We start from the raw sequence: 57,671 nt of genomic DNA, 5'->3' as shown, positions 1-57,671 counted from the left end.
GGTGAGTCTTTACCACTTCACCACTCTTGTTCTTTTTCTTAGAAAACCCGATATATTCTCCCATCCGATTCGTGACCACAGCGCCGTCTGCTCGCTTTGAGCGGTCACCGGTTTTGCCGATTGAGTAAACCGGGCGAATCCGCCGGTTCGGGCATTTCGGGGTGGAAATGTTGGCGTGGGTGCTCAATTTACACCCCCTTTGATTTTTGGGCTTGGCGTTGCCACCTTGCCGAGTTTTAGTTTCCCCGCCTTCACGGCTTTCAAACCCGCACGCATCAACTCGCTTGCTAAGTTTGTAGTCGTCCGGCCCGATCGTGCGGCTTCCACCTTAATATCGCGGTGGACGTCGTCGTAAACTTTCAAGCTCTTCATGTCGCCGCAAAAGGAACATGTTGCTGCAGATTCTACAAGTGAAAAGTTGAAATAAATTCAATTTGTCGCTTTTTACACTCGTAATTGAGAAATTATCTCAATAGAACGCGCGTATGAAAATCACCCCGCAAACGAAGACAACTATACTTAACGCCATGAAAGAGAAAGGATTAAATGCCTCCACTCTTTCATTGAAAATTGGCAAGCATCGATCCTATATCACGAAGCTGCTATCTTCGAATGGTGGCATCAGCGAGCTATCAAGCGATATTGTTGACCAGCTTTCTGACGTTCTCGGAGTTTCAATCCAACCAATTCAAACTTCAGAGGGTAGAATTTCACCAACAGCGGCTCGTCTTTCCGCCCTGGCTGAAGAAAACGAAGATGTTGCCGCATTACTCGAAACCATTTTGAGAGTCAGTGAACCAAGCGAGGAAGCATACTTGCCATCGGTTGAAACAAAAAAGCTGCCGAAGATCGGCGCGGCCGTTACTCGAATCGTTCACGAGTGGGAGCAAGGCGCAGACCCTCATTATTCCAAGATCGCCGTTGAGACTCTCCACTTCCTTCGCCATTTCTACGCAAAGGAAATGTAATTCACTGCGCATAATAGCCGCGATTATCCAAACCATAGCTCCGACTAGCGCCCCCTTCTGGATTTTCCAATATTTCCGATGGAACGTTTTTCCATTCGGCACCATCGCGATAATACCAACCTCCACGGCTATCTGGCCGTGCTCTCCACTCACCTTCTTTTTTGAACTTAAACCACGACCACTCGCGATAAAAAATTATTACATTTCGGCTATCTGCCTCATCCGTTGAGACAACTAATTCTCCATTACGAAATGCCACAATCGCTGGGTCGAATCGGACTCCAGGACTGCCAAGCACTCTCTCTATGAATGGCAGAAGCACTGCTAAACAAAGCAATATTCCAACAACCAAAGCCACTAATCGCGGGCTTTTGTAGCGCGAATTGCTATCGATAAGAGAACCCTCCTGCGCTAATGTCAGGAAAATTACCAGAATGCAAACTGATAGCAAAACTGCAGCCATCAGTTCTCTCTATTCAGCTGAATAGGGCGAAACAAGCTCAAAACGAAGCCATCCAATGGAAAAGAGCTTTGATAGCCTCAATCAGCCCGATCGCTACCAGAATCAGCCCTCCGATAAGAGCTTGATCGAATAAAGAGGGACGCCTGTAGTTCACTTGAACTATTAGAGCGACCTAAATCGCATCGGCCAAGCGAATTCAAACCTCAATTGTATTCATCCCTTCCTCAATTTCAAGCGACCGCTGGATTGACGTTCCGGCCTCTTCCATGTCCTGACGCCAAGTCTTGTGCTTCGAACCGGCTCTCAGCAGTTTTTTAATGGCCTGCTGCTGCCCCATATCCGAGATGCCGAACAACCTGCAAATGAGCTGCGGGTCAAGTTTCACGCCACGGATACTGACGTTGTAGGGGTCAATTTTGCGGCTCATACCGCCTCCCCCTCCAATTTTCCAATGAGCTTCTTCCCTGCCCGTGTCAGCCGGATCATGTATTTTCGGCGATCCTTCTCCGTCGTCTCACGCGCTACCAGTCCCCGCTCCGCAAGCGTATCGATAACCGACGTGTAACTTGCCGGTGAACCGCCACATCGATTCACAAGCTCTTTCAGGCCAAGCATGTTTCCCTCAGCTGATGCCAGGCAAACCAGCGTGTGAACCCCGGCGCGACTCAGGTTCTCATTTCGCGCAAGTTGTAATAGTTTCTCGTATTGTTTCATTTGGAAAATTTTAAAGGTTGAATCCGGGAGTGATGTCACACCTCCGCTTCGCAATCGCGGCATACTCGGGATTGAGCTCCAAGAGGATTGCTGACCTCCCGAGTTCAAGAGCTACGAGTCCTGTCGTGCCTGAACCACCGAATGGATCAAGCACCGTGCCGCCTGCCGGACAGCCTGCCAAAATGCATGGCTTTACAAGGTCTGGCGGATAAGTTGCGAAGTGAGCACCGCTGAACGACATAGTTGGTACCGTCCAAACGCTCCGCTTCGTTCGCGTTCCTTTTTCAGCAACACGAGCCGCCGCCCGAGTCAGGACCTCCATCGGGCTATTATGCATGGAGGAATCACCGTTCTTGTGTCGGGTTGGATCGTATTTTTCTGCGTTGTCGACCGCCCTTTGATACCTTGCGCGTGATTCATCTGAAATCGCTTCAGCAATAGCATCCGCCTCCCAGTGATAACGGGCCGATTTCGTGAGCAAGAAAAGATACTCATGCGACTTGCAGCACCGATCCTGCACGCTTTCCGGCATCGGGTTCGGCTTTGACCAAATGATGTCCTGTCGTAGGTACCAGCCCGCATCTTGCAAAGCGAACGCGAGCCGCCAAGGCATGCCCATCATGTCTTTAGGCTTCAAACCACATCCTCCTGGGATGGTCCCTGCCTTGGAAACTCGCTTGGGGGCGGAATCGATCTGTCTTGCCGCAATCACGCTTCTGTTTGCCATTGCACCTGATCGCCCCTGCGCTCCCCATGAGCCAGCATAGCTATCACCCATGTTCACCCAGCACGTTCCATCCTTGCGAAGCACGCGCCGGACCTCCTCGAAAACCTCCACGAGCTTCCTGAGGAACTCAGCAGGTGTTTTCTCAAGTCCGATCTGTCCCTTCATTCCATAGTCGCGAAGGCCGTAGTAAGGCGGCGAGGTCACGACACAATGAACCGACTCAGCGGGCAACTTGCGAAGTTGCTCGATACAATCGCCAATGATGATTTGGCAGGTGGGGATCATTGATTCAGGGATGTGGTAAATGATCCATAATCTCTCCATCGCGAGCGACATTGCAGCAGTCGCAAACCGTCTCTGGATTTCGTAGCGATTCGTTAAGATAGTCCGCGCACCACTGCCACCGGTCCATTGGCCGCTTGAAAGTGAATGGGCGGTGCGCTTCCATTTCCCGAATCATCTCAGCTGTCAAAACTGTTGCCGTATTGTTAGCTTCATTGCTCATGCGTTTAGTCGTTTAATAAAGAATTAAGAGCCGCTTGGATACCTGACCGGTGATTTCTTGCCCCGCACTCGCCCCATGGAACGCCGTCCCATCGCTTTGGTGATCTATGCTGCCTGTAAGCGTTTTCCGCCTTCAGCAGCTCCATTGAATTGAATGGACGAAATGTGCGAAGAGCCTCGCCGAGAGCGTCACGGTGATTCTGATCGTCTCCATGAGGAATTCGCTTTTGAGCATAAGCTTCAATTGCAGCGTCTATTTCTTCGGTTGTAGCGATCATTTTTTAGCCCCCAATTGAGAGGTTTGGATGAAGCAATTAACCTCAAATGTGACGATTATACCTTTTCGCGTTTTCCCTTCCCGAATATTTATTGCGCAGTCCAATTTATCGCGCCCTCGAATAATCCCATGTTCAGCCGCCAGCTTGCGAAGTTCTTCACACGTGAATTGTTTTTCCCACCACGAGGGTGCAAGATCGTGATTAGTTATTATTTTATTCATGATTTTTTCCGTGACCCCGTTGTTGGTGCATGACGGCGTTGTGGGCGGTTGACGTAATCCAACCGATGTCTTTCCAAACGGAATCCTCATTAGCTTCGTCCGCACGCTTGCTGATTTCATCCAAAATCTGCCGAAGTTCATTCCGCTCGCGTTCGAGCTTGCGGCCATGATCCAGCAAGTCCTTGGTCATCGGCGAGTATTGGATCCACTTTGGAGTAAGTGAATCAGCTATGGCGTCCGTCTCCGGGGTCTTTGATCCAGTGCTCATTTCTCACCTCCCGCCTTCGGAAATTCATTCCACTCACGGCCATCGAGAAGACGCCCAGCGCGTTGCTTCCCTTGTTTAGCAATGGCCATCACAGGGGGAACCAAACCATGAAAACTCGGATTCTTAGTTTTCCCGTCCCAACCTATCCAACGAAACTTTTCGCCAGTGTCAGGCATCACGTTTCCAGTAACACCGAAACCTTCGGTCGCCGGGCACCATTCACCCCATTGCTTGAACAAGAACGAAACCCCTTGTTCCTCACATTGCTGTTGCAATAACCTAGCCCAATCTGGATGCATAGGACGTGCACCGGGACCAGACTCGCCACCACAAATCACCCAGTGAATTCCGTCCATCCCGGATCGTTTCGTTAGGACGTCACAATCGCATAAGATACCACCGCCAGATTTCCGGTATGAGCAAAGTGGATCGTGTTGAGCTGAAGGAGCCGACTTTGCGATCTCCCATGCTTGCGGGAAGTCAATGTAAGGCAACGTCACTGGTCCAAGCAATGGCTCGCAACTTAGGAAGCGAACCTTAGCCGGTATCTCTAACAACAGGGGAATGCGTTCATCTGCCCGCGCTTGATCCTCAACCGTGGTGCCAACCCAGACGTTGGGCGGAGGATTGCCGTTGATCCACTCCGCAGCGAGTGGTGAGGCGTAGGCACATTCATGCAGTCTTGCGCTCCAGCTTTCGGGGCGTTTCGTGAGAAGCAACCAATCAAGATATGGCGTTTCAGCGATGAGATTCAGTAAATCCACGCGCCAGCCATGCGGAACCTCGTGGTCAAGCCAATCAGCCAGTGATGCGCAAAAGACCTTTGGCCGATAGCCGTTTCTTTTTTCATAGTTCAAGTGCCCCTCTCGGTTCCACTTCAGCGGAAGCTTCCAGTTTGCCTCGCTCGTCCGACGGCGCGGCTGTCCCATTCCCCATTTCACAATCCCAGATCGCTTACTCCATCCTTCAGCATAGCAATTCGCGCAACCCGGCGAAACTTTCGTGCAACCCGTCCATGGGTTGAATGTCATATCGCACCAAGCTATATTAGTTGAACTGCCCATTTCTTTTCCTTTTCCTTTTAGAGTTAAAATGCAGTGCTCCGTGGCACTTTGAACACAGGCAAACAACATCCTCATGATGCTGCTTCCCATATCCCCTGTGATGATGATATTCATGCCTTAAACCCTCTCCAATGTGCCCACACTTGGAACAAGTTAGTTTGTTAGGATCGGGAATCTTTCCAATCCTCACTAAATGGTTGACTCGACCTCTCGCTTGCAGCCGATCGTTATCTCGTGCTGATACAAACCGCCTTCCATTAGCCCTTTCCTTGGGAGTATAGGATATTTTGCTGTGATTTCTTTGGCAACCCCGGCACTTAGGGTGAAGTCCATCAGAACGTGAACTTTCCCGATTGAATAAATGAATAGGTTTCCACTCTCTACAGCTGAAACACCATTTCTCTCCTTGCTCGCGGTGCTCCAGATAGGAATTCAAACTGATACCGATTCTCCGTGCAGCTGTTTTTATTGAGCCAGCTATCCGCCCATCGACTGGATCGATCTTTGTATTTTCACTCATGATTTTATCGCTTCCTGATAAGCTGTGTTTATTTCTGCGAATTGATCGGGATTCCCCCCGATGTCTGGATGATGGCGTTTTGCAAGTTCGCGGTACCGCTCTTTGATCGCCTCTTTCGACTCAGTTCCGTTCATTCCCAATACCTCCCACCATGGCCTAGGACCTGGCGCTGGAAGCCCAACGAAGCCAGTGAATGCGCGATCGAGCATGTCAGAGCTTCCCCAGCGTTCGATGCCGCGAAGAGCCTCTATTGTGCGCTGGATCGCCCTCATGTTTTTCCACACCCGATCATACTTATCACAGGCGAAACACTGCTGCTTTCCTTTCCGTTGGAAATATACCGCCACACCGGGATCCTCAGGCTCTTTCTGATTGGCATATGGTAGGCCATTCCGCTTGAGAGGAACATTTGTGGAAATGATAACAAGGCCATCAGCCATGGTATATCTCGCCGCTTCTTTCCCAAGCACCAGTTTATCAATTTCAGCCAGAAGCTCTAATTGGACCTTGCCCTGCGTGCCTTTAAATTGCCCGTATTCACGATCTCCGCCATGGCGTGGCCAGCCTTCTGGCCAATTGAGTGGATATGACTCATTCATAACTTATTCCAAAATTTAATTACTAACAAAAAGAAAACCGTGTGTGAGATGAGGACGAAAATCATGCGTTCCATCCTTTCTGATTCAGAAGCCAAAGCGGAATCTCCGCTAGGGACTCGCCGGTTGTCCGGTTCCGTCTCGCGAATGAGACTTGCGACTTCGGAAACCACGCCACCCGCGATTCTGACGCCTTGTCGCGGAGTTGATAAGCGAGGTCGCTTTCGCCGACCACAGTGCATTCGACTTTCTCGATGTCGCTCATGATCCCCTCCTTTCCTCGCGAGCCGCTAGCATGGCGTCGGCCATTCGATAGCAGTCGTGGGCGATCTCATATTCTGATAATTCGCCGACTCCCGTATTGTAAATTGATGGCAAAGCTTTTGCGGCAAAATAGTCGCGCAGGCTCATGCCGTTATGACAGATGGTTTCCCCGAAAGAAGACACGTCGCCATTCACGTAAAACCCATGAATAGCAAACGCTGGCCCGCCGTCTTTGATTGGGTTCAATTGGCTTACACTTCGCTCTGTTTTCGGCGTGGACGTGACCTCTTCGATCAAGTCACGACTGTGGCGTTTAAACCAATAGTCCCCATTTTCTTTGTATGCTTGGCCATTGTCACCGAGAAATGAATAAACCAAGCCCACAGTATGATGGACGATTCTTACCTCTTCGCCCTCGCGGCTTTTATATACACCGCCGACTTTTAGTTTTAGCTCACTCATTTACCCTCCTTCCCAGCCCGTTGAAGACGATCGATCTCGGCGGCGATGAGTGCCCCGGCGCGAATCAAATCCTGCATTGGTGATTTTGGTTTGAACCATCGGAGATCCCAGTCGTCCGGCCAAATGTCTTTGTTAGGCGGTTCCTTTTGGTATCTATTATCGTCAAATGATTCGATAACCCAAGATCGTGAATACATGTGTTCGAGGTAAGCGGCTGCAGCTTGAGACAACTCGAAGTTTTCATGTGCGGCATCATGCTCCGGCGTCCATCCTTCATCGCTGATTTGGCGCTCACGTTCGGCATAAATCAGATCCGCGCCGGACTGAATTTCTCTAATACCGGACTTAGCAGGGTCCCATGCCAAGAACTTGATAGCCGTCTCTTTCGCCCAGTCGTGCGCTTCTGGAGTCAGCTTATCGACCTGAGTAACCGTCAATGCAACAGCGTGAGTAATTCCAACAAGAAGCTCTTTGCAGACGAGTTCAAATCCTTCGTCCGACATAAGGACTCCATGCCGAACAAGCTCGTGGCCTGCGAATTCCGCTGCAAGCTTTGCTGCCTTCATCATTGAGCCACGCAAAAATTGTGGCGTTGGCGTTTCTGGATAATCAGGCCCGCCCTCTTGGTATGGTGTTGCGCTCACGCGACCTCCTTTCCTGTTGCTCTTGCGACCACTGCGCGTGCCGAGCGAACGAACTCACATTGCGAACAGATGCATTGCCGACCATCGTCATTTGGATTCGGAGGATGCTCGTCGAACGTTCTCAAGCCATGTTCTACCACGGCTAACAGATCGGGGGCGGCTGAGCTGAGTGCGGCGCTGATCAAATCCAGCTGTTGATGAAAAAGCGTCCGCGCTCTTTGGAACTTTCCAAGCTCAACATAGTATTCCTCCGGCATCGCGTGCGGTGGGTGCTCCTTCGCAAGAGCTGCCGATTTCGCACCTGCCTCAATCATTACCGCTCTGTATTCTTCGCGTTTTGTCGTGTGGCAGACCGCGCTTTTTTCTGCCTCATCAATAATCGAGCGAGTCTCATTCACCAACTTAGACACCACTCCTTCCTTGTAGGTAGGCGCTGAGGACTTTTTCTCATCATCACGGAGCTGTTCGAGGTATGGGAGAACCAAAATCAGCTGATCCAAAGGTGTATTTTTCACTGAGCTTCCTCCTTTCCCTTCACGTCAGCAAGCGTGCGAATCGCCGTCCTCAAAAGCTGATGGAATGTCGTGTCACTCTCTTCGCCTGAGTTGTTGTCTACCAATCGAAGCGGAAAATCTTCCTCAAACTTGTAATGCTCACAAATCGCCAGCACCGCTCCAACCAGCGTGCTCAGCTGCGTGAACAACAACGGTGCGGACTTCGCAATCCGGGCAATCTTTGCCAATTGTTCAGGGCTGATCGCGTCGCCATCGTCATCCTTACCTGGCTCAATCTTGAAGTGAAAGAGGTTAGTTCCACCCTCATTCAGTGCGTAGACGAACCGTGGGTCATCATCAGCAACTTTCCATTCCCACGGCACTGACACCGGCTCTTGCGGCTCAATCGAATCAGGAGCAAGCGCCAAGAGCGCGATCTCCCGTGCATCCTTCTCACCCTCAGTCAACTCAATCCCGTGGGCAAGGTCTTGGTCGACCGTTTGTTCAAGAAGGTAGGTCAACGCTTGGGCAAGCGCCTCTTCGCGTTTTGTCGTGTTCGGAGCCAAATATTCCAGCCCGTCAATTTTTGCCTCGATCATGTGGTTCGTGTTCATCTTCGCGTTTTGTTTAGTTCACCCTGAAAAATTAGCAAGGATTTTATTCAGCCAAAGATGAATTATTTTTCCAATTCACCGCACGAACGAATTTGACTCCATCCATTTCCCATTCCCCTTGATCTTTGATCCATTGTTCCACGTCGTTGGGTGACGTAATTCCGAGATTGGTCAGGAGCAATCCTGTCAGTGATCCACGCGATACCGGGCCTTCCCACCAGTCCGGTTCTTCATCGCGTCCCACCGCAAGTATTTCATCGATAGTCCATCGCTCTGGAGATTCTGGCTCAGCAGGCATCTCAGCTTCCGCCCGCTCTTTTTGGTATTCCTCCCACGTCTCCGGCGTCGAAATAATGTCCTCCTCGATGTCAATTCCGCGCACCGTGAACCACTCTCGCATCTCTTCGATGCTCATTCCAGCCATGGGCGCGACCTCTTGAATTGAGTAAACATCGCTGACTTTCGGCCACCAATCAGGCGGCGTTTTCTCGACCGAGATCCGCTTCTTCCCTGCTTTCGGCCTGGAGGTTGGTGGGGACTTTTTGGCCTTGGGTGCCACCTTTTTACTCGTCAATCCACTTCCTTTGAGCGGCTGCAGGAAGAATGATCCACGCGCAATTTCAGCGATGAGACGCCTCGCGCTTGGCTCTCCATACCCAATTCCAGCCTTCGCGATGCACCCGTGTTGATCTGCTATTTCGTTTAGCTTTTGGATTTCTTCCTCAGTCAACCGAACGGAAAACATGTGTTTGGTTCTTGCCATGCCCGCACCCTATATTCGCGTTTTGGCGAGTCAAGAAGCTTCATAAGAACTACAGTAAGAACTGCTTTTATGAAGCTACTAAAAACGCGCGAATCCCTTTATCTGTAAGGAAAACAAATAGTCGTGAATATTTATTGAAATGAATAAGTCTCTTTATGGACTGCTTTAATGGACTGCATTTAATAGAGTCCTTATTTCGCCGCAATCCCTTATAAACACGGGCTTTTTCATAAATTCATTCTATTTTTTACTATTTTTGCCTAATCCCTCCCTATTACCCCTACCCCCTTTGTATATATATATACAAGGGGTAGGGTATAGGGGTGATAGGAGGGCAGGGATTCAGGCGGCAGAGTTTCTTTCAGGAAATCAAACGGGCGTTTTTGTCTTGACGTTTTGGCGAGTTGCACCATCGTCAAACCCATCCAGCGAAATTGCGTGCCCGATGTCCGAAAATTCAACCGTCGCCGAAATCGATCCAGCCCAAGCCATCGAGGCTTATCGGGCCAAGCGGAAGGCGGCGAATGGCGACAAGCGGACGAACCAAAAAGTTTTGTCGCCGGGCACGTTCAACCGTGAGCTGCAAACCGCGCTGGCTGAAATCTACAGCACCGAGGAAATCTCGGCTTACATCGATTCGCTGTTGGTCGCCACGTTCAAGGGTCAGCCTGACAACCGGACTCGCCTCGCTGCCCTGACATTGCTCATGGCCTACCTCGTTGGGAAACCGGTCGAGCGGCAAGAAGTTGTTAGCGTCAACGTCGATGCTGATTCGCTCGTCGGGATTGAGGAACGCTTGCGGACCTCGCCGACTCTTTGCCGTGCGCTTGGCGATGCATTGGAGAGGGTGAAGAATGAGCAGGCGGTTGAGGTGGGCTCAAATAATGGCTGATTGATTTTGCAATGTTCCACGCCGGTTTTACGTGGATCAAATTGAGCGAAAAGAGGGCTTAATAAATCACATGATTTTTTGAGCTTTATTCTCGACAGAACGCGGTGAGCATTCGATAGTCGAAACCGTGAAAACTATTCCTGTCGCAATTCTCGTTCGAGTATCCACGGCCAAGCAAGAAACCGATCGCCAAATCTCCGAGCTTCAGCAAGTCGCCGAGGCAAAAGGATGGACTGTGATTGAAACCGTCAAAGAGCACGGTGTGAGCGGGTCAAGCCAGGTTCGTCCCGGCCTTGATCGAGTCCTAGAGTTGGCCGAAGCCGGAAAGATTCGAAAGATCCTTGTCCACGAGGTTTCCCGGATTGCCCGCCGTAATTCGATCGCCCATACCTTCCTTGACCAACTCGAAGACCTCAAAGTCTCGCTCTATTGGCATGCTCAAGGCATTGAGACGCTTTTGCCGAACGGTCGACGCAATCCCGGCGCAGGCATCATGTTCTCCCTGCTTGCCGAAATGGCACGCGCCGAGAAGGAGACATTGGTTGAACGCATCAACTCCGGCCTTGCTGAAGCGAGGCGCAAGGGCAAGACATTGGGGCGACCTGTCGGGTCGTCGATGGATGCAAAAGCGCTGATCGCAAAGCATGACGACATTGCTCGTGCTGTCCGCGCCGGGAAATCTTTGCGGGACATTGCAGCCCGGACCGGCAAGGGGCTTGCGACCGTCAAGCGGGTCAAGGCAGCGATGAAGGCTAAATCTTGAATCCACAGCTTGACAAAACGCGGTGATTGTTGCTAGCTGCGATCGGTTTGACGAATTCACACTCCCTTACCTGACCAGCCGGGAAAGCAGCGGCATCAAATCGCAGGGTAGCTCAGTTGGTAGAGCATCTGACTCATAATCAGAAGGTCAAGGGTTCGAGTCCCTTCCCCGCAACCAATCCTTTGCTTATGAATACAAAACCACTACCTGCTGAATCGTCTTCGTATGACAATTCGGACTTCGTCCCTCAGTCTCCAGTTGCTAAGAATCTTTCTCGACTTGGGGTCGAGTTCGACTCTTTGAGGGATGCGATCAATAATCTGGAGCACAGACTTGCGCCAGTTCTTGGGCCTGATCTTAAAGATCATTTTGAGGTGAAAACTCCTAAGATAGAAGTAAATTCAACTTCTGTATCTGATGAGTGTGAACTTGAGCGGGATCTTGATTCATTGGCTTCCCGCTTTGCTGCCATGCAGGAGCGCGTAACGGGACTTCTTAGCAGAGTTCGGGTCTAACATTTTCTAACGCTCCGAAACCCTTATCGGAGCCGGTGAAAGGCGAGCTGGCGACCAACGAAGCGACAGAGGGATGAAAGTCCTCCCTTACTCCACTTTCGAACATAGCGGGAATCCCCGCCACAATGGGAATGCAATGGTTTCGACCTCATCAAGCCCATCAGCGATAGCATGCGGAGGTTGACCGGTTGGCCTCCTAAAAAGCCGGTCAAGCAACTACAAGGCAAACAAAACGCCAGCTTCAGTCGTTCCCGCGTCGTCAGTGATGACCTCGTGCTTTCGAATTGAGGCAAACACGGTCAGGGAAGCGCCCGCTCCGCTCTGACTGCAACCCGGGCACAAACGGAACTCAGCGCCCATAAAGACTGAGTGGTGGAGGCAAACGGGAAACCGTTAGCCCTGAGAATGGCCCACTCTGACGGGTCGTATAAGCATGTTCGAAGTCGTTGATTGGATGGTGTGGGACTCGGGTTCAACTCCCGACATTTCCACCAGCTTTTGACAGCGCGGCGTTGAAGGAAACGCGGTAAGGGTTACCACTCGGGGGTCTAGGTTGTGATGCAAAAGACCTAGATAGAACCATCCTTAGTTGGTCTGCATCAGGCCAACCCAAAAGAGCAAGCCGGTATCGAGTCCGGCCGCTGTCATTCAATGCCGCCTGCGGGGCGATGGGGTCGCGACCTGTCTTAAATACCCGTCTGGCGGCCCCACATTTCAGCGCATCGCAGTGAGGGCACTGAATGGACTGACCTAGCCTGAAAAACGAATGAGCTAAAGGCGAAGTGAGCGACCTGGCCGGTGCGTTGAAATGTGGTCAAAACTAAACTGACGGCGGGGGAACGCCCCATGGCGAGTGCCATGGCTCGACCACACGACTCGCCGCCGTTAGCGGCCCTTAACCTTCCTAACCATGCAGCTCCTCGCAGACCTACCGCCATCACACCCGGATCGGAACCGTCCTTTAGAGGGTGTATTTCGTAGGGTTCACACACTCTACCCATGGGATGTTACAGACCCGCCAGAAAAAATAGCTGAAGCCAAAGCACGCCGTGCAGCTGGCGAAAGAAAGCCCACCCCTTGGAAGCAAGTGCTCAGATGGAAAATAAGCACGCTAACTTACAACCAATTGGGCAAGGTATGGACAGAAAACAGCGACTGGACTTTTACCAATCCTAGAAAAACTCAATCAACGCACCCGTCGGCTCCCCTTTCCTGACTATGATCGCTCGAAGAATCTGACTTCTGAACCATGATGGAATCCAAACAATCCAAGATAATTTGCACTATCTGCGCAGCCGTAGTGTGTACTGCGGCTGCGATTATGACCAAGGGTGAGAGTGGACCGGGATGGTTCATCGTTGCCTTAATTATCATTTGGTGACTGCCATGAAGTGGAATGTGACAGCCAAAGGCTGGGTTTGCTTGTGTCCGGTGTGGCTTGCTGATCCTGACAGTGAAGCCCCAGTTCCTATTCCTAGACCTTTGTGGCTTGGTTGGTGGTTATCGCTGCAGTTTTGGGGGCAGGATGTCGTAAACTTCATCTTGGTGAATCTGATTGAAGATTTTGAGCCAGGGTATGCCATTCATCATGTGGAGTCGGTAGATTCCTTCATAATTGAAGTGTGAACTTGACATATCTCGCGATATATCATCTTTTCCTCCCGAAGCGAATGCTTGCCATGACTACATTGGTTTAATTGTCCGTCACGGTGCCTTACTTGTCGCTTTTCTTTTTCCGATGACCATTTGCCTCCAACTTCGAGAGCGACCGCAACCCCAGCGGTGAGACCTTCTGTGGTCTCATGGTATAATGGCTATTACTCCCCGCTTTGACCGGGGCAATGTGTGTTCGAATCACGCTGAGACTGCCATTCTTTTATGTTCGCATGGTGAAGTGGCTATCACCTCCGGCTTTCTACCGGAAATCTCGGGTTCGAATCCCGATGCGAATGCTATCTTGCGTTAGCTCAATGGTAGAGCGCCCGGTTTGGGACCGGGAGGTTGAGGGTTCAAGCCCCTTGCGCGAGACCATTTCCCAAGAACCTTGACATTTTGTCGTGTTTCATCATCTTGAAGCCCCATCCGATTAGCCGCTGTTTCCCCGAGCCTCCCGGGGCTGCCCCTAGCCAATGCGGCATGCGAAGGGCGGTAATTCATACCCTGATCCAGCCGGGTGGAGGCGCTGGAAATTTTCTGATGAAAGAGCTTAACTCCTTGGTTCGCGAAGCATGCCGATGGGGTGCCGCTGCCTGGTTTGAGGGGTTCAGCAAGATTGAGCGGAAAAATGGTGAGTTGGTCCGTCCGAGGGCGAACATTTACCAGCTCCGGCTTGATGAGGTGGTGCGGTTTGCTCATGAAAATGGGCGTCCGTGCCGGATTGTCGGGCTGAAGCCGCGGCAGAAAGGAAGTTCGACATTTGGTGTGTCGCTGGGTTATCGCCGATTGCAGGCGAAGCGTGCTCGAGGGTTGATTGCGGGCGGTGCTCACTTTCAGGGGGCCAACCTGTTCAAGATCCTGAAGACGTATGCGGAGAACGACGAGTTAGATCCGAAGACGTGCAAGGTGATGGACACTGAGGCGCGGTTCAAGAATGGCAGTTCGTTCGAGCGGATTACGTTGGCCAACCCAAACGCCGGCCGATCGGGAACGTATCAGTTCATGATTATCACTGAGGTTGCGTATCTCAGTGAGGAGGGTGTTGCGAATGCGACAAACGTGTTGAACGGGTTGCTGAAGTGCGTTCCGTATGAGCCTGACACGATCATTTTCCAAGAGTCCACGGCGAAGGGTGCGAGCGGCGACTTCTATGAGACGTGGGAGCATGGAATCACCTTTGATGAGTTCAAGGCTGGGAAAAACGGATATGTTCAGATTTTCGCGGCGTGGTTCGAGTTCGATGATTCAAGGTTGGATCCGGCCAGCGAGGAGATTTACTCAGAGGATGACCTGACCGAGCTTGAGCAAGAGATTGCGGCCAAGTGGAAGCTCGATCTTGAGCAGGTGGCGTGGATGCGCTGGGCAATTCGAGAAGAGTGTAAAGGCGACTGGGATCGATTCTGCCAGGACTATCCATTTGATCCAAAAACCGCATTCTTGAAGTCTGGCCGTGGCCGGTTCAATGCTGAACGGCTTGAGGCACAGGAAGAAAATGCGAGGTTGGTCGTTCGCGAGCCGGGCGTGATGGAGTATGACCCGCGGTCCGATAGAGTTATGTTCCGCCCTACTTCTGAGGAAGAGGCGCGGGTGATTATGTTCGAGAAGCCGAAGGTTGGTTGCCGGTACCTCGTGAGCATCGATTCGATGACCGGCGAGAGTCAGACTGGCGGCGATGATCCTGACAGTCACTCAGTGTTGGTTCACCGCGCTGGCTACATTGATGCGTTGACTCGGCGATGGGTTGAACCGGCGCTTGCGTGTCGGAACATTCTTTTCCCGGACGGGATGCGCTTCGGCTGTTGGTGGGATATTGACGTGCTTGAGGAAGAGGTGTGGCGGCTGGCGCGATATTACGGCGGTTGCCTGATTGTTCCGGAAATGAACATGGACCGGGGGTTGGTCGAGCTGTTGAAACTGCGGACTGACGTGACGATTTACGAACGGGAGATTTTCAACCGGCGGGAGGGAGTGCGAACAAAGGCGCTTGGCTGGATGACAGACAAGAAAACGCGGCCGATGATTCTGGATACCTTGGCGCGATCGATTCGCGAGAGTGGCAAGGGTCAGATGGGTGAAGGGTATGAAATTCGATGCCCGTGGATCATTGACCAGTGCAAAAACTTTGTGGTGAAAAAGAGTGGCCGTGCTGAAGCGGCTCAAGGCCATCATGATGATGATGTTTTGTCGTTGGCGATCGGCGTTCAGTGCATGGAGCATGCGACTCCGTATCATGAGGTGATCCGGCCGGAATGGTTGCCACCAGATTTGCGTGGCAGCGCGGTTCAACAGATGCGCCCAAGTCGCGCTCAATACTCGTGACGCGATCTTGACAAAACGCGGTGTTCTTGAGACGATTCGTCATGGACGAGGTCGTTATTCCTGAAGCGCGTGGGAAAGCCCGTGCTATTTCAACTTTCCTTGCTCGCGGCGGCGGTCTTCGGAGTATTAGCCGCCGATATGGAAAAGCTGGAGCTCGTTACACAGAAGGGCCGTTGAAAGGTTTGACCCACGATCAGGCGCTCGCAAAAGCTGAGTTGCTTTGGGCAAATGCAAGTCCTGCCGTAAAAAAGAAATATGCGGACATGGCATCGCCGATGAATGAGGCGACTGATAGCGAAATTGCTGAGGCATTTGGCACCATGCCCGAAAGCGATCAGGATGCGACTTCTCCTACTGCGGTTACTCCCTCTTCCTCCCCTGCCCCAGTTTCTCGGGCAACCACGGTAAATCCTAATGCCACTGCGGGGGCTGGCCGCGGAATGCCCCTTCAGCCGCTTGGAAGCAATCAGGTGGTTACCAATGCGACTGCGGAAGGCCCGACTGCGCCAACGCGACAGTCGTTATTGAAAAGCAACTCAATCGCGGGTGTTCCAGAAGCGCAACGGGGCATCCAGGAGCCTGCAAAGCCAGCACCGCGAATCAATCGGTTCACGGGAAGGCCATTTGGGTGGTTGCCGCCGGAGGTCGCCAACGCCCCCCTTACTGATGAATACCGTGAGGAGTTGGCAAACCGCGTAACTACGCCAAAGTTTACCCCTACAAAATCAGCTTCACGGGGCAAGCCTCTGCAACCACTGGGATCTCGACCAGAGGACGGTTATACAGGGCCAAAGGTTCGCTACACTCCTGGCATGGGATATGTCCCAGTTGCAGAACCGGTGACCGGTCCTGAAGCTGTCATTTCCTATGACGACTATGAAGCGGCAGGTCGCCGAATGAAGTCGGCTGGCAGCACTGTGGAGCAAGACCGCAAGGATAGCGCATTGCGTGCGGAATTTGGCCGTCAACGCATGGGAACAAGCCTTTCACAACGCCGCCGATAAATGGACCAAAGACCGGGAATGTTTCGTCAATTTGGACGGCCGCTTAGCCGTGGATTTCAGGAAAAAGCGGAAAGTGCTTCTCCAAGTCCAGAGAGCGGCGGAATGCGCCAACATCTTGGCACTCCTGTATGGAAAAAGTTCGTTCAGAACGAGGTTTTCCAAGAATCCAACAAGCAAGGTATCGCCGATGAAAACCAGCGGTTGGCCGATGCGGAGCGCCAGAACCGTGCCGTTGAAGCGGAGCGCGATCGGCAGGCCCGTGCAGCAGCAAAACCAGAAAAGAAAGCAACGTGGAAATCTGGCATTGGTTCGCTTTCTCGAATTGCACCTGATGGCACTATTGAAGATTTCGACCCGGAAACCTTAATCGATGATCCGGAAGCCGGTCAATTCGCACGGCAGTCGCTATTCAAGCGCGACATGAAGTCAGCGAAAGACGACTACGACTCTCGTAGTTTGCGCTTACAAGACCCAAGCGACACTCGCAGCCTATCTGACAACCAGCGAAAGGAGCTTGAGGGCGAACTTGATTTTTTGAAGGATCAAACCGACTCCCAATCAAAAGCTGATGCGGAATCGATTCGGCAAAAATTGCGCCTGGCTGATGAGCGGAAAGCGGATGAACAAGCGGCATACGATGCTCGTGTTCGATATTCTGAATTTTCTCGTGGCGGAATTGATGCGTGGATGCAGCGCCGTCAGGCTGGGCAGTCAACGGTTGCCCGTGCCGCCGACCTTTCTGAACGCACTGCGCGGCGTGATGCTGAGGTGTCTGCCGCTGCGGAATCAGCCGCCAATGAACTACGGTCGATTGATGAGAGACTTACTCGCGGTGTTAGTGGCGCCGACCTTCCCGCCCTTCAAGACCGGCGCCGTGAATTGACCCAAGCGAGTCAGGCCATTGCCGCATCTGCCGAAAAGGTTGATCCTGAAGCGGCTGACATTGCCCGCGCTGCCCGCCGAGATGCAAATGCGATGGATGGGAAGCCTGAAATCAATCGGGAGCAGCTCACCAACGAAGTATTTGATATGATGTCTTCTGGGCGTCATGCATCTGCCTCCGCGCTGAAAAACCAAGCTGATCAAGGATATGGCGTAACTTCTTTCGGAAGGCATGTAGAAAAAGCGACGGATGCAGCAGGCAATTTTCTTGATGACGTTTTCACCGGAATTCGTGATGTCGTAACAGACCCAGAAAATGCGGATCCTGAAAAAATCCGTGCTCGTCGTGAAAAGGGAATGTTCGATGCCGCGCTTGAAGGTGGAAACCTGATTGACGCCTACCAAAAAGCTCAGGCTGAGGCAGAGAAGTTTACCAATCCTGCTCAAAAGCAGATTCGTGATGAATTCCGAAATCGCGCCAAAGCAATTGGTTCATTGATCCAAAAATTTAACGATGCAGGCATCACCGATGGCAAAGAGATGGCAGAGGTTATGCGCGATGGGGCCAAGGCTAACGTCTGGGCGCGTGGCAACAATGATCTCGTCAGAACCCTTTCAGATGGGCGGTTGGTATTCAGCCCAATTTTGGCTATTGCAAAGGACGACACACCAATGCTTTCCGCTATCGATGGCGCAAATGTGTCACCGGCAGAAAAGCAGCGCACAAAAGAAATTCTACAATCATACCGCCAAACGGTTGCTTCGGAACTTAGCGCTAAACTCATCAAGCAAGACGAAGGCGATTATGTTGAGCATGTAGCCAACATGAAACAGCAGGGAGTTTCCGACCCTGTTGAAATCCTCTACAGCTGGGATGGTCTTAATCGTGGTTTCCTCAAGAAAAATTGGGACACCATTTCGGATACCGGATTGGATGGTCTTCGAGGAATTCTGAATACTCTCAGTAATGCCGTTGCCGGCGCGGGGACAGGTATTGCGAAAGGAGCTGAAAAAGTCGGGCTTGATGGCACTGCAAATTATTTCAATGAGGCTGCTATCAATGCGCTTAACCGGAAAGACGAACGCCAACAACTATCCGAATATGATCAGGCCCTTGCGGGGCTACGCGGTGAAGGCGGATCGGTTCGTCGCAGTGTTACGAGCATGGGTTCCAGCGTCATCCAGATGGCTCCCATGTTTGCAGGCGGCGCGATTGGGCGAGGCCTCGCTGCAGGTGGAGAAGCAACGCTTGGCGCTCAGGTAGCCTCAGCTGGTGTTTTTGGCTGGGCCGGACTTCAGGGCTACGGCAGCATGCTCGATAACGCACTGAGTAAGGCCGAAGATCAGGCACGAAAAGAAGGTCGCTCACTTTCCGACGAAGATAAACTTCAGGTCGTCACCGACGCCCAAGGCCCGGCATTAATCAATGGTCTGCAAACTGCAGTGCTTTCCAAGCTACTCGGCGAAGGTGTTGAGCGTGCCGCGTTCGGCAAGGCCTCTGAGGCCGCGGCAAACATGAGCATTCGTGACGGGATTGCGGAATTTGCAAAACGTAGTGGAAGTGATGGTGCACTAACTGCCTTGCGATCACTGACACCTGAGATCAAAGCGATGCTCAGGGTTGCCAAGCATGACTTTTCTGATGAAGCCGTTGAGGAGGGGTTAAACCAGCTTTTTGAAGGAATTATCACAAAAGCTTCGGTCGATCCTGATAAATCGATGGAAGATGTCGTTCATGAGTCTCTTGTGGCTGCAATCCAAGGGGGCCTGATTGGGGCTGCTGTGCCTGGCGCTATCAGTGCCGTCAGTAAAACTGAACCAAATCTCCCTACGACTGTTGAGGACAAGACAGCGCGGGTGAATGCGGAAATCCTTGCCAACGACCCAACGGCTGCGCCCGCTACTCCCGAACAAGTTTCCAAAGCTGAAGAGATCGTTGGCGACTTCACCAATAACCCCGCAACCGTAGAGCTACAGCGTCAAATTGACGATGCCGCGGCGAATGGTGAGGACGTTACGGATCTCATTTCCCAGCAAGGCCAAATCGGCGCTGAAGAGCTGATTCAGGGCATGGCAATTGAGCAAGAGCTTGATGCCGCTGACGCTGCAGCTGCCGATTCGATCGCCGCCGCCGAAGAACAACTTTCCCAAGCCCAAGCATCTGGCGAAAAACCGCTGATAGATGCTGCAGAGGCAAATCTTGAAAAAGCGAAAGCTGGAACCGCTGCCGCCCCACGGGTGCGCGGGGTGCTCAAGATCGCCAAAGGGGATAAACTTTCAGTCCTGACCGATGCCGAGGTCCGGGCGCTTGGAATCACTCGTGACGGAAAACCGCTCAAGGAGGAAGAACTGGCGTCGGTAGGACTGACCAAACCTCTTGTCACGCTGGATACGGCGGACGGATCGCCTGTCATTCTTGACGAGGCACTGAAACAGGTCGCAGCCATCGCGCCATCGGCTGAGGGCCGGGTTCGGATGAGCGAAACCGAAGCCCGAAAGAAAGCCGATGCACGCTATGAGCAATCCAATCAGATCGAAAGCAGCAGCACTGTTCCTGATTCTCCTCAGAGAGAAAAAACAGAAGCAGCTCGACCAAATGAGGCAGGATCTCCGAAGCAAAGCCAATCAAAGCGCCCATATACGGTTACCGGTAAGCGCGGGACCACGGTAAAGGTTGAGGCTGACACACTCGAAGAAGCTGAACGAATTGCAGTTGGCCGGCCGGAATGGCCGCTTGGTGAACAGGTAGAAAATACGATCGAAGGCGCCCGCCCGCCGGTGCCGACTGAGCAGATTTCCGCTCAAAACACTCCAGATTCTCCTAATTTGGGAGAAAATAGGAGCAATTTAGAACGAAGCGATGAAAACAATAACAGGAAAACCGACAATCCGAATCGTGGCGACCGGACGGAGCAAGCAGGAATCGATACAACACGCCAAAGTTTGGACCGAATTAATCCGGAACAATCGAATCCAGGAAACCTCCGTCCGCGAGTCCTCAAGCGAATCGGAAAGCTCAAGCAGAACAAAAATCTTAGGATCTCGATCAGCACGGACCCCGGTGACCGTGTTACAGCGACTGCGGAGGGGATTCTCATCAATCCTGCCGCGTTACTTGAGGAAGCCAGATCTTCCGGTCTGAATGACCAACAAGCCGAAACGTGGATTTCGAACGTCGTCGATGAGGAAATCCGGCATTTGGCTCAATTCCAGGCAGCTAAGACGTTGTGGAAGTTGTCAGGATCCAAAGATTCGTTGGAATCTTGGCAGGCCACTCATTACGGCCAAATCTGGAAAGACGAGTTCGAGGCTACAGGCAAGGATTCTATCGTGCGCGATCTCTATGGCGCGTCCCTTGATTCCCTCGAGGACTGGCAAAAGGCCATGGAAGGGCTTCGCATGATGTCTCAGCGGCTTGCCACAGGCAATCCGACTGAGGTTGCCAAACTTTGGACCAATGCCGGGCCACGTATCATTGAGGCGCTGCGTGCTGCACTGAAAGCACTCAAAAAATTTGTCACTGGGGATATTACCCCTGTTCTCGCGGCCGAAATCAAAGCACTTGAAAATGAACTCTCCAAATTTGAACCCAGCGATCGAAATTCAGCAAATCGTGCAAATAAGTCCGCTTCCCGCAAAAAGGGTGATGGAACTGATGAATTATCCTCGCGATATCGCAGTGCCGAAGCTGGTGACAATCGCCCGGATCAATCAGGACAAAGCGTCGAGACTGTTCCACCTGGTCAAAGAAAGATCAGCTTCACCCGAGACGGTGAAACCCTGAGCGGCACTGTAGTTCGAACCGCATCTGATGGGCGCATGCTGGTCCGGCTCGACTCATCCAAGCGGAATTTGCTCGTAAACCCGGGCGAGGTGAAGGTTGAAGGAGCGAAAATCGATAAGGAATGGACGGCATTCTCTGAGGATTCAGGGACATTGGGCATTCCTCGATCTGAGATGCCTCAGATTCAATCTTCAGATCGAAGTGCGATGGTCCAATTCCTCAAGGCTCGTGGGGTTGATTACGTTGAGGAGGAAGTTCGACCTGATTCCTTGAAGCCAACTCAAGCGGAATTCTCGCCCGAGAAGGTTCAGAAAGCGCGGGACTTCAAAGGTGGAAATCGGGCGATTCTTATCTCGGAGGACAATCATCTTGTGGACGGCCATCACCAATGGATGGCCAGCATGGATAACCCAACTGAGCCGATTCGTGTGATCCGGCTCATGGCTGGAATCCGCGATATTCTCCCGCTTGTTGCCGAAATGCCAAGCGTTACCAATGAGGGAGCGATTCAGCCCAAAAAGCCCGTCACCCGAAAGGCTCCTGTTGTAAAATCGGAACCAAAAAAGAAGGCTCTTCGTAAGCCACGGACAGCGCGACCAGTTCCTCTACACGTCGAAATTCTCCAGTCTGACCCGGTGATTTCAGGCATCCTCCAAAATGGTGGATTGATTTCCAAAAGTCGCGGCCGGAAAGTATTGGGAGAACGGTATGATATGAACGCATCCGAATGGGATGATGCGGGCGTCATTCAAAACCCATCCTACAATTTTCTGTATGCAAAGACGGGTGGCCGGTTGCCGAACCAAATGGCACAGGACTTGTTAGATTCGAATCTTTTGAGCCAGCCTACAACCAATGAGCTTTGGGCTGCGATCAATAAAGCGGTGGCGAATGCGACGAAGCAGGCGTCTGACATGCGTGCTCAGGAAGCAAAGCTGAACCAAGCGGAAGACTTCACGAAATCCACCGATCCAGCTGAAGGTCGTGAATCCGTGGCTATGTCCGAGTTGGTTGCCGGAGACAAACTTGAAGTCGATGGCGAACTGGTAAAAGTTGAATCTGTCGAGTTTGACGAAGATGGCTACGTTACCAAGGCAGTTCTACAGGATGGAACCCGGTTTGGACGCCAGGTAATCGACGGAGATCAAGTCATTTACGTTGAGGAAATCGACAAAGTTGAAAGAACGGATGACGACTTCCTTGGCTCTGAGGACGATGATTTCGGACTCGAAACTCAGACCGATGAGCAAATCGATGCCGAGAAAGAATCTGCCAAACAAAAAGAGGAGATTCAGAAGAGGCAGGACAAGCGATTGACTGGCTCAACTGGTGATTTAACTGCGGATATGTTCGGCGAAGGTGATACTCCGCTTTTCAACGAACGCCGCGACACTACGAAACCGGCGGCAACACGGTCAAAGGCAGATCAGGCATTGATCGATGCCATGTCTGACCTTGTGGAAGGACTCGAAGCATCAAATCTCGGATCTACGGAGTTCACCCGGGCCATCCCACCTGAAAAAATTCCAGCCCTCATCAATGTTGCCCAGCAATACTTGGCCGAAGGAATCAATACGCCTGAAGCTTTTGCGGAGCGACTTTCATCTCTGGCTGGGGGAAAACTCAAACCATTCTCTCAATCACTTTGGGGGGCTTTCGTTATCGTCAATCCAACAGTGAATGCTTCGCCTGATTGGGCTGGCATCTACAACCAATCAACTGCAAACTCTCTCCAATCCGATGCAACACCTACCAGCGGCAATCTGGAACCAAATCGCGGAGACGGCCCAGCCAGTGACTCCAGCCGGCAAGCTAGCGTTCAAGATGAACGACGAGCAACTGGAACGAATGACGGATCAGTGGATCGAACTGGAACGGAAGGACGGACTCAGGCCGCTTCTGTCGAATCGGATTCCGGAACTAGCCCCGCTCGTGCTCGAGGCGGACGCGATACAGCAAGCAATCAATCTCGATCCACAACTGGCACAAGCATTCCCAGCGGTGAAGACACCGGAGGAAGCAGCAGCAATGTGCAAGGCCGAGTGGCGATTGACGGACGAGGACGAGCAAAAATTGTCAAAGACGCTGGCCTCCCAGGGAGTGCGGAATCGTTGGTCGAGCGCAGTAGCGAAGACGCTTCGCGGCTGACTCAGATTCTTTCCCGATCCAAGCACCTTCTCCCGGAACAGGCGGAAGACGTGCTATTCGCCGCCAAGCGGCTTTGGGATAATGGCCAACCCGGTGTCCTTTTCACCAACGGCACCGGCACAGGGAAAACATTCACCGGTCTTGGCGTCATTAAAGAGCAGGTTGAAAAGGGGAATGACAATATCCTGATTCTCGTTCCATCGGACAAAGTGATGTCTGATTGGGTTGATACCGGTAAGGATTACTTTGGGTTCAACATCAAACCGCTGGCAAATACAAAGGATAACGGCAAATCCGGAATCACAGTCACCACATACGCTAACGCGGGGCAGAACAATTCTTTGGTGAACCGTGAATGGTCAATGGTGGTTTCGGATGAATCGCACAAACTTTCACAAGGACAGGCTGGAAGCTACACGGATGCACTGAGCACGGTTCGTGCTGTTACCCTTCATCCTCGATCCGCAGTTTCACGGACCCGGCGTAAACACGCTGCTGATTACGCTCGCTTGTCCGAAATGGTGGAAGACAAGCTTCAGGATACTCCAGAATATAAAGCTCTTTCCCGAAAGCTGGATGAGGCCAGCAAGGATGAAGAGAAGTTTGTTTCCAGTATCAAAAAAGAGGATCGGCCGAAGCTCGTCATGCTGTCCGCAACGCCATTCGCCTATCACTTCTCATTGGATGCCGCAGAAAGCTACCTTTTTGACTATCCAGAAGAAAACTCACGCACCGTTGGCGGCTATCATCACAATTCACCACGCGATCTTTTCTATATTCAAAAACTTGGATACCGGAAGAGATACGGGAAATTGACGGTTCCTGAACTGACGCCGGCTCAAATCGGAACTCTTGAGCGAGGATTCTCTGATGAACTTCAGAAGAGTGGCGCGATGCGCGGACGCATGCTTGAAGTTGACTCGGATTATTCCCGCCAATTCGTGCTCGTTGATGATGGCATCGGCAACGTCCTCGACGACTATTTCCGTAGTATTGAACAACTCAGTCGTGAAGCGGATAAGAGCGGAGATCAAGATGCGATCGATTTCTACAAGGGTCTAACAAAAAAGTTCGATTACCTGCAACGGGTGAAGCTTCTGGAAGCTCTAAAAATCGGCTATGCGATCGAGCGAGCCAAAAAACACATCGCAATGGGCCGGAAGGTCGTGCTTTTTCATTCCTACAACGTCGGTGGATTCACAGAGAACCCAGTTAAGGTTGATCCTGAATTAAGGAGCCTATACCCTCATTTGTATCAGGAAATCTTAAACAGGAATCCTGGCTATAAAGGCTTGGTGAGCGCGTTGAGTTCCCTCCCCCGCCCTATCGATGCTGTAATGAATGCATTCGGCGATCGGGTTCGATTTTTCAATGGCACGGTATCCAAAAAGGTTCGTCGTGAAGGTGTGACCGAATTCAACCGCGATGGCGGACCAGCTGACATTATCATGGTTCAGATGGATGCCGGGAAAGAGGGTGTCTCTCTTCATGATACCACTGGCAAACACCAGCGGGTTTTCATGAATATCGGGCTTCCCATCAAACCGACCGATGCGATTCAGTCGGAAGGGCGGATTTACCGCGTTGGTGTGAAAACCGATGCAATCGACGAGTATTTCAACACTGGAACCTACTGGGAGCGCCGTGCATTCGCGTCAGTTGTGGCTGAACGATCGGCCACCGCGGAGAACTTTGCCATGGGGTCAAATGCTCGCGGACTCTTGCAGTCATTCATTGATTCATTTGAGCAAGCAGAAACCAGTGAGCCAAGTGCAGCACAAGGCAAAGGCGGCAAAGAGCGCGATAGGAACCTGACTGCAATGTCAGCCTTTGAATCGGCCAAGGCCCACTATCATACCAATCTCAAAAAGACCCAGCGCACGAAGTCGTCCGAAGGCGTTGACTACTATGCCACTCCTGAGCCACTTGGTTACAAAATGGCGCAATGGCTGGATCTGAAGCCGCTCGAAAAAGTGCTGGAGCCGTCTGCCGGTCACGGCGCTATCGCCAGATACTTGCCTGAAACAGCCAAGGTGCATGTTGTGGAACCGTCCTACGAGCTGTCATCTCGCCTTTCTACCACTGCGCCAACTGCTATTCTCCATCAAACCAACTTTGAGGATTACCATATCCTGAACAAGTTTGACGGAATCGCGATGAATCCGCCGTTCGGGACAGCGGGCAAAACAGCGATGGATCACGTCGCCAAAGCATTTCGCCATCTCAACGATGGAGGTCGAATCATTGCGCTGGTTCCGATGGGCACCTCAATGGAGAAGCGATTCAACTCTTGGTATGAATCAGATGATGCCAGTGAAGCGGTAGTTCGTGCTGAAATCCTACTGCCAACGGTTGTGTTCAATCGTGCTGCGACATCGGTAGCGACCCGCATTCTCGTTATCGACCGGCATTCCGATCAGGCTCTCCGTGAAAAAGCAAATGCCACTTCAACCCGACGTAACCTAAAAAGCGCCGAGAGCATTGACGACTTTTTCAATCGGATCGAGGAAATGGAGCTTCCCGCTCGAATTCCCCTTCCAATGACTGAACAAGAAGGGCCATCAGTGAGCGAAGATGGTCGGTTCAAAACCTTCGATTTCGAGCATACTCGTGACGGTCACATGATCTATGCTGCCAAGCCGGCCGAGAAACTGACCGATTCCGAATATCGAACCGCTCTTTCGGCTGCAAAAAAACTTGGCGGCTATTACTCATCCTTTGCGAGAAATGGAGCGATACCAGGTTTCCATTTCAAAACGGCCGAAGCCCGCAGCGAATTTATCAAAAACGCTCTACCTCCTGAACTTGGGGCCGCATCTTTGACATTTGAGGACTTGAAAGGAATGACTCCCGCCGAGCGCCGCAAAGCTGTCGCGGAATACCGTGCTATGAAAGCCGCGCCTCTGACCGATTCAGAAACGAGCCGAAATATCAAATCCCTCACTGAATCAGGGCGCCGGAAAATGGCCGGGGAGGATATCGAAGCCGAAGCCCGTTCCCAGCAAGAAGCATTTAGCGATCAAGGCAAAGTGATTGGACGCCCCGATCTAGCTAACATTTCCGCGGATCCAAAGGTGCGTGGTGAAATGGATGTTGTGGATGAAATGCGCAAGTTCACCTACCAGCGCGAAACAAAAGCCAAGTGGGAAGCAGAAGGTCGCCGAATGGCGGATGCGAGTGAGGATGCTGTGGTCGAAAACTGGCTTCAGCAGGCATATTCCAACGATGGTCGATCAGTAAATCCGGAAGACGTTGCCGCGGCAATGATTGTGATGGAGCGACGGGCGAAAGCGGCCGGCAATGACATTTCGAAGCACGCGGATAACGCCGTGTTCATGAATGCCTATCGCGAAGCCCGATCCACTCAGGCCCGTGTTTTGGCTGCAGGATACGATCGCAGCAAAACGCCCGCCGAACGGAACCGTGAGTATCTCGCCGGAGCACTCTACAAGTTACCAGAGGGAACACTGAGGAAGATTGAAGCTCGCTCAATGACTCCAGCGGAGGCAAGAGCTGAGGTTAGAAAAGAAGTCACCTCCCGTTTGGCGAAGATTGAGAAGTCGCTGAAAAAAATGGGCGTTACCCTCGATGAAATCACGGGTGGCGAAGTTTACTTGAGCTTATCTCAGGACAGGTCCCTGAAGGAGGTTTCAAAATCACTGGATGAGGCTGAAAAAGCCGCTATTCGGATGATCCAAGCCGGTGCTGGAACTGTAGAAATCCGCAAAGCAACTGGCCTTCCTGAAGCAAAAATCCAAGCTCTCAACGCCAAGGTGAAGGAGCAGCTTCGTGCCAAGCTCCGGGCCAAAGTGGCTGCAGGATTGAAGCTCGAAGACCTTCGTGACCAGATCAAACGCGATCTTTCCGCGGCCGGCCTGAGTGCATCAGCTCTCACAGACGCGGAGATTGACGCTGAATTGGAGCGAATCCTTAATGTTGGGTTTGGCCTGCCTACTGAAGTTCCAAAAACCTCAAAAATTCGCCGTAAGAAATCGAAGCCAATAACTCCAGTTCAAGCTGATTGGAATAGGCCAGAATTTACCGATGGTTTGGCAGGATACGATTTTGACACCAAAGACCGGGCTGAAATCATGCGCAAAGTCATTGCTTTGCGTGACGTTGTTGGCGTCACAGGCAAGGTTGATACCCTGACCGGCAAGCAAAAGGTTGAAGGCATCCGGCTGATTGGGGAAATTAACAAGGTCTTGTCGAAATATGGGACTTCTGCCGAGGAAATCCTTCGGGATGGAAAAACCCCTGACGATTATCGTTTCGACATCAAAGACAGGAACCATGTTCATATCATTGCCAGGACGATTCAGGCGATCGATTCAGACTTCTTGGATAAAGGCTCAGAATACTACTATTCCAGTATTCTGTCTGGACTCCAAACGATGATGGTCAATGCCACAACCATCGTTCCAAGTGCATGGGAGATGACGGTTGGCCGGGGCGTGGAGATGGCGATCAACTCCATTTTCCAAGACCCTCGCGCTGCCGGTCTTGGTGAGGTCAAATACATGCTCAAAGCCGCCGGACCGATGCTTTCTCGCTCATGGACGAATGCCGCGGCCGCATGGGGAACTGAAACCCCGTTTTTCGAGGAAGACATTCTCGGAAAGACGCCGGACTTGGAGAAGGTGTTTGAAGGCCGTGCGCTCTACAAAACCGGAACGATCGCAGGAACCAAGGGCAGAATCATCCGCATCCCTACTCGGTTACTTCTCGCAACTGACGAATTCGTGAGAACAGCGAACGCCTGCATGGAGGTGGGAGCCATGGCCTACCGCTTGGCTAAATCCAATGGGCTAAAAGAAGGCACTGCCGAGTTTGATTCGTTTATGAAAGAACAGGTCAACCTTCCCGGCTCTCCAGCGTGGCAGATGGCAGCAGTGAAGGCTTCGGATCGAACTTTCACCGCGGCACTTCCCGGACAAACTGACATCAACACTGGGAAAAAGGTTCCGATCAAGGGAATTGGTGACATTGCCGGTCTTGCAGCCGGTCACCTCTCGAAGCTCTTCACTCAGGAGACGGACAACATGATCGCTAAAGCATCATTGCTCGCGCTCCGGTTGATCTTCTTCCCTTTCCAGCGAGTCCCGTTCAATATCATGCGTCAGGCAGCGCGGCGGACCCTGAACCCTGTCAGTATGACTGACATCGGCGTAATGTTTGCCAGAAACCTACGAGTCCGGGATGGCAAATGGACTCTCAACGCGAAAGGTGAGAAGGCTGAAATTGTTGAACGGCTTTCTCAGCAGGCCCAAGGCGCATTGCTGATGCTCTTACTTGCCGCCAGCGGAGCAGGTGAAGGTGATGACGATGATTTGGATAAGGGCATTTTAATTACGGGTTCCCGGCCCTATAACGCGACAAAACGCGGTGAACGTGAGCTCGGATACAGAATCGGACTCGGGCCTTACGAAATTTCAATGAAGATGCCAGGCGGAAAGCGCGTTGGCTTCTCCTACGGACGGCTTGAGCCTGCTGCCACTGTCCTTGGCGCTACTGTCGATACAATGCGTGAAATGGGCTTTGCAAACCAAGGCAAACAGACCTACGGCGAAGCGGGCAGCAAGGTTATCAACGCTCTCATCAGTCAGATGACGGATAAGACGTTTTTGCGGGGATTTTCAGACGCGAACCAAATCGCATCCGGGCAGTCTGACCTGACTAGGTTTACCGCGGAGCGTATTGCCGTGATTGTCCCGAATATCATCCGTCAACCGGTGCGTGAAACCGATCCAGCTTTCCGAGAAAAGCCCGATGGCTTCCTTGAAAGCCTGTCCTACGCGATGTGGCCCAACGGCCAACAACCGGCGCGGCGGGACGTTTACGGAGAAGTTCAAGACAAGAAAGGTGGAGACATTCGGCGCATTGTCGACTTTACCGATTTTGGCGAGGAAGAAATCAAGCCATGGGATGAGATGCTTTGGCGGTACCGGCAAAAGTTCCCGGATGATGCTTACGCACCACAATCGCCATCGACGAACTATGTCGATCCACGATCCGGCGACAATGTTCGGATGAATCCAAAGCAAGCCGCGCAATTCAAGGAACTCGCAGGAAAGCGGGTTCTGGCGCTCGTGAAGCGGGAGCACTTCAACTTCGAAAACCCAACCGAAAGGGACATCGAAAAATTCAAATCTGCAGTCACCACAGGCCGGAGCCAGGTGAAACGAATGCTACTGAAATCCTCCTCTTGGAGAAACCTCCAATAACCGACCATGGAAGACCAACTTGAAAGAGTGACCGAGCAATTTGCCGGTGAACCAATCCACGACGATGGCGCTTCGCCACGCATGCCGTTTCCTACCTCATATATCTTGAATCGGGATCAAGAGGACGAAATCATTGAACACGCGCTGAATCGACTTGGAGAGCTTGAAAGGGAGTCCGGCCGCGATCGTGTTGGAGCTGGTGACTGGTGGTTGAACGATAGCCAAGGGATTGGCTACCAAGACCCTCAAGGGACTGACCGGACCGAAAAAACATGGATGGGTAAGCGGAAGCTCTACGACCTGGTATTCGATAACGACGTGGAATACCGCGCTTATTTGTTAGGAGGAATTTTCGAGGAGTCCAATCTCGTGGTTCCGATGGCACGTCGTATCACTCGGCAGATGGTAGCGAGAGCGGTGAACTACTACTTTTCGACTGATCCTTGGTTTGCTCTTTATCCTGTTGGACAACTCGACAAAACGCGGGCGGACAAAGCAGACCGCTATTGCCGGTGGAAAATGGAGCAATCACAGCTCAAGAGATCCCTCGAAATGGCAACTGAAAGGGCGTTCATCTTAGGTGAATCAGTCGTAAAAACTTCATGGGAACGCAAAGAACAAGTCTACCAGACAACTGCAACCGTTCTTATTGATGCTCAGGGAAATGACATTTTAACGGCAACCGGTGACTACATTCTTGAATCTGACACTTGGATTCTCCGCACGATCGAAGATCCGGAAACCGGTGAGATTATTGATAATGAGGAATTTGTTCTCAAAAGGGACGGGAAAACTCCTCAGCCACAACAAATGATATGGCAGACCAAGCAAATCACACGCCGCATCAAGCACTATTCCGGCCCTTCCGCGAAGGTCATAAACTTCCTTGATGTGCTAATCCCTCTTGAGGCTCCCAGTATTCAAGAAGCTGATTGCGTCGTTCACCTTTATGACATGCCTGTCATGGACCTTGCCGATCAGTGGAGAAAAGGCATTGAAGGTGCTCCTGATGCCGATGAAAATGTCGAAGCCACCAAAAAGGCGATCGAACTGATTCGTGAGTTATCAGCAGATGGAGGTGCATCGAAGAATGCACAGAATTCAATGAAATACGGCGACGGTGATGTTGTTGAGGCATCTCAGCGCCAAAACTCCATTGTTTCGATTGCAGAATTTCATTTGCGCTATGATGCGGATGGCGACGGAATGATGGAGGATGTGATTTTGATCGTCGATCGCGATAGCGGGACTCCGATCTTCTATGATTATGAAGCCAACGTGACGCCGAATGGACTCAGGCCGTTCTCTGTTGTCCGCGTGAATGAAAAGGCCGGGCGCTGGTATGGAATCGGTGCAATGGAGATGTTCGAGACATCACAGCAAATCGTCGATCTCACCGTGAACCGGTGGAATTTCCTTCAGTCGAAATCCGCTCGTGTCGATTTCTGGTCGCCGCACAATACGATTGAAGGGAATGCAGATCCATCATTGAAAGTGAATTGGGGTGGGACTTATACCCCAAGGCCCGGAAAAACGGCGAAGGATTGCTTGGAAACCGTTTACCTCGAAAACTCAAAGGGACAAGACCTCAAACAGTTCACTGAATTTTTCATGCAAATTGCGATGAACGAATCAGGCGTTCAGCATGCAAATGATTCCCAGGTTGCCGGCATGGACTCCACCAAGCTCGCAACAGGAATTCGGAACATCGAAAAGTCAGGACAAGAGCTGTTCTCGCTTCATCTCGGACACTTGGAGCCGGGAATTACTGACGTTCTTACGAAAAACATCCAACTCGTGATGGCGAATTTGGATGAAATGGAGGTTTTTCACTATTTCGAGGAGGGAGAGCAGTCGGAAGAAGGTGAAAATGGTGAAGGTGTTGGCAAACTCATTTCGATTGACCCGGGCGAGATTGCGGACATCGAAGTTGACATCAAAATCCTCCTTACTCGCTACCGCGGTGAACAGATACTTGAAGGATCAATTCGTGCGGTTGAACTCGTGAATAAATACTACTCACAGCCTTATGAAGTTCAGGTTCTAACAGCTACGCTTTACCGTGAAATGCTCAAAGCTCTACAGGTCGGAAATGCTGACAAAGTGATTCAACCAATTGAAATCATGCCTACTGATCCAAAGGGGCCGAACCCGAATACGCTAGCCAGTGGAGTAGCACCTAAACCTCAAGTATCCAATCCAAATCTATGAAACAATTGAGTCCTGAAGAGCGGATGAGCTGCAAGAAATCGATCGAAACCATCAGCAGCATTGATGCCCTAATTGCTAATCCTGAATTTCAAATCTTCATGGGGAAGATTAAAGAGCTGTCAGATAAAATGGCAGACTCCATTCTTCATGAGGATGAAATCTCTGATCAGGAACGAGAGGCAAAGAGGCAAAGACGACTTGGCATCTTGGAGGTATTACGAAAACCTCAAGAAGATCGAGACAATCATGTTCGCCTTTTGGCTCAATTCGGAGTCAAGCCGGGAGATGGTGTTGAGATCGGGATCTAGCCAAATGGATTATTTAGCATTTCTCCCGTTTTAGTATCGTAGTGCGGCTTGCCAGTTTCGTTCCATGGCCAAAACTCTTCTACCGTCAGACGAAAATCACTAATTTCAACCGGTTTGTAGCTCCCTGATTCATCAGGCAAAGGACGGCTTGCTGGGGTTAAATATGGGACATTGTTTTGAGTGTAGGAACCCATCACGAGCACCCCATTGGTATTTCGAATAAATTGTGGCTCAACTTCTGGAAAGTTGGGATCTTTCTGTGAATAGCGCCAGAACATGCCAGGGCAGGATTTTGCAATTTCCTCATCGTCCGATGGCGGTGATAGCCTGACGTAAGCGCTAGTTTTCTCACGCGCTGCAACATGGGCGCGGGCTGTATGAAAAAGCAGCCCGTAAAACCCATCATCACCGGGCTGTTTTGAGTAGCAGCCTCTAGCAAATGCCCCCATAGTAAGATACGCTGTAACAACTGGCGTGACGATTGGAAAGTCTCTTGAAAAATCGAAAACCTGAGTTGCGAAGTATTCGACCCCGGCATCTTGGTATGAACCGAGCAATGCGTTGAGAGCGCTGTCTTGCACTTCTTCAATGAACATGTGCTCCATGCACTCTGAAGAATCAGGGCCAATCTTGTTGTATTCTTTTTCGATTACTTGGGACTCAATGCCTGAATCGAATCCAACCGGCGGGACACTCTTGGTGACATTGTATGCCAATTTTCCCGACGGTCCTGTAGTAGATCGGATAGAATATCCACCAGACACCAATGCAATTGGTTTGTTTCTAGTGATAGTCATTTCGATACTGAACCGTTTCACGCCAAACATGAATCGGCAGAATACCTCTGGCTCCAGCAAGAGCTGGAGATCGTAAAATCCATGCTCTATGGACGTGGTAATATCGTAGAGGTCAATTCCTGGATGAACTTCTAGCATATTATCCGATGGTCAGAATTGGAACCCAAACAGGGCCAGCTGATTTTTGGCAGATACGAATCATTCGAATGTTAGAACGCACGAGATTTACCATGGTCCCATCTATTTTTTGAGCTATCAGCAAATTTACTTCGGTGTTTTTCCCCATGCCTCCCCCGCCGCCTTCAGTCCAAACTGAGGTTTTTAGTTTTGATGACTCGCCGGATACAGCAAGAGAAGTGAGGGCGCGATTTACCACCTCCCCTTTCAAGTAAACGTAATCAGCGGTGGCAATGTCTGTGTCGAGTCCAGTGACATTGATCGTATCACCATCCCATTCACGATACACTGTCGATCCAGCACTAGACCCGGCGACACGAAATGTTTCATCATCCCCTTCACCGCTTGTCGTTACTCGAAACGGATGCAATTCAGATCCACCATCAGCCAAACCTTGCTCAATCGCAAAAACTTCAATATTTTCATATCCCGTTTCTATCGATCCAACAACTATCATTTTGCGGTTGAATGGTTGCAACTGCCTTTCTAGTTCAGCAACTCTCGCCTCAAGGGTATCAATCCGCCCATCATTTATACCCGGAGTGAAATCTGACATGGGCTTTCTGTATCATGCTACTCACAACTTGACAAAACGTTTAGTTTGATAGATTATCGCCGCCATGCCAAACAACGATCAGGCGGAAGCCGATTTGGAATTGGAAACGACGGGTGATCCATCTTCAACCGGAGATGAGACACATGACCCCAATAATGGGGCGACTGACCCAATCGCCGATTACCAAAAGTCTGTGGATCGATTCCGTGATGAACCCGATGATGAGCCATCACACGATGAAGCCACGGAGCTTGAGGAACAAGGCGAAGAGGAGGAAGAGCAACCCGAGGAACCTGATTCTGAAGGTGAAGAGCAGGAAGCTGAGACGGAAGAGTCTGAGCCGGAATCCGACGAGGAAGAGGAAGAGCCTGAGAGTGAAGACCCTAAGGCCAAATCAAATCGTTTCCGCCTTCGCGCAAAGGATGAGGTAGAGGCTGAGGCCTTTGAAATCCGCAAGCGGCATCCAGAATGGTCACTCAAGGAATGTATTTCTAAGGCTGAATCGATTCTTGGAGTTCAGGAGAAATCCGAATCCAAGGAAGTGGAACAAGCGCCATCCAGAACCGCTGCTGATGTTACCAGCGAAATCACTGATCTTCGCGCGCAAAAGAGAGCTGCAACGATCGAAATGGATTTCGAGAAGGCTGCAGAGCTAGAAGAAAAGATCGATAATCTTTTCGATGAGCGCGATACTCTACGTGCGCAAGAGGCACAACGTGAATCCTCAAAGCGCCAAGAGGAAGTAAGCCGGTATGATCGCGAATTTGCGGAATCAGAAGCTCGAACCACCCGCTACTATCCTGACACGAAAAATCCTGAATCTCCTTTATTCAAGAAGATGCAGGAGATCGACCGGGAAATGCAAGAGATGGGAGATCCAGTATTCGACTCTCCAGATAAGCCCTTCATTTTGGCAAAAGCTGCCGCAAAAGAGCTTGGAATCATGATGACCAATCCTGCCAAGACTCCCAAAGTTGCTGCGGTTCCTGCCAAAAAGAACGCCACACGTCGCCCCAACCAAATCGCGAGCGGAAGCGCTCGTTCAACCCCACCAACCGCTCCCGCAACCAAGCTGGAAGAACAGATGGGCAAGATTAAGTCGTTGGACGACTACGAGAGATTCGTAGGCACTGCTGTCGACTGATCGGCTATTGGTTACTCCGGCAAGTCATTAGGAGCGGTTGCAATCTCAAACTCGACATTTCGTCGAGTTTTAACTGCAAACCACACCAAATACTATGCCAAACGTGGATTTTACTCCCGTAAATACCGGCGACTCGCTTGCAGCGATGGACCCGGGTTCCGTCCGTAAGCTCTGGCAACAGGGCGTCCTAGTCGCTGAACAAAGCTCTGACTTCTTCCAAGAAATGGAGTCACGAGGAAACAAGGCGATTATCCAGGTCAAAACCGATACCTCAAAGGGTAAGGGCCAAGAAATCACCTTCACCAACATGAGCGGATTCTATGATGAACCGCACATTGGCGAGGAGCTATTTAGTGGCCCTGACGATTTCGAGGAAACTCAGATTTCCAGCTACAGCCTCAAGGTTGACTGGGCACGTCACGGCTATTCCTTCAGCGACCGCACCGAAGAGGTGATGGGGATGCGCGGGGAAATCAAGTCCGGTGCAAACGTAGAACTTGGGAAATGGCTTGGACGTCTCAAGACCGACCAGTTGTTCGGAATGTTCCAGCTCAAGCTGAACTCCTCCAACGTTCTCTATGCCAACGGCAAGACCCTCAACACCCTTGGTAGCGCTGACACCCTTGTCTGGGATGAGATCGTTACCGGTGGACAGTCAATGAAGCCATTGGGCGGACTCCCTGCAAACATTGCAGCTATGGGAAGCCGCGCCCCGATTTGGTCGCAAAACGTCATTGCCACTGAAGCCGCTTTGACCTCGCTCAAGATGGACCCTGACTATCGTCAAGTCCTTTCCCAAGGCGACAACCGCGGAAAAGGTAACACCCTGTTCGCAGGTGGGTATCCTTGCATCGACGGCCATTGCATCGTTCCTTACAACCCGATCGACCACGATGGCATCGGCGCTGTTGGTTCATTCCTTAACCCGAAAGCATTCCTTGGAACGGCTGTGGCGGCAGGAACTACCGCGATCGACATCACTGGTGGAGGTAACGCCACCGATGGGGCCAAGACCAAGAAAATGTATTTCAAGCATTTCCCTGGCTTCGCATATCGGTTCATTGGCGAAGGAACTTTCGCACCGGCAACGGAAACCCGCTATTTCCTCATCTACAACCTTACTGGTGCGGATGCTGGAAAAGTTGGCATGTATTCCTACACGACCGGAAACAACGGAAACAAGATCACTATTACCGGCCGTCTTGGATCTGCTGCATCTGGAATCCGTGCAACTTCGCTCGGTGATGTAACATGGGATACCGGCGTCTGGTCAGGCAGACACACCGATGCTCACCCATCCGGATCCCTCATTATTCCTTGCAACAGCAAAGGAGTTCCGATTGGCGATACGCTCATCCTTGGTCGCCAAGCAGCGCTCCGCGGTTACGGCAAATACCGTGGTCACCGGTCGCAACAAGTTCAGGAAGGCGGATTCATCGTCCAGAACTTCATTACTTCTGTCTTCGGTCAGAAAATCCGTGAAGACCGGATCGGTCGCCACCCATCGGTAATCCGTATTCGCCACGCGATTACCTATGCAGGAATCAATCTGCCAACTGTGGCATAACCCGCACCCAGCCGGGGAAGGACAATCACCTTCCCCGGCATTTCCCTTCATCATGAGATTCCTCATCTATATCCCGATTCGTTCACGCTATGCGCCTCCTCGAGTGGGTAATTTCTACCACAATGAAGAATTCGGACGATACCTCTATAAAGGCCGTCCACTGGAAGCGAGCGAACTCAACGCCGCCGCGGCTGATGTTTTCGAGAAGCCAAACCGCTTCATCACTCAAATTCCAACGATCGAAGTTATCGAGATCGAGGAATCCTCTACTTCGACTGAAGGCTCCCAGGAAGGTGCTCACCAATTCAGTATCAAGGACGGTATCGTCTATGATGGCGAGGATTCCATTGCTCGAATCGCCGATGATCGCACTCAGCTTCGCATGGAGAACGGGAAAGGCGAACTTCGCGAGGCTGTTCTTGAATGGCTTCAATCCAATTCACCAACCACTGAAACCGAATAATCATCTGCTATGAGCGCATTATCTGACTATCTCGAAAACAAACTTGCAGATCACATTTTGGGCGGATCGGACTACACCCGCCCTGCAACCGTATATCTAGCCCTCTACACCGCAGGTCCGACTGACGCTGGTGGAGGCACCGAAGTCTCCGGTAACGGCTATGCCCGTGCGTCTGTCACAAACAATAACACCAACTTCCCCGGTGCTTCAGCAGGGCTGAAGGCTAACGGAGCAGCCATCACCTTTTCTGCTGCAACAGGAGCTTGGGGATCGATTACGCACTTTGCCATCTTCGATTCCTCCTCAGGTGGAAACATGCTGATTCATGGAGCTTTGACGACTAGCAAAGTCGTTGAAACTGGTGATGTTCCATCATTTCCGATTGGGTCCATATCGTTGCAGTTCAACTGATAGACTTAAATGGCTGCTGTCACACTCGAATCCAGCTTGATCGCAACTGCTGTGGTTTATTCCGCAAGCATTGGGAAGCAACGCGAGCTTGTTGGATCGCTGGTGGCATCGGCTATTTCTACGGGAGCGGACCTTGGTAGAAGAAGGTCATTTTATACCAAAAAAATTGCGACAATTACTGTTGGCGGATCAACGAATCCCGACGCCAGTTCGGTGCTGATTCCCTCAAATGCACCTGATCCAATTCCCGACTTATATGGGTATGTTGCTCCAAAGGAAATCAGTTGGACCAGTGACGGAAATGTAATCACAGACATTTCGGCAGGATACCCAAGGGTAACACTTCAAGCATCTGGGCTAGGAGATGGAACCCCATATACGGACTATTCCCTGATTTATCAGAACGTTGTCGGTGAAGATGAAATTAACGGTATCTGGATTGGAAACCGAACGGATGAAATTGGCCCACAAGAGCTGCCAAGTTCATCTTGGTTCAACTGGGGTCCGGAATTTGCTGGAACTGGGATTCCAAATTTCACGATTGGTTTCGAGCATCAATCAGCAACTCTTCTCTCTACAGCGAATCTCTCTGTTCAGATGGCAATCCAAGCCAGTGCACAGGTATCTGTAACTACTGCTGCAGATCTACAGGTTCGTAATCCAACCATGTCGGTTGCCCTCAGTGTTGAGACTTCAATTGTTGGGACGATTGGAAAGTATCCGGCTTTCAACGCTACTTTGATTGTAAGCGCAATTAGCGCGGCAAAAATGTCGACGAGGCTCGCGCTTGCATCCAAAAATCAGATCGATCTTGTCGTGAAGGCATGCCTCGATGCCGGTCGGGATGGGCTTGGTGTGTGCGATGTCATCCGTGACATTCTGATCCTGTGGGGCTATTCAAATGTCAAAAGCACGCCTGGGTATGTTCGCCGCCGTGCTCTCCATGACCTGAATGCCGCGCTTCAGACTGTTTGGAATCAGGCGCGGGACCGGAATTATTGGACCAACTCAACACTGGAATTCACTCTTGCTGCCGGAGCACAATCTTACGATTTGAGTGATGAAATTCAGAATGTCATTGGCCCTGCCCGCATCAAGGACAGCAGACGCCAACTCTCGCCTATTGGAACGGTAGAAGAGCTTGAGCAGTTCCAAGACCTATTTCTTTCAGGCAACACCGCCAGCAAACCGATTGCGTATCATATCCACCGGACGAATCAGGCCGGCAAAGATCCGGTCAAATGCACGTTCCTCGTAACCCCGCCTCCGGGAGAAGACACAGCATTCCTTTTGGATGTGGTTAATGAGGCACCTCGATATAACTGGAACGATTTCGATACGTGTCGGAGAATCCCAATTCCTCACCGTTACATTGAAAGCCTCCTTCTGCCGATCGTCCGTCATCAGGCCACCAGCTATTACCTCTTCACAAACGAAGAGCGGAAAGCGTCGATCGAAGCCGAATATCAGCAAGCAATTCAGCTGCTAGATTCCGCGGATCCACTTCCGGGAAAAGCTGGCGACAATATCAACCGGAGGACTGAGCAAAAAACATGAAAGCAATCGCTTTAGCGCAAAAACTAATCCGTGACCTCAAGGAAAAGTCACTGTCGCAGCTCAGCGCCGATTCACGTCTTGAACTCGTTGACGCGATCAATGCGGCCATTCAAAGGCTCCATGAACTTTCGCCCGATCACACGAAGAAAACCAATGGATCGCTATCGCTCTCAGCTCCGGTTAGCGCAATGCTTGAGGTGACGAATGGTAGCCGTTCATTTACTGGATACACCATCATTGGTGATGAGCTTTTTTGCACCATCAGGATTAGCGGCGACCCGATTGATAACCAAATCACAGGCGATGGAAATCTTCTGCATCCTTACAACGGCCCATCTGGGACTGTCGAAGCCGTGATTTTCGGTGATGCCTCAGCGCTGCCTGCGACTTTGATGGAGGTAATCTCGGACCCGCTCATTATCGAAACGGGTGACTATCTCAAATTGAGCAATCCGATGGCGCGTGACTATCGCTCACCTAATCGTGCGATCTGTCGCCCCTGCCGGTTTCGGATTGAAGGCAACGCGCTGAATAACAATCCCGCCAGTCCCGCGATTTTCCGCACTGACTCCCTGCCCGATCAGGCATATCGACTAGAATTTGAGGCCAAACTATCACCGCTCCGAGTCGGATTTGAGGACATAGTTACTCCAGGCGACGAACTCCCATTCCGAACTGAACATATCGAATCCTTCCTGCTTCCACTAGCAAGGGCCGAACTCACCAGCTCGTCACTGTGGCGGGACAAGGATCTGATTGCGACGACCCTTCGCCGTGCTGAAGAGGCTGAATTTCGGTTTATCAACTCATCCATTCATTCACTTGCGACTCCCTCAAACAGAGTCGGCACCCCTAGAGGATTTTAAGCATGCCCGTCGAAACAGTCATCAGATTGGAAGACCTTCCATCTTTCATTGAAGAAATCATCATGAAAATCAACGATGGATGCGCGGCCGCAGTGGAGCGAGGCGTTCAGGTAGAGCTACCTGCCGAAATCACTATCACGGCAACAATCATCAAAGATTGGCAGCTTCTTGATATTGTCAGCAACCAAGAGATGAATGGCAATGAAGAGCAAGGTGGAGGCTCTGAAGAGGTTGCTGATTCCACTGAATCCGGAATCCAGACTCGGAATGGATCAACCACTCAGGACGAATCCGGCACCACCAAATCGAATTCTACGGTAAACGCCAAAGAAATTGGCAATCGCTCAGGCGAAGAAAAGCGTGCTGCAGAGGAAGCCCAATCAGCGACGACTGAGGGTAATAGGACTGACGAGCGAGTTCGAGAAACGAACAATGCTCATAACCAAAAGGGACAAATCATCTACAACTCGTAATTTAATGGCCGATCGCATCACCAGCCAGGAATCATCCACCGAATACAACCAGTCGACCAATGAGGCTTCCAAGGATGTATCGTCAAATTCAGAAAAGCGGACCCAGCAAGGCACTTCTGGATCAACGATCAATTCCAGCGATGTAAGCAATCAGGATCGCACCCAAACCAGCGTTGAAGAGCAGGCTAGAGAGTCCAAATCGTCAGGCGCATCGAAGGATGAAAGCAGGTCCCAGAATTCCAGCAAACGAGTCAGCGAAACCAAAAGAAATCTAACAGCCAAGAGCGCTCAGAACACGAAGTCCGTTCAAAGAGCGAGCATCGGCGCGGCTATCACGTTCTCGATTTCGATCAAAAATAGAATTCCTAACAAAGAAGGATCTCAATCTTGCTAAAATGAGCAGCTATACCCCAAGAGTAAACGGCACGGGCAATTGCATCCCCACTCCATCAAATCAGGTCCGAATGGAGGACTCTAATCGCATTCTTGGAAGAACAGCGATTGGTTCAGGATCTACCCAAGAGTTAAAAATAGGAACTGGCCTTCGGATTCAAAATGACACAATTGATGCAACAGGACTTCCACTGCTTTACTTGGATTCGCCTCCAGTAAATCAGGTTGAAGCTGGCGTATTGATTTACGGTTCGGTTTCATACGAAACGGGAACCGGCGTGAATACCGCAATGACTGATCCTGTGAAGCTATTATTCGCAGGGGTATATGATGGCTTACATACATATTCGACAACCGGAAACTATATTGAACTTTTCGAGGAGTACGATCAAATTCTTGGATTTGTTCAGTTATGGGGACGTGCAGGCGGAGACTGGACGATTTTTGCTCGTGGTGATTTGAGCCGTTCCATCTTCAATGCTGAAGCGGATTCTAGCAGCCCTGCAGATGTTGACACATGGAGTCCGCTGAATGACGAAACTGGAGCAGACTCGATCTCGGTTGAAGAGGTTTCGGCAGTTGACGGGACCGAAGGCATTATCGGTCAGGAGGCTACATTCGATGGCAAATTCTGGAAATGCGTGAATGACAGCCCTTTCACCTGGGAGCCAATCGGCGTTTCTGTTCCACCTGTGCTACAGCTTATTTATCCCCCAAAAAATGAAGGGGACACGAGTGACATAGGCGTTTCGACATTTGGATTTACACCAACAATTCCGACACGAATCATTGATACTGGATTACTTTCCGGTTCAAAAAAAGTATACTCCTCGGATGGAACCGGAGATGGATCGAATACAGCTTCAGGGTTTTGGATTAAAATTTTCTATGAAGAAACCAAGTGGAAATTTTTCATTTACTCCAATCAAACGATTGCTGCCCGATATGAGTCTGATACGACATCAGTGGAAACTCCAGACTTGGCCGGAGACTTAACTCAAGTCTACTTGTTAGGCGGCATTTTTACAGCCACTCAATCAACAATTGAGGTAACGAATGCTCCTGCATCAGAAGGAACCCCGGGCGAACTTACTCAAAAAGCGATTTGGAATTCCAGAATTTGGGAATGCACAAGCGTCGATCCAATCATCTGGGTTGAGCAAGGGGTTGCCGGAAAAGACGGGACATCCGCATATCAGGCAGCAATCGAAGCAGGCGTTATCACTTCAGATGTTACAGAAGAGGAATGGGCTGCAAGATTCCCACAACTTGATGCAGATGGATACCTGCCTGTTGCTGGCGTAGTAGCTAGGTCATTGACAGATGCTCAGGCGCTAACAGACGTTCCAAAATTCAACGAGGTAGTTATTTTGGCAAATGGAAGACTGGTAGTTGGTGACGGGAATACAACCGCTGAAAACCTCTTGGCGGGAGTCATGACCGTTATTGAGAGTGACGCAACGGCCTATACACTTGTTGCTGGCGACTCTGGAAAATGCCGTGAATTCACCGCCGCCTCTACAATCACAGTAACTCTACCAAATCAAGCTAATGAAGCGTTCCGAGACGGAACCTATATTGTATTTGATCAAGGTGGGGCAGGAGCCATTCGCATTGCTGAGGCCAGTGGCGTTTCTGTGTTCCCAAGCGACAAACGTCAATCAATTGGTCAATTTTCAACCTTTGCCATTCTCCGAATTGGCATCAACAACTGGCGAATCATCGGAGACTTAGACCCATGAATCCAATTTTAATTATCATCGCCGATTCTGGTGGAGGACTCCCTGACGGGACGCTCGCCATTAACGGAGTCGGTTTAGGAATCAATGATGTAGTTCTCGCAATTCAATCACCCCCATAATGAGCAATAAAATTTTTGATGCAGCAGATCCAACTGGAAGCGGACCTAGGCAACAGCCTTTGACTCCAGAGATGGCTGCAATTTTTCGAAGTGGAATAAATGTGCAATCGCGTGTGGCTTCCTACCTGTTGGCATCCAAGCGAACGAGTAGATATGGAGTCATGGCTTCACCACCTCTTGTTAGCCGCGGGGGCACCACAAGTGCCGTTGATAGCAACTTCAACGCCGGGCTAGTGACTCACGCGCCGGACAAAATGACCATGCTTGGTAGTGATTTCGTGCCATTTACCGCTCCTGCAAGCAAGCAAACCTACGTGAGCGGTCACACAACAACAAGCACTGGGTCAAAATCCAAATTAGGGAATCCCTCTCGTTATCTATTTTTGGCAGATTCTCCGAAGTTCAGTCTTTGCTTCTATGAAGGAGCTGGGGCGCGGGTTTCGATTATTATCGACGATGAATATGTAGTGAGAGACGCCAGTCTTGGAATTCCCGGCGCGTCCAACTACCGATACTACGAGGTCGATTTCTCAAACGGAGCCGGTGAACAAATCACCTGGGGCCGCTTGACGTCAGATATTGACCCATCGTCGAATGGACTGGGATTTGTTGTGGGCCAGACCATTGATTTCGGAGACGGCCTTGTGTGCCGGGTTTCCCAGCTCAACAGCGGTGGCGATGGATCAATTGCAAGGCTGGCTCTGGTTTCATCCGGCAATCTCGCTGCCAAACCGACAGCACCTATCCCGCAAGTTTCCACTTCTGGCAGTGGAACCGGTTGTGAAATCGATAACACATTCTTTTTCCCAAAATCGGACACTCGGAAGATGCGGAAAATCGAGATCGTTTTGACGGGCGACTCAGGCAATCAAAGCACGTTTGGCGGTTGTTATTTCATGGGAATTGTAACCCAGCAAAAGGACACCGTTATTCCATGGCCTGAAAACAAGGCCATGCCCAAAATAGCGATGATTGGAGATTCATTCCTTGATGGCACCTATACCCAATATGCTGGCGGGAACTACGGCCTTTCGATCGCTCAATATCTGGGCTTGCAGGAGCGCTCCATCATCAGTGCTGCGGGTGGAACCGGATGGAATACAAACTCGGGAACCGGCTTAAAATGGTCCGCGCCCGAACGCATTGCGGATGCTATCGAATACGATGCCGATGTTTATGTTTACCTCGGATCACAGAATGATGCCGGGCAGACTGAGGCTGATATTGTGGACGCCGTCACCTCTACCATCGACGCGATCCACGCGGCCAAGCCGCACGCCCTTTGCATTGGATTCGGACCGATGTATGGCGGTAGCACTACTACGGACGCTAGAATCAAACTTGGATGGGAGAGTGTGGCAAATCAAAATCGAGCAAGATTTTTCTCCACACAAGATCCAAATCAATGGTTCGATCCGGCTTACGCACCAGGTCTATGGTCGTCATCCAACGATCAAAACCACCCCGGCCAATATGGTCACGACTTCCTTGCGCGATTGGTGGCTGAACACATCTTTGCTGGTGTGATGGACATGGCCTCAATTTGATAAAAAATGGCAAATCAAGGTCCTATTTACTCATCATCTTCTCCTGCGATCATCAAAGCATCGCAGGAGTCACCGGTTTTCACTATTGAGACGGTTGCCGGGGCTGGCGGTCCCGGAACGGTCACCTATTTGAATATCGATGATGCCTACACAAAAAGAACCCCGCTAACAACGATTGATTATGGAGCGCGAATTACTTGGGACTCATTCTTTCAACCAATTCTCAGCTCAAAAGACCCAGATATTGCAACTGTCGATTCGATCGGAAATGTAACAAGGGTAAGCGATGGGACTGCGAGAATTTTAGCAGTTACAGGCCCTAACGCTCAGCAGTTGTCCATTCCAGTTGCCAGGGTTCCAGATCAAACCTCCGACGAGTTTATATCGTGGGTAAGTGGCTCATTGGCGGCGGAAGCATCACTTCAGATTGACGTGAGAATTTCTGGAAAAGATCCGGAATCCTCCAAAGCCGTTTATTCCTCACAAAATCACGCTACTGGGGAGTATACCAGAAGCCTGAATTGCTGGCTTACCATGATTTTGACTGGAGTAAGTCCGTGGAATTCTACCTTTGCCGGGGACATGGGTTACACGGCAATTACTCCACGCCACATCATCACGGCTAATCACTTCCCCCAGCTCTCCATTTTCTCTCTTCGTTTCGTCACAGCAGACAATGTGGTTGTCACGCGAACCTGCATTTCGAGTATCCAAATAGGAACGAGTGACATTCGGATTTACATTCTCGATGAAGACCTTCCAGAGACAATAAGCCCGGTCAAAATTGCACCGGGAAACCTGAATTCGTTGATACCGACAACAAGGTCAGGAAAAGGAATCATTCCCGTTCTTGCATTCAATCAGGACGAGGATGCTTTGATCCTTGGGATGTATAAGACTTCAGACACGTCATTTTCTTACAACAAAAATGCGGGTAGTGATTCCAGAAACGAGTTTGCCAAATCAATTATTCCAGGTGACTCCGGAAATCCTGTTTTCCTAATTATCAACAACGAACCGGCGCTAATATCCACATTTCATACTACAGCTAGTGGGCCATTGATTCCGGCCTACATTTCCGAAATCAACAACGCGATCGCCACCCTTGATGCCGGACAGGGAATTTCCACGGGCTACTCGGTCACCGTTGCAGATTTTACCTCATTCCCAGTGTATTCCTAGAACTCGACAAAACGCGAATTTCCAATCAATCTTCAGCTCGTGAAACGCATTTTCTTCATTGTTTTACTTTTTGCCGGATGCGCTCCAAAAACAGCATCGGTAGCTCCCCTGCCCTCGCCACCGGCTGAAGCTGCGCCCGTCACCGCGCCTGCTAAAGCCAGCCGTGAAGCAGTAGAGCGAGCCGACACGAAAGCGACTCAGCTCGCCAGCGCGGCCGCAGAAGCGCGGGCGGATGCCACGGCGGCGAGAGAGGAAGCGGAGCGACTGGCGAAAGCGAAGACCGCCACAGCTGAGGAACTCGACGACCTTTGGAAATCGATGCAGAAAGTTGAAGCTAGGAACCTCTTTCTCGAATCCGAAACCAAGACCCTTTCCGCGCAGCTTGCAGAAGCTCACAAGCTCTCCGCTGAACTCGAATCAGCTGCAACCGCTAAGGACGCGGAATCCGCCGCTCTCCGCGCCCAAAACGAAGACTTGCGGGCCGTGGCGGCGACTTACGCCGACAAGATCAACGCCGTTCAGCGTGAGGCTTCTGAATTGAAAACCAAGGCCGACAAACTAGCCGGTGAAATCCGTGTCTACCGCTGGGCGCTTTGGGGCATCGGCGGGCTGATTGGATTGCTTGGACTCGCCTATGTCACCCTTCGTTGGATCGCTCCTCTCATTCTCAAATTCGTAACCCCATGAAAACACTACTCACTAATTGGCGCGAAATCGCCTTTTTCGTCATTTTTGGAATCTGCCTCGCCGCGATCTCTGGAACCATTGACTATGTTGCCAAACTTTTCGGACTCGGCATTTGGGCACCAACACTTGCAACCTATTGCATGGGGTTCGCTCGGTTCACCGGGGCAAACTTCTGCGCTGTGTTCCTTGGCTTAATTTGCTGGCCCACGTTAAACCGGTTTGGAAACCAGTCATTCTCAGACGGTTGGGCGTCATTCTCCGTAAAGGAACAAACTATCGTCTACATGACGGTCCTGTTAATTGAAGGGATCATCGCGGGACTTTGCTTCTCAGCATGAAAATAATCGCCTCCATTCTCGTCGCCGGAACTATGGCGATGGCGTCGATGCATCAATTCGACAAGCCGATTGATCGCTCTGATACGATCAAAGCTGGCGATTTGACGATTTCCAAAGAATCTTGGGATTTGATCATTGAATACGAGGTCGGTGGAGGCGCTGGATATTACAACCGGTATCTGAAGCAGCCCACTGTCCCGCCAGGTGAAAGTGGTATCACGATCGGCATTGGCTACGATCTCCGGTTCAACTCGCCATCACAGATTCGAAAAGACTGGGGCGATCGCCTACCAAAAGAAACTGTCGACCGGCTATGTTCAGTCTCCGGGTTGAATCACTCTTATTCCAAGGCTGCGCTTCCAAGAGTGAAATCGATTAGCATCCCATGGGAAACAGCATTGGAGGTTTACCGGGAAAACACCGTTCCTCGATTCTCCAAGCTGGCGAAGTCTGCCTATCCGGGAATCACGAAAATGAATCCTGACATTCAGGGCGTGATGCTTTCGACATCATTCAACCGCGGCACTTCCTTCATCCCATATTCCACCCGCAAAGAGCTGATTTGGACACGGGATGACATCGCTGCGAAAAAGGATTCAAAGTTGCCTGACTACCAACTTCAAATGCGTCGACTCTGGCCAAACATTGCCGGTCTTCAACGTCGTTACGCGGCCCATGCTGGCTTAATGCAAAAATCACTCACCAAATGACAGTTAAGAAAATGGCAGGAGAAGCTCAGAAGAAGGGTATTCATCCGGGAAATATCGTCCTCTTTTGCACGATTTTGAGCTTTGGTTTTGGAGGAATCGTTAAGCTTGGGCCTGTAGTCGCGATGCCGGACAAGCAGCGGGAGGCCAACAAAGAATTCAACGACAAGATTTCAGCGATCTCGAAAGACATCGGTCAGATGCAGCAAAATCAAGCGGTTCAAACTGAGGTAATCAAAACGCTAGCTGATGCTCAACGTGACGCGAAAGATATGCGTCGTGACATTGATAAAAATACTCAGCGGTTTGAAGATTTTGAGCGCCGGATTCATTGGCTTGAGTCACAATGACTCGATTTTTGATACCGCTCGCTCGATTGCTTTGGTGATTTTTTCGATCTCTTCCGAAGTCCTCCCTTTGATAGCCGCTCTGAACAATTTCAGCGCGGCTCTTTCTTCAGGCGAAATCTTGGTGCGATTGTAGTCTTCTGCCTGTTTCTGCGCCTTTTCTTCTCTCTGTTTGGTCCAAAGTTCTTGGATCCGTACGTAATTTGGATCGCTAGTTTTGAGGCGGAATCCGAGTGTCAGAATCAAATGCATCGTTTCCCACCGAATTGGGCGGTTGCCTTCAATTTTCCAAACTGTTGATTCTGTCACTCCTGACCGTTCACCCACCTCTTTCAGTGTTAGTTGGTGAACCTGCCTCAATTCATAAAAGGCATCTTTCAACTGTGTTCTCTTCATGTGGCGATTCATCTGTCGATGACCGCGTTCTGGCAAGTTCCGATTTCCGATAAAATCCGTCCGCGCCTCTGACCAAAAGGCCAACCCGGATCATTTCAGTGACGACTGCTTTGGCACGCACGATCGACATATTGTTGCCTCCCATGATGGCCTTAAGTGCGTCTTGATGGGTTGTGCAGGCTCCAACGTATCGCAGGTAGCCTTCGACAGATACGGGTTTGTTCTCAGATTTGGGAGGACGGCCGGGGCCGCGCTTTGGTTCCTCTTCCTCCTCTTCGTATCGGGTTTGCTGCCATGATTGCCCCTCCGCGAATCCACCGTGTCTCAAGTAAATTTGATTCACAACGTGACCCGTGAACTGGTCAACCATCCCCGCTCGCTTGCCGCGCTTTGTGATTCGGAGCTGGAAAGTCCCTGGCTCTTTGGTTTCGACAATGACCATCACTGCCCGCGCCCAGTTCACCAACTCTGACGAACCAATACCAAGGTAACTGTAGTCGGAATCGCTCCATGATTTCATTGAACTCCGATCCTTTGGCGGCTTACCGGTGTGGTGAATCACCGTAATCATTGCGCCGGTACGCTTGAGGACGGGTTGCAGCCAATTCCGTAGAAACTGGGAAGCAACCTTTTGCTGCGAAATGTCGTCGCCGATGTAGGAGAGAAGCGGATCGATCAAAACCAGATCAGCTTTGGTTTCCCGGATTACGCTTTCGAGCCATTTGCAAAATTCTTCGCCGGTCTTCTCGGTTTCCTGACGGAAAATCAGATTTTTCCTAAAGGCGCGGATTTGCTCTTTGGTGAACGTGTCACGCCTCATGATCGCGAATACCCCATCTAGCATTTCTTTCAAATCGCCTTCATCGTTCTCCGCTTGGATTACCAATGTTTTGAGCGGTTTCCGGAATTTTATACCATTCCACGGGACGCCAGCAGCCGCGTGCGATGCGAATCCCGTCGTCAGGGTGGATTTCCCGATTCCGGATTGCCCAATCACTACCATTGATCCTCCACGGCCGAGAAATCGTTTCTCATATCCAATCAGGGACGATTCATCGTTCTGGGTGTCATAATCTAATAGGTCATCGACCGTCAGAACCCCCTTGAGCGCGGGGTTTTGAGCTGTCTCTACGATCCTCCTGAAAACCTCTTCATTGCTGGGGTTCGTATCGCGGATCCAGTCATTTGCATCTTTGTGGTCTTTAGGGATTTGGGCGACCGCGAACTCTGTGTCGGAGTTTTTGTTCTCCGTGATTTTATGAAGCCACTCTTCTGCAGGGGTCCGCCCCGTGGTTTTGCTCCGTTTCTCGTCGGGGTCATTCTGCGGTACCGCGATGAGATTCGGAATCGGTAGCTTCGAAACGTCAGTGTTCGAGTTCGCGCCCCGCGTGATAATCGCAGCAAAAGGGGCAGGATCGAAGTGATGCCCGAGAAGGTCCAAAACCGAGAAGGCATCCCACTGAGATTCAAAAATCAGCGTGTGAGCAGCGTGGAGCGGATCGCCAACGACAAGCGCGGTGCTGTCTCCCTCTTTGGGGAAATACGCCCACCCTTTCGGCAAGCGATAATGGCATCTGTTAACTTCCCCATCCGGGCCGGCCACCGGAATGGCAAATGAGCCATTGTGGACGCCAATCAGTTGTTCGCGTTTCAGCCAGTCGACGAATTCCCGGGAAAATCCCCGCCATTCAGCCAGCTTGGCCGCGTGCTCATCGGTAAATGCTTCAACCTTGGATTTCCAGTCGAACGATTTCTTCACCGGTTTCGCCAACGGCGGCAAATCGTCATCCTCTTCCGGCTCTGGGTCCTCAACCGCTGGCGGAAGCTCTGGGAGTGGCTCTTCATACCGGTATGCCGATATACTCAGCCGCCCGGCCGGAGTGGGCGGCAAATCATCGTCTTCAATCGTCAGCCCAAGTTTCTGCCCAAGATACTCCACAGCATCAATGAAGGACTTCCCTTCGTGCTCCTGGATGAACTGGATCACGTCCCCCCCCTTCCCACACCCAAAGCAATGAAACCGCCCCTTGTCAGGCGTGACCTTGAATGAGGGAGATTTCTCATTGTGGAATGGGCAACATGCCTCGTAAGCCGATCCGCTTTTCTTGAGATTGACGAAACCGCCTATGATAGAAGCTATGTCAGCTTCTTGGCGGATGCGTTCGATTGTGTGTTCCGAAATCATTGGTTTTCATTCATAATTCGCGTTTTGTCGAGTTTCAGACCTTGGTCTTCTTTCCCCACTTCGCATCAAGGAATGCCTTCGCCTCTTTCTGAGTGGCCGTAGCTGGCGACGGATGACCTAGACGATGAAGCCACAACAATTGTCCGACGCTGGCGAGCTTAGATTTTGATCGATCGAACAGGCGTCCCATCAGCATGCTCGCTTCCCCTTTGGAAACCGGGCACTTGATGTGAAATCTCTCCAAGCATTTTTTTTGCGCTGCAGTCGCCGGAGACTTCTCCCATCCGAAAGTTGGTTCGTATTCGCGCATCTTTGTATCCTTGAGAAGTGCGGCTACGGACTCAATGGGCATGTATCGCGCCTTTTTGGCAGCATTCTCAGTAAGCTCACGAATCAACGCGGCTTCGCGCTCCATCTCGGCCGCATCGGTTGCTTCGGTCAAATCCCTCTCCTCGTGCAAAAGAATTGCTTCAGTAATCGATTCTTCCTCCGCTTCCGAGCTCGCAACCAGTGAAGCTGGCTTGGCGAGGTTGTGCTTTTCGTGGAGCCAGAGGAAATCCAGCAACAGGAGGTTTTCTTTGCCAGGTGAAAGGCGGGTTCCCCGGCCAACCATTTGAGCGAACAGCGAGCGGGATTTTGTAGGACGCAGAATGACCACACAGTCAACCGATGGCTCATCCCATCCCTCTGTCAGCAGCATTGCATTGGAAATGAGCTGAAATTTCCCTTCAGTGTAGTCTGAGAGGATTTCCTTCCGATCTGGCGATGAACCATCGATGTGGCGTGCGGATATTCCTGCCCGCTCGCATGCGGCGACGAACTTTTTTGAGGTTTCGACCAGTGGCAGAAAAACCGCGATTTTCCGGTCTGAGCACTCTTTGGCCAAATATTCGGCAATCGTATCCACATAGGGTTCGATCGCGTCTCCAAGCTGCCCTGCATCAAGATCATCGCCAATTTGTTTAACCTTCGACAGATCAATTTTGAGCGGAACGGCGCGAACCATGACCGGCGAAAGGAAACCGGCGCGGATGAGATCGAGAATCGTGCATTCGTAGGCAACATTGTCGTAGAACTCCGATAGCTTCCGCTTGTCCCCACGGTCCGGCGTAGCCGTCACCCCCAAAATCCGGGAATCGAAATAATTCAGCGTCGTCTGCCATTGATTCGCCAACGAGTGGTGGGCTTCGTCCGCAACCAGAAGTCCGAAATGGTCACGCGGCCATCCCTCGAGGCGCTGTCCCTGCATTGTCTGGATCGATGCCACCACCACCGATGCGTGCTGACTCGCCCGGCGTTCCGCCTTCTCAACCTCAGCCTCGATGCCAGTCGACTTGAAAATCTTGTCGGCGGCTTGCTCGATAAGCTCTTCGCGGTGGGCTAGGACCAACGTCCGCTCATTCCGCTTGGTGAGGAATCGATTCGCGACGGCTGCGAAAACAATGGTTTTCCCGCCACCGGTAGGAAGAACTGCGAGTTGTCGGCGAAAATTAGCCTGAAACCCTTTGGCGATACCTTGAACGCACTCGTCTTGGTAGGGCCGGAGGATCATTGCTGGCCTCCTTTTGCTTCACGATTTGCTGAACAAATCCGTAACCCGTTGATTTTAAGGTGGTGGCCCGAGCCGGATTCGAACCAGCGACACGCGGATTTTCAATCCGCTGCTCTACCAACTGAGCTATCGGGCCTTCCACAAACCCTTGCGGGCGGGGCGCGAAGTAAGAGTCACCGGGCCGGTTTTGACAACCCGAAAATCGTAGAATTTGACGATTTTTTTCGGACAGCCCGGAAACACTTGGAATGCCGTGAAATTCTCACTTCAAATAAACCTCACGAGCTTTCGCTCCATCGCCTGGTCCGACGATGCCGCGTTGCTCCAGGATGTCCACCATGCGTGCGGCACGGGTGTAGCCAAGCCGGAGACGACGCTGAAGCAGCGAGGTGCTCGCCTTCTGTTCCTGGCGCACGACCTCGATGCATTTGACGATCAATTCCTCGTCAGCATCTGAAACATCTTCATCCATTCCTGAATCCGCCGCGTCCAGCGAGGCCTGGATATCCAGCTCGAATTTGGGTGCTCCCTGCGCCGCGCAGTGATCGACGATGCGCTCCACTTCTGCATCGGAAACAAACGCACCTTGAGAACGTTCCAATTTCGCGGAACCCGGTGGCAGGTAGAGCATGTCCCCTTTTCCAACCAGTTTGTCCGCGCCTTTGGTATCGAGGATCACCCGCGAATCGAGTGCCGATGAAACCTGGAAGGCGATGCGGCATGGGATGTTGGCCTTGATGATGCCTGTGACCACGTCCGCGCGAGGCGTCTGGGTGGCGATGATGAGGTGAATCCCGGCCGCACGGGCTTTTTGGGCGATCCGCGCGATGCACATTTCGACATCCGCAGGAGCGGTCTGCATCAGGTCGGCAAGCTCGTCGATCAAGACAACGATGTATGGGAAACGATCCGGAATCTCTTCTTCGGCAAAGTCCAGTTCATCATCGTCCGCTTCAGGACCGAGATCACCTTCGCCCAGTGAAACCGCGATGGCTTCGATTTCCTCATCGGTGAGATTCGGCGCTTCCGGCTCCGGCTCTTTTTCTTCGACCTCCGCCTTTTCCGGCCTTGGTCGATTATTGAAGCTGTCGAAATTCCGCACGCCTTCCTTGGCGAACATACGATAGCGCTTCTCCATTTCGTTCACCACCCACTTCAAGGCGGCGACGGTTTTCTTCGGATCGGTCACGACTGGAACGACCAGGTGGGGCAGCTTGTTATACATCTGCATTTCCACCACCTTCGGGTCGACCATGATGAATCGCAGTTCATCCGGGCCGAATTTGAACAGCATGGAAGCAATGATCGAGTTGATACACACCGACTTACCGGAACCGGTCGCGCCGGCCACCAGCAAGTGCGGCATCGCGGCGAGGTCGCCGATGACGGTCTTGCCGTAAACGTCCTTGCCGAGAGCGAGCGGGATCTTCTTTTTCGCGGAGCGAAACTCCGGATCGTGCAGCAATTCGTGAAGCGGCACCGCGACCTTGGTCGAGTTCGCCAGCTCAATCCCCACGGTATCCTTGCCGGGAATTGGTGCGAGGATGTTGATCCGTTCCGCGCAGGTGGCGCGAGCCAGGTCCGCTTCCAACTGGGAAATCCGCGAAACCCGCAAGCCCGTGGATGGGTAAATTTCGTAGCGGGTAATCGTTGGCCCGCGAGTGATGTCACCCGCGGTCACATCGATCCCGAACGCTTTCAGGGTGTCGATGATGATGCGCTGGGTGTTGATCAGCTCATCGCGATCCGTTTCCGGCGCGTCGCCCAATTCAACCTCATCCAGCAAATCGAAGCCGGGTAGATCGTAATTTTCAAATCCGCTGACGGACAAGGATTGGTGGCCTTTCTTGCGTTCGAATGGCTTCGCTCCGGGGGAAACCGCCTCGGCCATGCGGCGTTGGGAGGAATCGATGATCTGCGGTGGCGGGGTTTCGCGCAGGGGCAGCATCGATTGCGGGTCTTCCTCGGCAGGTTTCGCTTTTGCGGCCTTGGAGGTTTCGCGATCCCGGCGGCGTTGTTCGCGCTGGCGCTCGCGTTCTGCCAGCATTTCAGATTCGCGCGCGGCGAGTTTGCCGTTTTCAGCCCGCTGGATCTTCCACTCGGTGTATTTAAGGCGGCTCAACCGGTAGCATGCCCGGGTGAAATGAACCGGACGCTGGCCGGTGATGAGCAACAAGGCCACCACGTAGCCGAATCCGGTCAAAATCAAGGTTCCGACCTGCCCGATCACGCTGGTCAGGACAAATCCACCCAGACCACTGCCGATCACGCCGCCAGGAGTATTGATCTGGCAGCGCATCGCCCAGTCCTTGAAAAAATAGTCTGCGGTATGCAGCCAAGCCGTCGCAGTCAGCAACAGGATCAAAAAGCCGATGAACAAGCGCGGCCATAGCGAGCCATCAAACGCCATTTTCACCACCCCAAACCAGATCAGTGCCACTGGAATCAGGCAAGCTGCCGCACCAAACAGGAGGATTTGAACAAATCCGAAAATCTCCCCCACCGGGCCGATCAAATTCCCTCCCTCAGCTGCTCCCTTCGCGGCAAATGCCTCTAAAAATCCCCATGCCGGTAAATCCGCCGGGCTGTAGGAAACCAGCGAAAGTAGCAAAATCACCCCCGTTCCGATCAAAATCAGGCCAGTGATCTCATTCGACCACTTGCCAGGCTCGGACTTCTCGCCCCGTTTTTTGTTGTCGCGATGTCCCATCGTTTTTCGTCTGCAGCCACCATCCCCGCTTGGGACTTTTTCGGCAAGATTGTTTTATCTACCAGAAATTCAGGAAATGTGTAGGAATTTGACGTGACGAATTCCGAATTGGCGAGGTAGCTCCCATCTCGCATCGTTCGCGGCGTGCGCCTCCTCACTCTCCACATCACCGAGCCGTTACCCGGTTGCGTGTTTCCCGCAATGATCGCAGAAACCTCGGCCGAAGAAGCGGCCCACCGGTATCGAGCCACCGTGCTGACCACGATGCGCCAGCTCAAAGGTCTGAATGAAACCAGAATCCGGATCGTCACTGATCCCGAAGATGCTGCGGAGGCGGTGAGGTTCTGGCTTTTGCCGCTGCTTGCGGATCGCTGGATCAGCGAGGGGTTGGTTTTTAAAACCGATGGCTGGGAGTTTGATTTCAGCGGAAATTTCCCGCCGTTCCCCATTCTGATGACTGCCGACGTCCGTTGTCCTCAGCTTGGCGCGCGCTGGATTCAGGCAGCCCTGGCCGGAATCGGCAGCAGCATCGGTTCCGTCATTGGCGAAGGCGAAAACGGAGAAATTTATCTCGAATGTCGCACCAACAGCGCTCTGCCCGTGAGGAATTTGCCAAAACTTCCAATCATCGAGACCGATCAGGATTGGCAGACGGCGCTAGCCAGTGCGATCGGCCCCGCATTAAAAAAAGCCTGGGAACAGTGTGCTTGATGGAAGTTTAGAGCGCGTTTTTCGCCTTCCGGTGCTGGGTCCATGCATAGAACAGGAATGCTGCGGAAAACAGGAACATGAAGCAGGACAGGAATTGCCCCTGGGTTACCAAACCTTGAACCACCCAAGCGGCGTCTGGTTGACGGAATTGCTCACCGAAAATTCGGAAAATCGCGTAAATCCCGAAAAATAAACCGGTCAGCAATCCGTTAGGCGCCTTCGGGCAGAGAATTCGCACGGTCCAAAGGATCGAGAATAAAAGCAGCCCTTCCAGCATTCCTTCGTAAATCTGGGATGGGTGACGAGGCTCCAGATACGGAGCAATTGCGTCGCGAACGGCTTCCGAATGCCGATTCGAGGCGAGGAGGTTATCGAAAAACTGCGTTCTCGCATACCCGTAGCCTGCGTCGCTAGCACTTTGCATCGCTTCGTAAGATTTCAGCAAACTTGGGTCTGCATTGACCGCTGCTGCGGCGGCGGCATCGAAATTCAGTGCCTCAGGAGCGTGGCTATCGGTCAGAGCGAGTGGAAACTTGACCGCCCAGGAGATGCCATGGACCACCCGGCCATAGAGTTCTCCATTGATGAAATTCGCCATGCGGCCGAAAAACAAACCGATCGGTGCCACCACACACAATCCATCACCGAGACCGGTCCATGAGACCTTGTGTTTTTTAGCATAGAACCAGGTAAAAATCACCAGCCCGAGAATCCCGCCGTGGCTCGCCATCCCCCCTTCCCAAACGCGGACTACCAAAAGCGGATCCTTGATCAAACTCTCCCACCCTTCTCTGGGAATGTGATAAAACAGGATGTAGCCTAAGCGACCCCCAATAAAGACCCCAAACAGTGCGGCGGCGGCGATGAAATCAGCGGTTTTTTCCGGCTTCAACACCCATAGCTGTTTCTTAGCGAGATATCGGAGTAGAAGGAATCCCGCAAGAAATCCAGAAAGGTAGGCAAGTCCATACCATCGTAATTGCAAATTCCCAAAGAGCGGCAAGGCCACCGGGTTCAAATGATGCACGTAATAAGCGAACACGAGCGAAGCTCACACCATCCCAATCCAACCCGCAAGCCAACATACGATCGTTCATTTTTGGAAATCTTCGTGTGACCCGGGAAAATCCCCACGTAGAGTCTCCGCATGCCGAACAAACAGGAACTACTCGATCTCCAGTTTATCGAAACCCGCTGGAAACTCATCGACATCGCCGCGTTTCTCGATCGCATCGACCGCCATTCCGGCGAGGACGATTACCGATTTGAAGCGTTTAAAAAGGCCCTGCCCATTTTGCTCAGCGATCGCCCCGACCGTGCCCGTGCCATTCTTGAGTCATTTTCGGACCACACCACAGACATTGCCGAGACCGCTCCGTTCCAAGGTGCCTTTGGTGCTGCCTTGCCCCAGTAATTTTCAGATAACGAACCTTTTAGCATGAAATACATTGAGCCACACGGCCACATGGTCAGCCGGACCACAGACGACTACGAAAAACTTGCTCTCTCCGGCTGCGAAGCACTCTGCGAACCAGCATTTTGGGCGGGCTACGACCGATCTTCAGCCGAAGGATTTTTCGACTACTTCCGCCAACTCACCGAGTATGAACCGAAACGCGCCGCCAAATTCGGGATCAAGCATTTCTGCTGGCTCTGCATCAATCCAAAGGAAGCGGATGATCCGGGTTTCGCCCGTGAAGTCATGGCGATCATTCCGGAATTTCTCAAGAAACCCACCGTGCTCGGCATTGGGGAAATCGGGCTCAACAAGAACACCCGCAATGAGTTGAAAATCTTTGAAGAACACGTCCAGCTCGCTCTCGATCATGATTTGCCGATTTTGATCCACACTCCGCATTTGGAGGACAAGCTCAAGGGCACGCGCTTGATTTTGGATTCGCTAGCATCCTTTTCAAAACTCGATCGGTCCCGGGTTGTGATCGACCACGTTGAAGAGCACACCGCGCCACTGGTGCTCGATCAAGGTTACTGGGCTGGCATGACCTTGTATCCAGAGAGCAAATGCACGCCGAATCGCGCGATCGATATGTTAGAAATCTACGGCGATGAGAGTCTCTGGCTCAACTCCGCTTGTGACTGGGGCGTTTCCGATCCCCAAGCCGTGCCGAAATGCGCGATCGAAATGAAACGTCGACATCATTCCCCCGAACAGGTGGAAAAAATCCTGTTTGAGAACCCGAAAAAGTTCCTCAGCCAGTGTAAAAACTTCGCGCTGTAGCAGAGGTTGTTAGCATAACGGGTAGCTGGAAAATCCCATCCCAGCTACCACGCTGGATTACCTGGTGCCAATCAGTTGATAAGAACCGTTTCCTGAAACCAGGTGTAGCGCTATTCCATATACTCCAACGGCCCTTCATCATTTGGATTTATAGTGATCATTTCTCCACTTGATTGATTACACTCCCATTCAACGAATTCTCATCATAATCCCTGCCACCGCGAGCCTGGTGATATAACTTGTTATAAACTCCCCCATCAACTGCTGGTCTGCCATGGATCAATCAGTTTAACACCAGAGGTGACAAAGTCCTTCGTATTCCGGGTCGCTATTGAAGCATTCACGCTCTTGGCGATACCAGCGATCATCATATCAACGACATTTTCGCTAAGTTCCTTCTTATTGCGGCGCGCTGCGATCTCAGCAAAGAAGTGAGCCGCTTGTTCATCAAAAGAGAGAATGCGCCCTTCAAACCCCTGTGCGACAAATCCGGTGAAATGATCCGCCAATCGATCACGCCGCTTGCCGCGATCGA

At 51.5% G+C, this 57,671-nt stretch carries 52 protein-coding genes, 4 tRNA genes and 1 other RNA gene (1 of these 57 running past the window's edge); 32 read left to right on the top strand and 25 right to left on the bottom strand.

The genetic code is table 11. The features are described from left to right. Together JIN85_RS14795 and JIN85_RS14790 are read right to left on the bottom strand one after the other, a co-directional pair. On the bottom strand, positions 1–187 hold the start of the coding sequence (locus JIN85_RS14795) for a hypothetical protein (protein ID WP_200272096.1). Its footprint begins 188 nt before the window's first position; 187 of the gene's 375 nt are visible here — the first part of the coding sequence; it begins with the start codon at positions 185–187; its stop codon lies beyond the left edge, outside the window. After that, a complete protein-coding gene (locus tag JIN85_RS14790) occupies positions 184–372 on the bottom strand; it encodes a hypothetical protein (protein WP_200272094.1) in 189 nt (62 codons plus the stop codon). Before JIN85_RS14790 ends, JIN85_RS14795 begins: the two co-directional genes overlap by 4 nt. Positions 373–527: 155 nt before the next feature. Between JIN85_RS14790 and JIN85_RS14785 the strand changes: the two genes are divergently transcribed. Next, the gene (locus JIN85_RS14785) at positions 528–968 is read left to right on the top strand and encodes a helix-turn-helix domain-containing protein (protein ID WP_200272092.1); all 441 of its coding nucleotides are present in this window, start codon (positions 528–530) and stop codon (positions 966–968) included. Position 969: 1 nt separating this feature from the next. Here the strand turns inward: JIN85_RS14785 and JIN85_RS14780 are convergent, their stop codons facing one another. The 14 genes from JIN85_RS14780 to JIN85_RS14715 form a co-directional block, all read right to left on the bottom strand. Continuing rightward, positions 970–1,431: a hypothetical protein gene (locus JIN85_RS14780; protein ID WP_200272090.1), complete on the bottom strand. Its 462-nt coding sequence runs from the start codon at positions 1,429–1,431 to the stop codon at positions 970–972. Between the two features lie 196 nt (positions 1,432–1,627). After that, complete coding sequence (locus JIN85_RS14775) at positions 1,628–1,858, bottom strand: hypothetical protein (RefSeq protein WP_200272088.1); 231 nt, start codon at positions 1,856–1,858, stop codon at positions 1,628–1,630. Then, positions 1,855–2,145, bottom strand: coding sequence for a MarR family transcriptional regulator (locus tag JIN85_RS14770; RefSeq protein WP_200272086.1), 291 nt, complete (start codon positions 2,143–2,145; stop codon positions 1,855–1,857). Before JIN85_RS14770 ends, JIN85_RS14775 begins: the two co-directional genes overlap by 4 nt. 10 nt (positions 2,146–2,155) lie before the next feature. Further along, the gene (locus tag JIN85_RS14765) at positions 2,156–3,157 is read right to left on the bottom strand and encodes a DNA-methyltransferase (RefSeq protein WP_200272085.1); all 1,002 of its coding nucleotides are present in this window, start codon (positions 3,155–3,157) and stop codon (positions 2,156–2,158) included. 224 nt (positions 3,158–3,381) lie between these two features. Continuing rightward, positions 3,382–3,654 (bottom strand): hypothetical protein, encoded by a 273-nt coding sequence (locus JIN85_RS14760; RefSeq protein ID WP_200272083.1) that lies wholly within the window; start codon positions 3,652–3,654, stop codon positions 3,382–3,384. 213 nt (positions 3,655–3,867) lie between these two features. Then, positions 3,868–4,143: a hypothetical protein gene (locus tag JIN85_RS14755; RefSeq protein WP_200272081.1), complete on the bottom strand. Its 276-nt coding sequence runs from the start codon at positions 4,141–4,143 to the stop codon at positions 3,868–3,870. Continuing rightward, on the bottom strand, positions 4,140–5,174 hold the full coding sequence (locus JIN85_RS14750) for a phage Gp37/Gp68 family protein (protein WP_234047450.1): 1,035 nt from the start codon (positions 5,172–5,174) through the stop codon (positions 4,140–4,142). Before JIN85_RS14750 ends, JIN85_RS14755 begins: the two co-directional genes overlap by 4 nt. A 549-nt stretch (positions 5,175–5,723) precedes the next feature. Beyond that, on the bottom strand, positions 5,724–6,326 hold the full coding sequence (locus tag JIN85_RS14745; protein WP_200272076.1) for a J domain-containing protein: 603 nt from the start codon (positions 6,324–6,326) through the stop codon (positions 5,724–5,726). A 61-nt stretch (positions 6,327–6,387) separates the two neighbouring features. After that, a complete protein-coding gene (locus tag JIN85_RS14740; protein WP_200272074.1) occupies positions 6,388–6,588 on the bottom strand; it encodes a hypothetical protein in 201 nt (66 codons plus the stop codon). After that, positions 6,585–7,049: a hypothetical protein gene (locus JIN85_RS14735; RefSeq protein ID WP_200272072.1), complete on the bottom strand. Its 465-nt coding sequence runs from the start codon at positions 7,047–7,049 to the stop codon at positions 6,585–6,587. The genes JIN85_RS14740 and JIN85_RS14735 overlap by 4 nt, the downstream gene beginning before the upstream one ends. Next, positions 7,046–7,693 (bottom strand): hypothetical protein, encoded by a 648-nt coding sequence (locus JIN85_RS14730; RefSeq protein ID WP_200272070.1) that lies wholly within the window; start codon positions 7,691–7,693, stop codon positions 7,046–7,048. The genes JIN85_RS14735 and JIN85_RS14730 overlap by 4 nt, the downstream gene beginning before the upstream one ends. After that, a complete protein-coding gene (locus tag JIN85_RS14725; protein ID WP_200272068.1) occupies positions 7,690–8,208 on the bottom strand; it encodes a hypothetical protein in 519 nt (172 codons plus the stop codon). The genes JIN85_RS14730 and JIN85_RS14725 overlap by 4 nt, the downstream gene beginning before the upstream one ends. Further along, positions 8,205–8,801, bottom strand: coding sequence for a hypothetical protein (locus JIN85_RS14720; protein ID WP_200272066.1), 597 nt, complete (start codon positions 8,799–8,801; stop codon positions 8,205–8,207). The genes JIN85_RS14725 and JIN85_RS14720 overlap by 4 nt, the downstream gene beginning before the upstream one ends. Before the next feature lie 43 nt (positions 8,802–8,844). After that, positions 8,845–9,546: a hypothetical protein gene (locus JIN85_RS14715; protein ID WP_200272064.1), complete on the bottom strand. Its 702-nt coding sequence runs from the start codon at positions 9,544–9,546 to the stop codon at positions 8,845–8,847. 463 nt (positions 9,547–10,009) lie between these two features. Between JIN85_RS14715 and JIN85_RS14710 the strand changes: the two genes are divergently transcribed. From JIN85_RS14710 to JIN85_RS14650, 13 genes are all read left to right on the top strand, one after another. Continuing rightward, entirely contained in the window at positions 10,010–10,456 is a 447-nt protein-coding gene (locus JIN85_RS14710; RefSeq protein ID WP_200272062.1) for a hypothetical protein, read from the top strand. 127 nt (positions 10,457–10,583) lie between these two features. Further along, positions 10,584–11,219: a recombinase family protein gene (locus JIN85_RS14705; protein WP_200272060.1), complete on the top strand. Its 636-nt coding sequence runs from the start codon at positions 10,584–10,586 to the stop codon at positions 11,217–11,219. A 101-nt stretch (positions 11,220–11,320) separates the two neighbouring features. Beyond that, a tRNA-Met gene (locus tag JIN85_RS14700) sits at positions 11,321–11,396 on the top strand. Between the two features lie 11 nt (positions 11,397–11,407). Continuing rightward, the gene (locus JIN85_RS14695; RefSeq protein ID WP_200272058.1) at positions 11,408–11,734 is read left to right on the top strand and encodes a hypothetical protein; all 327 of its coding nucleotides are present in this window, start codon (positions 11,408–11,410) and stop codon (positions 11,732–11,734) included. A 127-nt stretch (positions 11,735–11,861) separates the two neighbouring features. Beyond that, positions 11,862–12,228, top strand: a transfer-messenger RNA (tmRNA) gene (gene ssrA / locus JIN85_RS14690). Between the two features lie 892 nt (positions 12,229–13,120). Next, on the top strand, positions 13,121–13,360 hold the full coding sequence (locus JIN85_RS14685; RefSeq protein WP_200272056.1) for a hypothetical protein: 240 nt from the start codon (positions 13,121–13,123) through the stop codon (positions 13,358–13,360). Between the two features lie 170 nt (positions 13,361–13,530). Then, positions 13,531–13,605, top strand: a tRNA-Gln gene (locus JIN85_RS14680). An 85-nt stretch (positions 13,606–13,690) separates the two neighbouring features. Beyond that, positions 13,691–13,765: transfer RNA gene (locus tag JIN85_RS14675), tRNA-Pro, on the top strand. Between the two features lie 165 nt (positions 13,766–13,930). Then, entirely contained in the window at positions 13,931–15,709 is a 1,779-nt protein-coding gene (locus JIN85_RS14670) for a terminase large subunit (protein WP_200272054.1), read from the top strand. Between the two features lie 41 nt (positions 15,710–15,750). Beyond that, positions 15,751–16,713, top strand: coding sequence for a hypothetical protein (locus tag JIN85_RS14665; RefSeq protein ID WP_200272052.1), 963 nt, complete (start codon positions 15,751–15,753; stop codon positions 16,711–16,713). 18 nt (positions 16,714–16,731) lie between these two features. Further along, positions 16,732–29,751 (top strand): DEAD/DEAH box helicase family protein, encoded by a 13,020-nt coding sequence (locus tag JIN85_RS14660; protein WP_200272050.1) that lies wholly within the window; start codon positions 16,732–16,734, stop codon positions 29,749–29,751. Positions 29,752–29,757: 6 nt separating this feature from the next. After that, the gene (locus JIN85_RS14655) at positions 29,758–31,962 is read left to right on the top strand and encodes a portal protein (RefSeq protein WP_200272048.1); all 2,205 of its coding nucleotides are present in this window, start codon (positions 29,758–29,760) and stop codon (positions 31,960–31,962) included. After that, a complete protein-coding gene (locus JIN85_RS14650) occupies positions 31,959–32,270 on the top strand; it encodes a hypothetical protein (RefSeq protein ID WP_200272045.1) in 312 nt (103 codons plus the stop codon). The genes JIN85_RS14655 and JIN85_RS14650 overlap by 4 nt, the downstream gene beginning before the upstream one ends. Here the strand turns inward: JIN85_RS14650 and JIN85_RS14645 are convergent. Together JIN85_RS14645 and JIN85_RS14640 are read right to left on the bottom strand one after the other, a co-directional pair. Then, positions 32,267–33,205, bottom strand: coding sequence for a hypothetical protein (locus JIN85_RS14645; protein WP_200272043.1), 939 nt, complete (start codon positions 33,203–33,205; stop codon positions 32,267–32,269). The two genes, JIN85_RS14650 and JIN85_RS14645, sit on opposite strands and share 4 nt — an antisense overlap. Before the next feature lies 1 nt (position 33,206). Next, positions 33,207–33,800: a hypothetical protein gene (locus JIN85_RS14640; RefSeq protein ID WP_200272041.1), complete on the bottom strand. Its 594-nt coding sequence runs from the start codon at positions 33,798–33,800 to the stop codon at positions 33,207–33,209. A 64-nt stretch (positions 33,801–33,864) separates the two neighbouring features. Between JIN85_RS14640 and JIN85_RS14635 the strand changes: the two genes are divergently transcribed. The 15 genes from JIN85_RS14635 (at position 33,865) to JIN85_RS14565 (ending at position 47,346) form a co-directional block, all read left to right on the top strand. Next, entirely contained in the window at positions 33,865–34,944 is a 1,080-nt protein-coding gene (locus JIN85_RS14635; protein WP_200272039.1) for a hypothetical protein, read from the top strand. Between the two features lie 94 nt (positions 34,945–35,038). Continuing rightward, entirely contained in the window at positions 35,039–36,511 is a 1,473-nt protein-coding gene (locus tag JIN85_RS14630) for a major capsid protein (protein ID WP_200272037.1), read from the top strand. A 52-nt stretch (positions 36,512–36,563) separates the two neighbouring features. Further along, positions 36,564–36,974 carry a hypothetical protein gene (locus JIN85_RS14625; RefSeq protein ID WP_200272035.1) on the top strand — a complete coding sequence of 137 codons (411 nt, stop codon included), beginning with the start codon at positions 36,564–36,566 and terminating at the stop codon, positions 36,972–36,974. A gap of 9 nt (positions 36,975–36,983) precedes the next feature. Beyond that, entirely contained in the window at positions 36,984–37,385 is a 402-nt protein-coding gene (locus JIN85_RS14620) for a phage tail fiber protein (RefSeq protein ID WP_200272033.1), read from the top strand. A 9-nt stretch (positions 37,386–37,394) separates the two neighbouring features. Continuing rightward, positions 37,395–38,942: a phage adaptor protein gene (locus JIN85_RS14615; protein ID WP_200272032.1), complete on the top strand. Its 1,548-nt coding sequence runs from the start codon at positions 37,395–37,397 to the stop codon at positions 38,940–38,942. Then, positions 38,939–39,808: a hypothetical protein gene (locus tag JIN85_RS14610; protein WP_200272030.1), complete on the top strand. Its 870-nt coding sequence runs from the start codon at positions 38,939–38,941 to the stop codon at positions 39,806–39,808. Before JIN85_RS14615 ends, JIN85_RS14610 begins: the two co-directional genes overlap by 4 nt. 2 nt (positions 39,809–39,810) lie before the next feature. After that, positions 39,811–40,281 carry a hypothetical protein gene (locus JIN85_RS14605; RefSeq protein WP_200272028.1) on the top strand — a complete coding sequence of 157 codons (471 nt, stop codon included), beginning with the start codon at positions 39,811–39,813 and terminating at the stop codon, positions 40,279–40,281. Between the two features lie 4 nt (positions 40,282–40,285). After that, on the top strand, positions 40,286–40,675 hold the full coding sequence (locus tag JIN85_RS14600) for a hypothetical protein (protein ID WP_200272026.1): 390 nt from the start codon (positions 40,286–40,288) through the stop codon (positions 40,673–40,675). 70 nt (positions 40,676–40,745) lie between these two features. Further along, a complete protein-coding gene (locus JIN85_RS14595) occupies positions 40,746–42,416 on the top strand; it encodes a hypothetical protein (protein ID WP_200272024.1) in 1,671 nt (556 codons plus the stop codon). A 280-nt stretch (positions 42,417–42,696) separates the two neighbouring features. After that, positions 42,697–44,082, top strand: coding sequence for an SGNH/GDSL hydrolase family protein (locus JIN85_RS14590; protein ID WP_200272022.1), 1,386 nt, complete (start codon positions 42,697–42,699; stop codon positions 44,080–44,082). Positions 44,083–44,211: 129 nt separating this feature from the next. Next, positions 44,212–45,264 carry an Ig-like domain-containing protein gene (locus tag JIN85_RS14585; protein ID WP_200272020.1) on the top strand — a complete coding sequence of 351 codons (1,053 nt, stop codon included), beginning with the start codon at positions 44,212–44,214 and terminating at the stop codon, positions 45,262–45,264. 39 nt (positions 45,265–45,303) lie between these two features. Beyond that, positions 45,304–45,951 (top strand): hypothetical protein, encoded by a 648-nt coding sequence (locus JIN85_RS14580; protein WP_200272018.1) that lies wholly within the window; start codon positions 45,304–45,306, stop codon positions 45,949–45,951. Further along, on the top strand, positions 45,948–46,289 hold the full coding sequence (locus JIN85_RS14575; RefSeq protein WP_200272016.1) for a hypothetical protein: 342 nt from the start codon (positions 45,948–45,950) through the stop codon (positions 46,287–46,289). Before JIN85_RS14580 ends, JIN85_RS14575 begins: the two co-directional genes overlap by 4 nt. Then, entirely contained in the window at positions 46,286–46,999 is a 714-nt protein-coding gene (locus JIN85_RS14570; RefSeq protein ID WP_200272014.1) for a lysozyme family protein, read from the top strand. The genes JIN85_RS14575 and JIN85_RS14570 overlap by 4 nt, the downstream gene beginning before the upstream one ends. Further along, positions 46,996–47,346, top strand: a complete 351-nt coding sequence (locus JIN85_RS14565; protein ID WP_200272012.1) for a hypothetical protein — start codon at positions 46,996–46,998, stop codon at positions 47,344–47,346. Before JIN85_RS14570 ends, JIN85_RS14565 begins: the two co-directional genes overlap by 4 nt. Here the strand turns inward: JIN85_RS14565 and JIN85_RS14560 are convergent. The 5 genes from JIN85_RS14560 to JIN85_RS14540 form a co-directional block, all read right to left on the bottom strand. Next, a complete protein-coding gene (locus JIN85_RS14560) occupies positions 47,338–47,595 on the bottom strand; it encodes a hypothetical protein (protein ID WP_200272011.1) in 258 nt (85 codons plus the stop codon). The genes JIN85_RS14565 and JIN85_RS14560 overlap by 9 nt on opposite strands. A gap of 109 nt (positions 47,596–47,704) precedes the next feature. Then, positions 47,705–49,924, bottom strand: a complete 2,220-nt coding sequence (locus JIN85_RS14555; protein WP_200272009.1) for a CHC2 zinc finger domain-containing protein — start codon at positions 49,922–49,924, stop codon at positions 47,705–47,707. Positions 49,925–49,958: 34 nt separating this feature from the next. Beyond that, positions 49,959–51,476 (bottom strand): DEAD/DEAH box helicase, encoded by a 1,518-nt coding sequence (locus tag JIN85_RS14550; protein ID WP_200272007.1) that lies wholly within the window; start codon positions 51,474–51,476, stop codon positions 49,959–49,961. Positions 51,477–51,536: 60 nt separating this feature from the next. Beyond that, positions 51,537–51,612: transfer RNA gene (locus JIN85_RS14545), tRNA-Phe, on the bottom strand. A 126-nt stretch (positions 51,613–51,738) separates the two neighbouring features. Then, on the bottom strand, positions 51,739–54,186 hold the full coding sequence (locus tag JIN85_RS14540; RefSeq protein ID WP_200272005.1) for an FtsK/SpoIIIE family DNA translocase: 2,448 nt from the start codon (positions 54,184–54,186) through the stop codon (positions 51,739–51,741). Positions 54,187–54,330: 144 nt separating this feature from the next. On the opposite strand from JIN85_RS14540, the gene JIN85_RS14535 reads away from it, so the two are divergent. Continuing rightward, positions 54,331–54,897 carry a hypothetical protein gene (locus tag JIN85_RS14535; protein ID WP_200272003.1) on the top strand — a complete coding sequence of 189 codons (567 nt, stop codon included), beginning with the start codon at positions 54,331–54,333 and terminating at the stop codon, positions 54,895–54,897. 7 nt (positions 54,898–54,904) lie between these two features. Here JIN85_RS14535 and lgt read toward each other — a convergent pair whose 3' ends face one another. Next, a complete protein-coding gene (gene lgt, locus JIN85_RS14530) occupies positions 54,905–55,939 on the bottom strand; it encodes a prolipoprotein diacylglyceryl transferase (RefSeq protein WP_200272001.1) in 1,035 nt (344 codons plus the stop codon). 105 nt (positions 55,940–56,044) lie between these two features. Between lgt and JIN85_RS14525 the strand changes: the two genes are divergently transcribed. Next, a complete protein-coding gene (locus JIN85_RS14525) occupies positions 56,045–56,311 on the top strand; it encodes a hypothetical protein (protein ID WP_200271999.1) in 267 nt (88 codons plus the stop codon). 24 nt (positions 56,312–56,335) lie between these two features. Beyond that, positions 56,336–57,136 (top strand): TatD family hydrolase, encoded by an 801-nt coding sequence (locus JIN85_RS14520; protein WP_200271997.1) that lies wholly within the window; start codon positions 56,336–56,338, stop codon positions 57,134–57,136. A 257-nt stretch (positions 57,137–57,393) separates the two neighbouring features. On the opposite strand, the gene JIN85_RS14515 is transcribed toward JIN85_RS14520, so the two are convergent. Then, positions 57,394–57,671: hypothetical protein (locus tag JIN85_RS14515; RefSeq protein ID WP_325109486.1), on the bottom strand; the 278-nt coding region annotated here is incomplete at its 5' end.

Source organism: Luteolibacter pohnpeiensis (genome assembly GCF_016595435.1).
Taxonomy (GTDB): domain Bacteria; phylum Verrucomicrobiota; class Verrucomicrobiia; order Verrucomicrobiales; family Akkermansiaceae; genus Luteolibacter; species Luteolibacter pohnpeiensis.
This window is presented reverse-complemented; position numbering and strand designations above follow the sequence as displayed.

Bases quoted from the DNA above. Each gene is read 5' to 3' on its own strand.
- JIN85_RS14740 (WP_200272074.1), bottom strand. From the start codon at position 6,588: ATGAGCGACATCGAGAAAGTCGAATGCACTGTGGTCGGCGAAAGCGAC.
- JIN85_RS14525 (WP_200271999.1), top strand. From the start codon at position 56,045: ATGCCGAACAAACAGGAACTACTCGATCTCCAGTTTATCGAAACCCGC.
- JIN85_RS14645 (WP_200272043.1), bottom strand. From the start codon at position 33,205: ATGCTAGAAGTTCATCCAGGAATTGACCTCTACGATATTACCACGTCC.
- JIN85_RS14565 (WP_200272012.1), top strand. From the start codon at position 46,996: ATGACAGTTAAGAAAATGGCAGGAGAAGCTCAGAAGAAGGGTATTCAT.
- JIN85_RS14710 (WP_200272062.1), top strand. From the start codon at position 10,010: ATGTCCGAAAATTCAACCGTCGCCGAAATCGATCCAGCCCAAGCCATC.
- JIN85_RS14520 (WP_200271997.1), top strand. From the start codon at position 56,336: ATGAAATACATTGAGCCACACGGCCACATGGTCAGCCGGACCACAGAC.
- JIN85_RS14670 (WP_200272054.1), top strand. From the start codon at position 13,931: ATGAAAGAGCTTAACTCCTTGGTTCGCGAAGCATGCCGATGGGGTGCC.
- JIN85_RS14685 (WP_200272056.1), top strand. From the start codon at position 13,121: ATGAAGTGGAATGTGACAGCCAAAGGCTGGGTTTGCTTGTGTCCGGTG.
- JIN85_RS14765 (WP_200272085.1), bottom strand. From the start codon at position 3,157: ATGATCCCCACCTGCCAAATCATCATTGGCGATTGTATCGAGCAACTT.
- JIN85_RS14775 (WP_200272088.1), bottom strand. From the start codon at position 1,858: ATGAGCCGCAAAATTGACCCCTACAACGTCAGTATCCGTGGCGTGAAA.
- JIN85_RS14540 (WP_200272005.1), bottom strand. From the start codon at position 54,186: ATGGGACATCGCGACAACAAAAAACGGGGCGAGAAGTCCGAGCCTGGC.
- JIN85_RS14770 (WP_200272086.1), bottom strand. From the start codon at position 2,145: ATGAAACAATACGAGAAACTATTACAACTTGCGCGAAATGAGAACCTG.
- JIN85_RS14665 (WP_200272052.1), top strand. From the start codon at position 15,751: ATGGACGAGGTCGTTATTCCTGAAGCGCGTGGGAAAGCCCGTGCTATT.
- JIN85_RS14750 (WP_234047450.1), bottom strand. From the start codon at position 5,174: ATGACATTCAACCCATGGACGGGTTGCACGAAAGTTTCGCCGGGTTGC.
- JIN85_RS14560 (WP_200272011.1), bottom strand. From the start codon at position 47,595: ATGCATTTGATTCTGACACTCGGATTCCGCCTCAAAACTAGCGATCCA.
- JIN85_RS14660 (WP_200272050.1), top strand. From the start codon at position 16,732: ATGTTTCGTCAATTTGGACGGCCGCTTAGCCGTGGATTTCAGGAAAAA.
- JIN85_RS14575 (WP_200272016.1), top strand. From the start codon at position 45,948: ATGAAAACACTACTCACTAATTGGCGCGAAATCGCCTTTTTCGTCATT.
- JIN85_RS14615 (WP_200272032.1), top strand. From the start codon at position 37,395: ATGGCTGCTGTCACACTCGAATCCAGCTTGATCGCAACTGCTGTGGTT.
- JIN85_RS14650 (WP_200272045.1), top strand. From the start codon at position 31,959: ATGAAACAATTGAGTCCTGAAGAGCGGATGAGCTGCAAGAAATCGATC.
- JIN85_RS14590 (WP_200272022.1), top strand. From the start codon at position 42,697: ATGGCTTCACCACCTCTTGTTAGCCGCGGGGGCACCACAAGTGCCGTT.
- JIN85_RS14790 (WP_200272094.1), bottom strand. From the start codon at position 372: ATGAAGAGCTTGAAAGTTTACGACGACGTCCACCGCGATATTAAGGTG.
- JIN85_RS14760 (WP_200272083.1), bottom strand. From the start codon at position 3,654: ATGATCGCTACAACCGAAGAAATAGACGCTGCAATTGAAGCTTATGCT.
- JIN85_RS14635 (WP_200272039.1), top strand. From the start codon at position 33,865: ATGCCAAACAACGATCAGGCGGAAGCCGATTTGGAATTGGAAACGACG.
- JIN85_RS14610 (WP_200272030.1), top strand. From the start codon at position 38,939: ATGAAAGCAATCGCTTTAGCGCAAAAACTAATCCGTGACCTCAAGGAA.
- JIN85_RS14600 (WP_200272026.1), top strand. From the start codon at position 40,286: ATGGCCGATCGCATCACCAGCCAGGAATCATCCACCGAATACAACCAG.
- JIN85_RS14605 (WP_200272028.1), top strand. From the start codon at position 39,811: ATGCCCGTCGAAACAGTCATCAGATTGGAAGACCTTCCATCTTTCATT.
- JIN85_RS14745 (WP_200272076.1), bottom strand. From the start codon at position 6,326: ATGAATGAGTCATATCCACTCAATTGGCCAGAAGGCTGGCCACGCCAT.
- JIN85_RS14715 (WP_200272064.1), bottom strand. From the start codon at position 9,546: ATGTTTTCCGTTCGGTTGACTGAGGAAGAAATCCAAAAGCTAAACGAA.
- JIN85_RS14595 (WP_200272024.1), top strand. From the start codon at position 40,746: ATGGAGGACTCTAATCGCATTCTTGGAAGAACAGCGATTGGTTCAGGA.
- JIN85_RS14570 (WP_200272014.1), top strand. From the start codon at position 46,286: ATGAAAATAATCGCCTCCATTCTCGTCGCCGGAACTATGGCGATGGCG.
- JIN85_RS14640 (WP_200272041.1), bottom strand. From the start codon at position 33,800: ATGTCAGATTTCACTCCGGGTATAAATGATGGGCGGATTGATACCCTT.
- JIN85_RS14625 (WP_200272035.1), top strand. From the start codon at position 36,564: ATGAGATTCCTCATCTATATCCCGATTCGTTCACGCTATGCGCCTCCT.
- JIN85_RS14785 (WP_200272092.1), top strand. From the start codon at position 528: ATGAAAGAGAAAGGATTAAATGCCTCCACTCTTTCATTGAAAATTGGC.
- JIN85_RS14630 (WP_200272037.1), top strand. From the start codon at position 35,039: ATGCCAAACGTGGATTTTACTCCCGTAAATACCGGCGACTCGCTTGCA.
- JIN85_RS14555 (WP_200272009.1), bottom strand. From the start codon at position 49,924: ATGATTTCGGAACACACAATCGAACGCATCCGCCAAGAAGCTGACATA.
- JIN85_RS14620 (WP_200272033.1), top strand. From the start codon at position 36,984: ATGAGCGCATTATCTGACTATCTCGAAAACAAACTTGCAGATCACATT.
- JIN85_RS14655 (WP_200272048.1), top strand. From the start codon at position 29,758: ATGGAAGACCAACTTGAAAGAGTGACCGAGCAATTTGCCGGTGAACCA.
- JIN85_RS14755 (WP_200272081.1), bottom strand. From the start codon at position 4,143: ATGAGCACTGGATCAAAGACCCCGGAGACGGACGCCATAGCTGATTCA.
- JIN85_RS14550 (WP_200272007.1), bottom strand. From the start codon at position 51,476: ATGATCCTCCGGCCCTACCAAGACGAGTGCGTTCAAGGTATCGCCAAA.
- JIN85_RS14695 (WP_200272058.1), top strand. From the start codon at position 11,408: ATGAATACAAAACCACTACCTGCTGAATCGTCTTCGTATGACAATTCG.
- JIN85_RS14735 (WP_200272072.1), bottom strand. From the start codon at position 7,049: ATGAGTGAGCTAAAACTAAAAGTCGGCGGTGTATATAAAAGCCGCGAG.
- JIN85_RS14720 (WP_200272066.1), bottom strand. From the start codon at position 8,801: ATGAACACGAACCACATGATCGAGGCAAAAATTGACGGGCTGGAATAT.
- JIN85_RS14780 (WP_200272090.1), bottom strand. From the start codon at position 1,431: ATGGCTGCAGTTTTGCTATCAGTTTGCATTCTGGTAATTTTCCTGACA.